The following is a 57,671-nucleotide window of genomic DNA, read 5'->3' on the forward strand; positions in this document are numbered from 1 at the left end:
AAAACGCTTACGATAGCAGGGGAAGGAGAATGACGATGAAACGATTCGAGATTGCGGCAATACCGGGAGACGGAGCAGGAAAAGAAGTTGTGGCGGCTGCTGAGAAAGTGCTTCATACAGCTGCTGAGGTGCACGGGGGTTTGTCATTCTCATTTACGTCATTTCCATGGAGCTGTGACTATTACATGGAACACGGCGAAATGATGCCTGAGGACGGAATACATACACTCACGCAATTTGAAGCGGTTTTCTTAGGGGCGGTTGGAAATCCGAAGCTTGTTCCCGACCATATCTCATTATGGGGGCTGCTCCTGAAAATCCGGAGAGAACTCGAGCTTTCTATTAATATGAGACCTGCCAAACAAATGGCGGGCATTACGTCGCCGCTTCTGCATCCAAATGATTTTGACCTCGTGGTGATTCGCGAGAACAGTGAGGGTGAATACAGTGAAGTTGGCGGACGCATTCACAGGGGCGATGATGAAATTGCCATCCAGAATGCCGTGTTTACCAGAAAAGCGACAGAGCGAGTCATGCGCTTTGCCTTCGAATTGGCAAAAAAACGGCGCGGCCATGTGACAAGTGCAACAAAGTCTAATGGCATATATCACGCGATGCCGTTTTGGGATGAAGTCTTTCAGCAGACTGCCGCTGATTACTGCGAGATTGAAACGTCATCCCAGCATATTGATGCGCTGGCCGCTTTTTTTGTGACGCGTCCGGAAACGTTTGATGTCATTGTGGCAAGCAACCTGTTCGGTGATATTTTAACCGACATCAGCTCGAGCCTGATGGGGAGCATCGGCATTGCGCCGTCTGCGAACATCAATCCGGACGGCAAATACCCGTCTATGTTCGAACCGGTTCACGGCTCAGCTCCCGATATTGCCGGTCAGGGTCTTGCCAATCCAATCGGCCAGATTTGGACAGCGAAGCTGATGCTTGACCATTTCGGAGAGGAAGAGCTGGGGGCAAAGATCCTCGATGTGATGGAACGAGTAACGGCTGACGGCATCAAAACACGCGACATTGGCGGACAAAACACAACGGCTGAGGTCACGGACGAAATCTGTGCGCGGTTAAGAAACCTATAATCATGTAGGCCGGGGCGAAGTTGCCCCGGCCATTTACAACATTTCAACAGATTCCTAACCAAGAAGATCCCAAATGCTGTATAATGACATGGAATTCTTTAGGAAGGTATCAGGTGAAAGAAGTTGAACGCAAAAACGATCACATTAAAGAAGAAATCAAAAACCAAATTTATTGTACTCAGTATCGCATGTATCCTGGCTTTCATATTCATGATCAGAATGGCATTTTATATTCCCTATCTTGTTGAAGGTTCATCAATGGCTCCAACGCTAAAAGACTCAGAACGGATTTTGGTGGACAAAGCAGCCAAATATACAGGCGGGTTTCAGAGAGGCGACATCATCGTGATTCATAACGAAAAGAGCGGCCGTTCATTTATAAAACGGTTAATCGGTTTGCCGGGCGACTCTATTATCATGAAGGATGATCAGCTATACATAAACGGTAAGAAAGTCGACGAACCGTATCTAAAGGAACATAAACAAGAAATGCAAGCGTTAGGGGAAAATCTCACGAATGATTTTGAAGCTGAGGTGCCTTCCGGCAAATATTTTGTCATGGGAGATAACCGTCTCAATTCGGTGGACAGCAGAAATGGAATGGGTATGCCTTCTGATGAAGATATCATTGGTACTGAGTCTCTTGTCTTTTATCCGTTCGGTGAGATGAGACAAGCAAAATGAATACATACGCAAAAAAGAGATGATGCTTGATGAAATGAAAGAAAGGGTGGAGAATGGTGAAACCTTATATGCTACCTCACCGCTATCCGTTTTTGTTTATTGATGGCGTGATTGAAAGTGAGCCCGGCAAACATGCAGCTGCTTATAAGCTGGTCAGTGAGAATGACTGGTTTATCACTGACACGCAAACAGAAATGCCGTTTTCACTTGTGATTGAAGCACTTGCGCAAACCGCGGCTTTTACAGGGATTACAGATGAGAACAGCTTGGGCTTATTGTCATCCGTGAAGAAAGCGGAAAAGCTGGGCACGGCCGCACCGGGTGACCGGCTTGATCTATTATTTGAAGTCACACGAAATCGCCGCGGGTTTGTGTTTGGACATGCCAAGGCGTCAGTGGGCGGGCGGCCTGTTGCTGAAGCTGAAATCGGCATCTATATTGAAAAATGAAAAAAACCCTTCACAACCATTTTTGTGAGGGGTTCTATTATTTCGTATCGTAATCTCGTTCGCTTTGTGAGTCATCTCTTTGCTGGCGTTTGTGTTTTTCATCATTCATGTTTTCCTTCAGCTCTTCATTCGGTATCGGATCGGTTAAGTCATTATGCTCGGGATTTTCATTTGGGCGGTTCTGCTGTTTTCTTTCTTTCATGTTTGATCACCTCACTATTTGTTTTCCTCTTATCAGTGCACCTCAAACATGTGAAATCGCTTTTTTGTTCTGCTCGGTGTAATGTATTAGAATAGAAAGAAGCACAATTAAGATAAAGAGAGGTACATATATGTCTGTTCAAAGAGAAAATGTAGATATCAAGCTGATCGCAATTGATATGGATGGAACGCTGCTGAATGACGAGCAGCTGATCTCGGATGAAAACCGTAAAGCCATTCGTGAAGCAGAGGATAAAGGCGTGTATGTGGTGATCAGCACGGGCCGTACGCTGATGACGTGCCGGGAACTGGCTGAGTCGCTGGAGCTGTCGTCTTTTTTAATCACGGCTAACGGAAGCGAAATCTGGGATTCGAATTTTAATTTAGTGGAACGCAAGCTGCTCCACACGGATCATATCAAAATGATGTGGGATTTGCGGAATAAACATAACACCAATTTCTGGGCTTCAACCGTTAACAAGGTGTGGAGAGGCGAGTTTCCGGAAAACATCACCGATCATGAATGGCTCAAATTCGGATTTGACATAGAGGATGACGACATTCGAAACGAAGTGCTGGCGGAGCTTAGAAAAAATAAAGAGCTCGAAATCACAAACTCAAGCCCGACAAACATTGAGGTCAACGCGCTCGGCATCAACAAAGCCGCAGCCCTTGCGAAGGTTTCTGAAAAACTCGGCTTTACGATGGAACATGTCATGGCGATGGGCGACAGCTTGAATGATATCGCGATGATCAAAGAAGCGGGGCTGGGCGTAGCGATGGGCAATGCTCAAGACATCGTGAAAGAAACGGCTGATTGGATCACTGATACAAATATAGAAGATGGAGTCGCTAAAGCGATACGCCATTGGGTACTATAAGAAAAAGAGTCCTGAGATAAGGACTCTTTTATTTTCTTCTAGGTCCATGGTAGGTTTTCTAACAAAGTTATTTCACAAACTAATATGATTGAATATAATGAAATAAAGTTCAAAAATTCGGAATAGTTGTTCCGAATTTCGGAACAATAAAATACATAAAGCAATCGTTTGCTTGGCAGGAGGGATTCTGTGTTTCAAGTTGATTTAAATTGTGATTTAGGGGAAAGCTTTGGAGCCTATACGATAGGTCTTGATCAAGATATTTTAGAGTTTGTCACATCGGCGAATGTCGCCTGCGGATTTCATGCAGGGGATCCCGGTGTCATGCGGAAAACAGTTGCCCTTGCTGCTGAAAAAGGCGTGAAAATCGGCGCGCACCCGGGACTCCCGGATTTACTCGGCTTCGGCCGCCGAAATATGGCGATTTCTCCAGAGGAAGCGTATGATCTTGTGGTTTATCAAATTGGCGCCTTGTCAGGATTTTTAAAAGCGGAAGGGCTTCACATGCAGCACGTCAAGCCGCACGGCGCTTTGTACAATATGGCTGCAGTCGATCAGAAGCTATCGGATGCCATTGCAAAAGCTGTCTACAAGGTCGATCCAGGACTGATTCTTTTCGGCCTTGCTGAGAGCGAGCTTGTAAAAGCGGGAGAACGGATCGGGCTGCAAACAGCAAGCGAAGTATTCGCCGACAGAACATACCAAGCGGACGGCACACTGACACCGCGCTCCCAGCCGGACGCACTCATTGAAAGCGATGATGCCGCCGTCACTCAGGTGATCAAAATGGTGAAAGAAGGGGCGGTCAAATCTCAGCAAGGACATGATATATCCTTAAAAGCAGATACGGTTTGCATTCATGGAGACGGTGCCCATGCGCTGACGTTTGCGCAAAAAATCCGAAAAGAGCTTACATCGGCGGGAATCGAAGTGACTGCTATTTCAGCCCAGAAGTAATTAGAAGGAGGAAAATAGATGGAGCAGCAGAAAAAAACAGCAGGGAAAAAAACGGGCAGCTGGTCATTGCTCATGGGTGCCGCCTTCTTAATGGCAACATCAGCAATCGGCCCGGGATTCCTGACACAAACCGCAACATTTACAAACACACTCGCAGCAAGCTTCGGTTTTGTTATTTTAATTTCTATTATTTTGGATATCTTCGCTCAAACCAACGTATGGCGCATCATCGCGGTCTCAGGAAAAAGGGGCCAGGAGATTGCGAATATGGTGTTTCCCGGACTGGGATATTTCATCGCCATTCTCGTCGTGCTTGGCGGACTTGCCTTTAATATCGGGAATATCGGAGGGGCTGGGCTCGGACTTCAAGTCTTGTTCGGCATTACACCAGAAACAGGCGCCTTAATCAGCGCTGTCATCGCAATTCTGATTTTTGTCATCAAGGAAGCAGGAAAAGCGATGGACCGTTTTACGCAAATCGCGGGGTTTGCCATGATCATCTTAACGCTGTACGTCGCAATTTCGTCTGCGCCGCCAGTGGGACAGGCTGTGGCGAACACATTTGCCCCTGAACATATCAGTATATTCGCAATTGTCACATTAGTCGGCGGGACCGTCGGAGGATATATCACATTTGCCGGCGGACATCGTTTGCTTGATGCTGGGATTAAAGGCAAGGAATCCATCCCCCAGGTGACAAAAAGCTCAGTTATCGGCATTTTAATTACATCGATCATGCGAATCGCCCTTTTCTTAGCTGTGCTCGGTGTTGTTTCAAAAGGCCTGCACATTGACGAAAGCAACCCGGCCGCCTCTGTGTTCCAGCTGGCAGCGGGAAATGTCGGTTATAAAATTTTCGGATTGATCATGTGGTCAGCAGCCATTACGTCCGTTATCGGAGCCGCTTATACGTCTGTTTCGTTTTTTAAAACCTTTTCTCCAAAAATTGAAAAGAATTCACGCGGCATTATTATCGGATTTATTGTCGTTTCCACATTAGCCTTTGTCACCATCGGCCAGCCGGCGAAAATTCTCGTGCTTGTCGGATCTCTGAACGGTTTGATTCTGCCGATTGCGCTTGGAACGCTGCTCATTGCCGCATATAAGAAAAACATTGTCGGTGATTATAAGCATCCGCTTTGGCTGACAGGCTCAGGTGCACTGGTTGTCATCGTCATGGCGATTATGGGCATCTACACGTTATTTACACAACTTCCTCAATTGTGGAGCTGATAAGAGTGGATTATTTGAATAAGATGGCGCCAAGAGATGTGCGCGCTCTCATACGAGAGGGGAAAATAAACGGCCCGACCGCCGGAATGTCCGGCGGCTATGCTCAAGCGAACCTTGTGATTTTGAAAAAAGATCTGGTATTTGACTTTCTGCTGTTTTGCCAGCGGAATCAAAAGCCCTGTCCGGTGCTGGATGTGACGGAATCCGGTTCGCCTGTGCCGTCGCTTGTAGCGCCTGATGCTGATATCAGAACGGATTTTCCAAAATACCGTGTATACAGGCACGGTGTTTTGACGGAGGAAGCATCTGATATCACGCCATACTGGGAGGACAATTTTGTCGGTTTTCTGATCGGATGCAGTTTCTCTTTTGAACAGGCGCTGATCAATAATGGAATACCCGTCAGACATATCGACGAGGGGACGAACGTTCCAATGTACAAAACGAATATAGATTGTGTTCCGGCGGGGCCGTTTCATGGACAGATGGTTGTCAGTATGAGACCGGTTCCTGAACGGCTCGCTGTACGCGCCGCACAGGTGACCTCGCGTTTTCCGGCTGTGCACGGAGGACCGATTCATATCGGCAATCCAAAAGCGATCGGCATACAGGATCTGGGCAATCCGGATTTCGGAGATGCCGTTTCTGTTCGTGAAGGCGAGGTTCCTGTATTTTGGGCATGCGGGGTCACTCCGCAAGCTGTGGCTATGAATGTAAAACCTGAAATGGTCATCACACATGCGCCGGGGCATATGCTCATCACAGATATTCGAGACGAGTCGCTTGCGGTGCTGTAACCTCCCGTCCTCCTGATGAACGAGAAATAAACGAGGTGAGAAAGATGACTGAACGATTACAATTCGAACAGCTCGGTGATTCTGCAATGATGATCCGATTTGGAGAAGAAATAAGCGAGCAAGTAAACGGTCTTGTCCATGCCGCTGCCGCTTATATAGAAGAACAGCCGTTTCCGGGATTCATTGAATGTATCCCGGCTTTTACGAGTCTTACCGTATTTTATGATATGTATGAAGTGTACAAGCATTTGCCTCAAGGCATCAGCTCACCTTTTGAGAAGGTGAAACGCGATGTTCATGAGCGGCTTGGAGAATTAACGGCTGATTATGAAAGCAGCCGCCGCGTCGTTGAAATACCCGTCTGCTATGGCGGTGAATTCGGGCCTGATTTAGAAGAGGTGGCTAAGATCAATCATCTGACACCCGAAGAAGTCATTGAGATTCATACAGGCGGCGAATATGTGGTGTATATGCTGGGCTTTGCACCGGGGTTTCCGTTCTTAGGCGGGATGTCCAAACGTATCGCAGCTCCAAGGAAATCGTCGCCAAGACCATCAATTCCCGCCGGTTCAGTCGGAATTGCGGGACTGCAAACAGGCGTTTATCCGATTTCGACACCGGGCGGCTGGCAGCTGATCGGCAAAACGCCGCTGGCTCTATTCCGGCCGCAGGAAAACCCGCCGACGTTATTAAGAGCAGGAGATATTGTTACATTTGTCCGCATCTCAGAGGATGACTATCGCGCCTATAAGGAGGAGTCCAATTGAGCATGAAAGTGTTAAAGCCCGGACTGCTCACAACGGTTCAGGATATAGGCAGAACGGGTTATCAAAAATACGGCGTGCTGGCAAGCGGCGCCATGGACACGGTGTCGCTTCGAATCGCCAATCTGCTGATCGGAAACAGCGAAAAAGAAGCCGGCCTTGAAATTACGCTGATGGGTCCCGGCCCGTCGCTTTATGTGTCAGAACCAATGCTGATTGCTGTAACAGGAGCGGACTTTACCCTGCGTGTGAATGAAGAAGAAGCGCCTCTTTGGAAACCTGTGCTCGTTAAGGAAAACAGCACGATCACCTTTGGCCCCTGCAAACTCGGCAGCCGTGCTTATGTAGCGATAGCCGGCGGCTTCAATGTACCTGCTGTCATGGAAAGCAAAAGCACGTATGTCAGAGCGGGAATCGGCGGATTTCGCGGAAGAGCGCTTCAGAAGGAAGATGAACTGCCGATTGGTGAAATGTCATTTCTTTCGAAAACCATCGTTTCCCGCTTGAGCCAACACCTTGGTCAGCGAGGATTTGCAGCGCCGAACTGGTCAGTCAGCCGATACAGATTTCTGCCGTTAAAAAAGAATCCGGTGATCCGAGTGCTGGAAGGAAAACAATTCTCTTTTTTCACAGAAGAATCGAAAACGCGGTTTTATGAAGAGACGTTTCGTGTCACTCCGCAGTCCGATCGGATGGGCTACAGGCTCAAAGGGGAACCGCTTGAATTGAAGGCGCCGCTTGAGATGGTGTCAGAGGCGGTTACATTTGGAACAGTTCAGGTGCCGCCTGACGGCAATCCGATTATCCTTCTTGCAGATAGGCAAACGACGGGAGGTTATCCGAGGATCGCTCACATCATTTCAGCTGATCTTCCGATTGCCTCGCAAATCATGCCGGGCGAGCACGTCCAATTTGAGCCTGTGTCCCTTCAGGAAGCGGAAGCGCTTTTTATTGAACGGGAAGAGTATCTAAAAGAACTGAAAACAAGAATGAAAATGGAATGGCTGACATAACAAAGGGGATGGAATGATGCAGAATAAAAACAAAACCGTAGTAAAATCTATGGCGCTGCTCAATTTGTTTTTGCATGAACCAAGCCTTACTTTAAGCGAACTCGTTTCCCTATCAGGAATGCCGAAGACCTCTGTTCACCGAATGGTCAGCTCACTGGAAGAAATGGGGTTCCTCAATCGAGACACATCCGGCGTTTATACGCTGGGATTGGTGTTTTTGGAATTCGGTCAGCTTGTCGCGGACAGACTCGATATCAGAAAAATAGCCAAGCCTGTGATGGAGGAGCTTTGCCGTGAAGTAGATGAAGCCGTTCAATTGATTATGAGGGACGGAAATGAAGCAATCTACGTGGAGAAAATTGAAGGGACACAGACCGTTCGCCTGTACACTGCAATCGGCCGGCGTTCTCCTCTGTACGCAGGAGCATGTGCCCGGAGCATTTTGTCCTTTCTGCCCCGTGAAGAAATTGAAGCGTACATGAAACAGACAGAGCTCATTCCGATCAGTTCAGGGACCATTACAGATCCGTCAAAGCTTCTTGAGGCGATTGATACCGCGGTGCAAAACGGCTATACCGTCAGCTATTCAGAACTCGAAAATTATACGGCGGCCATTGGTGCGCCGATTTTCAACCATCATCACCAGGTGGCGGCAGGTATCAGTATTGCAGGGTTTGAAGCGAGATTTACAGAAGACAGGCTGCCGTACTTAACGGAAAAAGTAAAACAAGCCGCTTTGCAGATATCCAGAAAAATAGGGTATCCATAAGTAGCCGATCTTTTCTCTTCTGCGTACATTAACGTATCGACGTTCATGAGTGGAGGAAAGATCATGGTGCTTCAATATACAGCGCTCGGAGATTCTTTAACGACGGGGAGAGGCTCAGGGCTGTTTTCTGCCGGATTTGTCCAGCGCTTCAGGGACATGATGGTAGCCGATCTGAAATCAAAAACAGCCGTATCGGTTTTCGCCAAATCCGGCCTTGATACAGAGGAAATCCTCGGCCTCCTGTCATATCCCTATGTTCAAAAACAAATTCAAGCCGCTGATATGATTACGATCACAGGGTGCGGAAATGATCTCATTGAATCTGTATTATCCTATCAATCTTCTCAGGATGAAACGATTTTCAGTCGTGCGTCCGCGCATTGTCATGAGAATTTTGAAAAGATGATTGCTCAAATCGCCAAAATCAAAGGGGCAGATCCATCACCTTACGCCATCCGTGTTTTTAATTTATACAATCCGTTTCCCGGCATTGGCATTGCTGATCAATGGATTACTTCATTTAATTCGCATTTAAAAACGCTGGCCTCAGCGCCTCATGTTAAAATCGCTGACGTTTACAGTGTCTTTAAAGGGAAAGAGCAGGAATACCTGTCTTTCGACGGTGTCCATCCGAATAGCAGCGGCTATCAGGCAATGGCCGAAGTGCTTCGCGGACTAGGTTATCGATAATGATCAGTTTCATAGAAAACGCGCCTGATCACTGGCGCGTTTTTTTTTATATGAATTCAAATATTAAAAGAAACTTAAATTTCCCCGTCTCATGTTCTATATACAAAAAAAGTGCGCTAGAATAATGGAGGGCAAAGGCAAATATAGGCATAACGCTCAATATTTCGTATATCAGGAAGGATGGTCCTTTTGTTTCGCATTTTTAAAATGTCTTTTGCGGTTATCATTATCATACTGGCGCTTATCGCTTTTAACTATACGGAACACACCTCTGTTATCCAATCGGTCATGCTCGTATTTCTGGGCGCGGTCATGTTTATTCAGGGACTTGAAGAACGCAAAAAAGAAAACGACAGCTCAGGGGCATTTAACATCTATACTGCCGTTTTCGTTTGGTCTGTTTCTCTCATCGGTTTTACGCTTTATATGATATAAATCTATGATACATCCAGAAAATGCTCAACCGTCGGGAACGGCGAATAAAACTGATGCAGCAAGGCTTTCCACTCTTTGTACTCGGAAGACCCGCGAAAGCCTTCAGTGTGGTCCTCAAGCGTTTCCCACTCTACGAGCAGCAGGTACTTATGTGTTTCTTCCATGCATTTTGATAAAGAATGTGTGATATAGCCCTTCATTCCGGCAATGATCGGCGCCGCCAGCCGGAACGCCTCTTCAAATTCTTGTTCAAGTCCCTCTTTAATATGAAGCATAGCTGCTTCTCTGACCATGCGATCCCTTCTTTCCCTCTTTTCAAATAGTTTACAGGAAACGAAAGGAGATTTCTGCAAAATCGATGAACCTTTTCCTTCATTTTCAAAAAAATCTTGCGCGTACTAATTCATTTAAGAGAAAATAACAAGTGGAAGGCAGGGGAAAGTCATGTGTAAAAAGTGTATTCTACTATTATTTCTATGTATCGGGCTGATCGGATTAATCGGATGCTCCAAAACAGATTCACCAGAGGACCGAATGGAAGCATTCGTAAAACAGTGGAACGATCAGCAATTCGATGACATGTATCAAAGCCTGACCAAAGATGTAAAAAAAGAAATCTCCAAAAAGGATTTCGTCAGCAGATATAACACCATCTATGAGCAGGCAGGCGTAAAAAATCTGAAAGTCACTGCGGGAAAAGTGGATGAGGATGATAAAGACAATGAAACGATGAAGCACATCCCATACAAAGTCAGCATGGACACAAATGCGGGCAAAGTCAGCTTTAAAAATACTGCTGTGCTGAAAAAAGAAAAAACAGATGACGAGGAGTCATGGAATATAGATTGGGACCCATCGTTTATTTTCAAGCAGCTGGCTGATGACAAAACCGTTCAAATCGCCAGCATTGAACCGAAACGCGGCCAAATCTACGATAAAAACGGGAAAGGCTTAGCCGTCAACACAGATGTTCCGGAAATTGGAATTGTTCCCGGAGAGCTTGGTGATAAAAAAGAAAAAGTCATAAAAGAGCTCGCGAAAAAACTGGATGTAACTGAAGATGACATCAACCAGAAGCTAAAACAAAGCTGGGTCAAAGATGATTCATTCGTGCCGGTCAAAAAAGTAAAACCGGACGAAGAAAAATTAGTGTCTGAAGTGACGTCATTAAAAGGCGTCACAAGAACAAATGTCAGCTCACGCTATTATCCGTATGGCGAAAAAACAGCCCATCTGACAGGCTACGTTCGTGCGATTACGGCGGAAGAACTGAAGAAAAAGAAAGACGGAACGTACAGTGATACGTCAAACATCGGAATCTCAGGTCTTGAAAATGTGTATGAAGACAAGCTTAGAGGCACAACAGGATGGAAAATCTACGTTCCGCAAACCGGCGAAGTCATCGCTGAAACGAAAGCGAAAGACGGTGAGGATCTTCATCTCACAATTGATATCAAAACACAAACAAAGCTGTATGACGAACTGAAGGATGACAGCGGAGCGGCAGTCGCACTGCAGCCGCAGACAGGTGAAACACTGGCTCTTGTCAGCGCGCCTTCTTACGATCCAAACGGATTTATATTCGGATGGAGCGATAAAGAATGGAAAAAACTAAACGAAGACAAAAACAATCCGTTTTCTGCGAAATTTAACAAAACATATGCGCCAGGATCTACAATTAAACCGATTGCTGCTGCCATCGGCCTGAAAAACGGCACGCTTAAAGCAGCAGAGAAGAAAACAATCAAAGGTAAACAGTGGCAGAAAGATTCAAGCTGGGGCGGCTATTCTGTTACACGAGTGTCTGACAGCTTAGAGCAAGTGGATTTGGAACATGCCCTGATCACCTCAGACAATATTTACTTTGCACAAAACGCGCTTGATATGGGTGCGGATACCTTTACAAAAGGCATGAAAACATTTGGGTTTGCTGAGGATATTCCATATGAATTCCCAGTCCAGCAATCGTCAATCGCAAACAGCAAGCTAGACTCAGATATTTTGCTTGCGGATACAGGCTACGGACAGGGACAAATGCAAATGTCTCCGCTTCATCTAGCGGCAGCTTACACGCCATTTGTCGATAATGGAGACCTCGTGAAACCGACGCTTATCAAGAAAGACTCACAAACCGCTGATGTCTGGCACAAACAAGTGCTCACGAAAGAAGGAGCCGCCGATATTACAAAAGGGTTGAAAGGTGTAGTCGAAGATGAACGCGGGTCAGCGTATCAGCCTGTCGTAAAAGGAATCACTGTGGCTGGAAAAACGGGAACAGCCGAGCTGAAAAAATCAAAGGATGATAAAGACGGCACTGAAAATGGCTGGTTCGTCGGCTATGACTATAAAAACAAAGACCTGCTTGTCGCGATGATGATTCAAAATGTTCAAGATCACGGCGGCAGCCACTACGTAGTTGAAAAAGCAAAAAAGCAATTTCAATCGAAATAAAACCTTTTTAACGGGAGTGAAAGGAAAAAGGGCGTCTGAGGCCGAATGATCTAGTAAGGGGCAAAAACCCGGTTTATTAAGAAAAGAGGGATTTTGCATGCAGCGTATTCATTTGGCGGAGGATCTTCAATTTTCAAGAGTGATACACGGGCTTTGGCGTCTGAATGAATGGAACTATTCAGACGCTGAGCTGCTCAGTCTCATTGAGTGGTGTGTCGATCAAGGTATCACCACCTTTGATCATGCGGATATTTACGGGAGCTACACGTGCGAAAAACGGTTTGGAAATGCTCTTGCTCTTTCACCCGGATTAAGGGAAAACATAGAGCTGGTCACAAAATGCGGCATCGTTCTTGAATCACCTGAACGCCCAGCTCACCGATCGCACCATTATAATACAAGCAAAACTCATATTCTGGCGTCTGTTGAACAGTCGCTTTTGAATCTCAGAACGGATTACATCGATGTGCTGCTGATTCACAGACCGGACCCGCTCATGGATCCGGAAGGAGTGGCTGAGGCGTTTCATGCGCTGAAAAGCTCCGGCAAGGTCAGATATTTCGGTGTTTCGAACTTTAAAGGCCATCAGTATCGAATGCTGGAATCGTATCTGCCTGAAAAGCTTGTCACCAATCAAATTGAGCTTTCCGCATATGAATTAGAAAATATTCAGGACGGCACATTGAACATGTGTCAGGAAAAACGGATTTCTCCGATGGCCTGGTCGCCGCTTGGAGGCGGTAAAGTATTCGCCGGAAACACGGAAAAAGATCGCCGCATTCGCACGGCACTTGAAACCGTTCAGGCTGAAATCGGTGCTGCCTCATTGGACGAGGTGATGTACGCATGGCTCTTCACGCATCCGGCCGGCATCATGCCTATTGTCGGAAGCGGAAAACGCGAGCGGATTTCCACCGCGGTAAACGCCTTGGCGTATAAGCTTGATCAGGATCAGTGGTTCCGTATTTATACAGCCGTACAAGGCCACGATATACCATAAAGAAAAAGCATCAGCATAACGGCTGATGCTTTTTCAATACTGTCACACCGCTTAGTGCCAAATTCCCATTTATAAGTGATTGAATCCTATATGAAAGCGTTTTATATTAATAAAGAAAACCTCTTTTTCCTCTTTCTATATCTCCATGCGACCTCATCCGCACATCATGAATGTCTGGAGGCCTTTTTATGTATATGACTGCAAGAGAACAAAAGCTTTTAAAGCATTTATTATTACTGAACCGATATGTAACCGTAACGGAGCTGGCTGAGGTGATGGAGGTCAGCACCAGAACCATTCACAGAGAGCTAAAATCAATCAAACCGCTGATGGAGACTGTTGGGCTCAAACTCGATAAACAGCCCGGCAAAGGCTTGAAGGTGCTAGGGAATCCCGAAGATAAACAAAAGCTGATCACCGAGCTGTCACATGAACAGCATGAATACAGCGCGGACGAACGAAAACTGCTGATTCTCTGTTCGCTATTGGAGTCCCAAGAACCGGTGAAGCTGTACACGCTCGCTCATGATCTGCAGGTCACCAATGCTACAGTCAGCTACGATTTAGATGAGCTGGAGAAATGGATTTCTCCATTCGGATTAACACTGATTCGAAAAAGAGGCTTTGGCATCCAGCTAATGGGGCCGGAGAACGCGAAACGAAAAATTGTCGGCAATCTGATTGTGAACCGCCTCGACATCCAAATGTTTTTGGAAGCGGTTGAATTAAACATTAAAGGAAAAGCCGATTCCTCCGAGAAGATGTTCGGGGTTGTCAGCAAAGGCGAGCTTTTAAAAATGGAGCGGATTTTATTCCAGCTGAAAGAAAAAATCGCATTTTCTCTATCTGACAGCTCCTATATAGCGCTTGTCGTTCATCTGACGTTTGCGATCGAACGCATTAAACTTGGCGAAACGATCAGCATGGAAGAGAGCGAGCTTGATGAACTCAAGAGTGCAAAAGAATACAGCTCCGCTCTGGAAATCGCGGGTGAGCTTGAACGTGCTTTCGGCGTGACAATCCCGGAAGCGGAGGTCGGCTATATAACGATCCACCTGCGAAGCGCCAACCGCAAATACAAAACAGAATACAGAGCACAGGAAATAGAGCTTGAAACAGCCCTGCAAACAAAACGGCTGATCGCTTTTATTTCAGATAAAATCAGAATGGATCTGACGAAAAACTACTCTTTATATGAGGGCTTGATTGCCCATTTGGAACCGGCCATCAGCCGCATGAAAGAAAACATCGATATTTATAATCCATTGAAGGAACAGATCAAGCGCGATTATTTTCTGCTGTATATGGCGATAGAAGAGGGTGTGGAGAAATTTTTCCCGGACATGTCCTTTTCCGATGATGAAATCGCCTTTATCGTTCTACACTTCGGTTCAGCGCTTGAAATCAAAAAAGAAGAAGCTAAAGTGAAAGCCCTTGTTGTCTGCTCAAGCGGAATTGGTTCTTCGAAAATGCTTGCTTCGAGATTGAAGAAAGAGCTGCCGGAAATTGAATCGTTTGATATGTCATCCCTGATCGAGCTGAAGGACCGCGACACTCAAGCCTATGATATGATTGTGTCCACTGTGCCGATCCCATATCAAAACATCGACTATATTATGGTCAGCCCGCTTTTAAATGAGGAAGACGCAAACCAGGTGAAGCAATATATCAAGCGGAAAATCCCGCTCATTCTTGAGAAAAAAAGAAGCCCGAAGGAAGAGACGCGGCAAGCCGACATCCCTGACATGCTGGCAACGGCGGAAAGCGTCGGACGATACATGGCGGTCATTCAAGACGTCTTGCGCCATTTTTCACTCACTGAAATGAAAACAAAGCCGGATCACGGCGAGCTGCTGTTCGAGCTTTTTCAACAGCTGAAAAACGATGGCCTCATCCGAGATCCGAAAAAAGCGGCTGATTGTCTTGCAGAACGCGAAAAACAAGGGGGATTGGGCATACCCGGTACAAACATGGCGCTTTATCATCTCAAAAATGATCATATCGTCCTGCCTTTTTTCAAAATGTACGATCTCAGCACATCTTTTGAAGTCAATGGCATGGACGGAAATACCCTCAGTATGACGAGAATTCTCGTCATGATGGCGCCGGCCACATTATCAGCAGAAGGCTCAGAGGTTTTGAGTGCGATCAGCTCTGCCATTATTGAAAGCGGAGAAAGCATGGCGGGCTTTCAGGAGGAAGGGGAACGAGAACTGTATCATCGTTTAAACCGCATCTTTTTCAATTGGATGAAAGAAAAAAACATCCCGTAATCACACATTTCACACGCCAAAAAAAGGCGTGTGTTTTTGTATGGATGCAGAACAAAATAAAAAAATGCGGGACTATTTTATCATTCCGTAATGGAATAGTTCCAAAATGAAATAGTTTTACAAGTTATCTTTTTTGGGTTAAAATGGGTGGGGTAAGGAAGATAATCTAACAAATTATAGAGGATTCAAGAGATATAGGAGATGACCAATATGGAAACATTACAGCATCTGATTCTGCATGACATGCCGGATAGCGAAGAAATAGAAGCTGTAAAAAGCGGAGCTCACACGCTGACATACGCAGCATATCGCAAACGAATCAATCAGCTGGCGAATGCTCTGCTTCAAAAAGGAATTCAAAAAGGCGACCGTGTGGCATTACTTTGCAAAAACGGCCACCCCGCATCAACACTTATGTTTGCCGCACTTGAAATCGGCGCCGTTGTTGTACCTGTCAGCTGGCAGCTGAAACCATACGAGATGACAGGCATTTTAAAAGCAAGTGAACCGAAAGCATTGTTTTACGGATCGGAATTTAAAGAGACAATGGATGAAGTGCTGCCTGAGCTGTCTTCTGTGTATTTGATCATGGAAACAGGTACAGCGTATGAGACATCTCCAGTGTTTGAAGCGCTTTTTGCAGGTCCTGATCATTTGCCGGAAGCAGAAATCGTTTCTCCAGATGATACAGCGCTCCTGATGTTTACGTCAGGGACAACAGGGAATCCGAAAAGATGCATGATCACCCATGGCGGTATTTACAATTACGTATCAAAATCAAATAGCTCAAGCGCACGAATGAAAAATCTGCGTTTTCTGGCGTGCCACCCGATTTATCATACGAGCGCACTTATTTGTATCATGCTTGGAACGTTTGCGGGAACCACGTTTATTTTTACAAAGGACCAAGATCCTGTTGATATGCTGAAGGTTATTGAAGAAGAAAAAATTCAAACGATCATGGCCCTTCCTGTGTTTTACACTTATTTGCTTGAGGCGTGGGAAAAACATCAAACCGATCTGTCCTCGCTCATTATTTTGATGACAGGCGGAACAAAAGTGCCTAGCAGCCTGATTCAACGTTATCTTGATATCGGCATACAGCTCGCTCACGGTTACGGAAGCACAGAAGCTTGGGGAATCAGCACATGGGTTCCTGAAATGGGAATGGATAAAGCGGCATCTGCCGGTAAACCTGTTGCTGATGTTCAAGTCAAGGTAGAAGATCCTGAGACGAGAGAAGAGCTGCCGCAAGGTGAAATCGGAGAAATCGTTGTGCATAGCCCATTCTTATTTAAAGGCTATGAGGAAAACCCTGAAGCGACAGCAAAGGTGCTGCAAAACGGCTGGTTCAGAACCGGAGATTCAGGCTACGTGGATGAGGACGGCTTTATCTTCATCACCGGACGATACAAGGATGTCATTATTTACGGAGGCGATAATGTCTATCCTGATCAGGTTGAAGAAGTCATCCAGCAGATCCCGGGCATCCTTGAAACAGCAGTTGTCGGGATACCGGACCCGCTGTACGGAGAAAAACCAAAAGCCTTTATCGTTACTAATGGCACTCAGGAAATAACGGAAGCGGATGTCATTGCATATTGTAAAGAACGCTTGTCCGCTTACAAAATTCCTGAAATCGAATTCGTAAAGGAACTTCCGAAAAATAATCTCGGCAAAGTAAAAAAAGACGTCTTGCGCAAGCGAGCTGTACATTCATAAAAGAAAAAGCCCGTCATTTATGTGACGGGCTTTTTTGCGGTTGCGCAGACTGAAAGCTCAGGTTTAATGTCTTTATATTGGATATCAATGTCTTTGAAGCCTGCCGTTTTCAGGTCAGTAAGCATCTGTTTTCCGAACGATTCAGTTTTTTCAGGACTGGCATCTGCTTCCCGGGGCTGCATCGTAATGGCTGCTTTGCCGCCGGGTTTTAAAGCTTGATAAATCTGTTTGATGCCTTCTTGCTGGTTATTCCAAATCGTGTAGTTGTTAACGGAAATGACTTTATCATAATACACGGCGGGGAGGGGAAACGTTTCAATGCTGCCCTGTATCAGGCGAACACGGTCTGTTTTTAATCTATGTGCCGCCAGCTTCAGCATAGCCTCTGATACATCAAGCCCATGGATATGAACGCTCTTTTCGCGTTTCAGCATCTGCTTCATGCAATAACCCGGTCCAAAACCGACTTCTAGAATGCGGTCTCCGCGTGTTAATCCAAGCTGATCTATTGTCCACTGATTCAGTGTTTTATTTTCAGCAGCCATGATGTATCCGGCAAGTATGCCGAACATCCCCTTCGGTCTGCTGAATTTTTTAGAAAGCATGTTAATCATTCAGCAACCTCCTTTTCACATCATTTTCCTCCTTGCGTTCCATGTGAAACATTTTTCTGATAAAGCAATCCGAAGGTGCTGAACCATGTTTATCCAAAGTAGGCACGAGGTACACAACAAATAGACATGAAAAAAAGGAGGAGAATCATTATGGCAAACTATCCGAAAGAACTGCCGGCACAAACCCAAAATCGCCAGCCGGGAATTGAAAGTGAAATGAATCCAAGTCCCGTATATGAGTACGAGCATTATAAAGGTGCTGATAAATTAAAAGGAAAAGTCGCACTCATTACAGGCGGCGACAGCGGAATCGGACGTGCGGTATCTGTTGCTTACGCAAAGGAAGGCGCTGACATCGCCATTGTATATAAGGATGAGCAGGGAGATGCTGAAGATACCAAAAAACGCGTTGAACAAGAGGGCGTGAAATGTCTCTTAATCTCCGGAGATGTGGGCGACGAGGAGTTCTGTAATGAAGCGGTTGAAAAAACCGTGAATGAACTCGGCCGTCTGGATATCCTTGTGAACAATGCCGGTGAGCAGCATCCGAAGGAAAGCATCAAAGATATTTCAAGCGAACAGCTTCACCGCACATTCAAAACAAACTTTTATTCTCAATTTTATTTGACTAAAAAAGCAATTGATTATATGAAACCAGGCAGCGCGATCATCAATACGACTTCTATTAACCCTTATCGCGGTAATCCGATGCTGATTGATTATACGGCTACGAAAGGTGCGATCAATGCCTTTACTAGAACAATGGCGCAGGCACTTGTCAAAGACGGCATCCGTGTAAATGCCGTAGCGCCGGGACCAATCTGGACACCGTTAATTCCGTCTACATTCTCAGAAGATACAGTCGCTCAATTTGGGCAAAATACGCCGATGGGCCGTCCGGGTCAGCCTGTTGAGCATGTCGGATGCTATGTGCTGCTGGCATCAGATGAATCATCCTATATGACAGGACAAACGCTGCATGTAAACGGCGGAGACTTTGTGACGACGTAAGAGGGAGTGAGGAAATGAGCATCACAAAAGAAGAAGTAAACAGCTACTACCAAAAAGCTGGTATTGTCTTAACAGATGATGAAGTAGAACAAATTCAGCTCATGGACTACGGCTTGGGAAAAGAACGAAAAGTCGGGCTCCAGCTCTTTGTCTATGTGAATACAGACCGGTATTGTTCAAAGGAACTGGTGCTGTTTCCGGGCCAGACTTGCCCGGAGCATCGCCATCCGCCGGTTGACGGGCAGGAAGGCAAGCAGGAGACCTTCCGCTGCCGCTACGGAAAAGTATATCTTTATGTTGAAGGAGAAAAAACACAGCTTCCAAAGGTTCTTCCTCCACAAGAGGATAGAGAATACTATACAGTCTGGCATGAGATTGAGCTTGAACCCGGCGGGCAATATACAATTCCGCCGAACACCAAGCATTGGTTCCAGGCCGGGGAGGAAGGCGCAGTCGTAACGGAAATGTCTTCAACCAGCACAGACAAACATGATATCTTTACCGACCCTAGAATTTAAGGATGAGGCTTAAAAAGCCCATCCTTTTTTTTATTGAAAAAAACGGAAACACCGTTATAATGGGTAAAAAAGGAAAGAGGGCGAGGGAGATGTTCACCTGCGACGTAAACGATCACATTACCATCCGGTTATTGGAGCCGAAAGATGCGGAGCGGCTGGTAGCGATCATTCATGAGAACCAGCAGCGAATCAGCCAATGGCTATTCTGGGCTGAAAATCCAAGTGATGCCGAAACGTACAGGGAAACGCTCATTCCGGATTGGCGGCGTCAGTATGCTGACCTGAACGGCATTGAAGCGGGGATTCTATATGACGGCAGCTTGTGCGGCATGATTAGCCTGCATAACCTTGACCAAGTAAATAAAAAAGCGGAAATTGGCTATTGGATTGGCGAGGAATACGAAGGCAAAGGCATTATCACTGCCGCCTGCCGAACACTCATCACATATGCCTTTCAGGATCTGGAATTGAATCGTGTTGCGATCTGTGCGGCTGTCGGAAATCACAAAAGCAGAGCGATCCCGGAGCGCCTCGACTTTCAAGAGGAAAGAATAGCGAGGGAAGGCATATTCATTAAAGGCAAGTTTCACGACCTCGTCTATTACAGTCTGTTAAAGCGTGAATGGGAAGCAAAAAATTAAAGAGCACATTTTCTTGTTTAAATCGGTCCCGAATGTGGAAAAGTAACAGCGGAGACGTTAAAAAGGAGTGATTCGAGATGAATCAGCAAGATATTAAACAAAAAGTGCTTGATGTTCTAGATCACCATAAAGTAGGTTCGCTCGCAACGGTTCAAAAGGGCAAACCGCATTCCCGCTACATGACTTTTTTCCATGACGGGCTGACGATTTATACACCGACAAGCAAAGAAACTCATAAAGCTGAAGAAATTGAGAATAACCCCAATGTGCACATTTTATTAGGTTATGATTGTGAAGGCTTTGGCGATGCGTATGTCGAAGTCACAGGAAAAGCAAAAATAAACAATTCAACAGAATTGAAAGACAAAATCTGGAGTTCTAAATTGGAGCGCTGGTTTGACGGCAAGGATGACCCGAACCTGGTGATTCTTGAAATCGAACCGGAAACTATCAGATTAATGAATGCGGGAGAGAAAACACCAGTCTCACTTGATTTATAAAAAAAGTTTGTGTTTTCAGGGGCGATATGTTATCATGAATAGCTAAGCAAGAAAATAAGCAAATAAAAAAGAAAGTAAACTTCTTTTTTCTGTTTTGAGAGAGAAGCTTTTACCGCTTCACAAGCAGCAAACCAGCTGCCCTTATTCTTTTCCTTCATAACAAATCGCCCCTAACGATGAGATGGAAAAAAGACTTTTTTGTTTTACAATTCACACCGGCGCGGCTTCGGAGCCGCAGTGACGATTGAGAGGTAGGGCTTTCGTTGTCTTGTGTTCAAGAAATTTCCATGGTGTTTACTTTCCAGAATGATTCTTCGGAACAATGCTTTAGAATCGAACCCGCCCGACTTGGCGGATGATATAATCTTTATTTGCGTATAGAAAAGAATAAGACAAACCGCTCGGCATACGCCGGCGGTTTTTTATTGTGAAAAAAACAAATCACACATGAAACTTCTGGCTGTTTCCTTCAGTCTTATCACTAGGATGAAACTGGAGGAAAGAATACCGTGCATGTTATTACAACACAAGTCGTTTTTATTTTCTGTTTTTTGTTATTGATTCACTCAATAGAGACCCTTGCCTATGCCACAAGGCTTTCAGGGGCCCGGGTAGGGTTTATCGCGTCCGCGCTTTCCTTGTTTAATGTCATGGTCATCGTGTCAAGAATGTCAAACATGGTCCAGCAGCCCTTCACGGGGCACTTAATTGATGATGCCGGAAAAAACGCGCTGGCGCTCGTAGGCGAGCAGTTCCGGTTCCTGATCTTTGGTTCGACGGTCGGGACTATTGTGGGCATTATCCTGCTTCCGTCTTTTGTCGTCCTTTTTTCACGTGCGATCATCCACTTGGCGAGCGGGGGCGGCTCCGTTATTCAGGTCTTTCGGAAAGGATTTTCTAAGAATGGATGTAAAAATGCCTGCTCCTATTTGCGTCTGCCGTCTGCTTCGTATTTGAAGGGATTTCACATGCGTTTCATTCCAAAACGGCTGTTTGTCATTAACATGCTGATCACGTCCATTTATACAATCGGCGTGCTTTCCGCACTTTACGCAGGGCTTCTTGCACCCGAGCGCAGCACGACGGCGGTTATGGCATCAGGCTTAATCAACGGGATTGCGACGATGCTGCTGGCCATTTTTGTTGATCCGAAAGTGTCTGTTCTTGCTGATGATGTGGCAAAAGGAAAACGAAGCTATGTTTATTTGAAATGGACCTCTGTGACAATGGTGACGTCAAGGGTAGCGGGCACGCTTCTTGCCCAGCTTCTGTTTATCCCTGGCGCTTATTATATCGCGTGGCTGACAAAATGGTTTTGATGGCGAAAAGCTGACCTGATGAAAGGTCAGCTTTTTATTTATTCGGCGATGTTGCCCATAGAAATGGCGATTCGGTTCCAGCTGTTAATTTGATTAATGATGAGAATTAAATCAACATATTCTTTTTCATTATAATATTTACGCACCTCTTGATATACATCATCAGGCACACGTTTGTTAGAAATAAAAGTGACATGCTCCGTCAGCAATAATGCTGCTTTTTCTTCAGGGGTGTAAAAATTGCACTCTTCCCAAGCGTTTAATCCGTAAATACGCTGTTCGGTTTCTCCCATTTTTCGGGCATCTTTCGTATGAATGTTAATGCAGTAGGCGCAGCCATTTAATTGTGATGCTCTTATTTTTATTAGCTCTCTTGTAGTCCGGTTAATATTGGACGTTTTTGTGTATGCCTCCATTTTCATCATGATTTGTAATCCATCAGGGGCTGTTTGGTCGTAGGGAATCCTCTTCGTCATCATTCCATCTCCTTTCACTACTGTATAATTATGACATGATGATTGGATTTAAAAAAGAAAACAGCCTGAAGCAGATTCAAGCTGTTTTCTTAATAGTGGCGGCATCACATCATGCCGCTTTATCGTTTATTTAAAGTTCCTTAATCCGCGGTCGTACAAAAAGTTTCCGAACGGGACGAATGCGGCGACGAAACCGGCGGCTGACCATTTCAGCGACCATTTCACAGAAAACGTCACATAGGCCAACACAAGCAAATACAAAATAAACAATCCGCCGTGAACAGAACCGACAATTGTCACCGCAAGAGAAAGGCCTGCCCAATATTTGAGCGGCATGGCGACGAAAAGCAGGATTAAGAGTGACATTCCTTCAATAAAACCCATCGTGCGAAGTCTTCCGATCGGCGTTTGCAGCATAAATCGCCCTCCTCGTGGACACGTTTTCATCTATACTATAAACAATCCGGCGGGCATATATGACAAGTTTCAGAAAATGTTCGGAAAACATTCATATTTGGCTTACTCATCATCCAGCTCTTTGTTTTTTAGAAAAGATCTTCGGAGACTTAAAAAGTTGATGATAAAATAAAAGAAGATAAACAGTATTGCGAGCATCAATGCTTCCAGCCACTCATGAAGCGTATGTGGATAGCCTGTAAACAGTATACTAATAATAAAAAACAGTACACCTGTTATAAGGCTCGCTGCCATTATTTCTTTTCTTTTTTTTCGGTAGGTCACTTCAGTCGCAATCTCAGGGTGCTCAAGACCTGATAATAAATAGCGAATGAGAATATATCCTGCAAAAACAACAAATCCAACACCGCTTACCATGTACTCCATAGGATCTCGTTGAAGAACAAAACCTCTAATAATGAAATCTATCAGCATTAAGGCAGCAAGTATAAATCCTGCTTCCCCATAAAACTGTTTCATTTTCTTTTCGACATACTCATCTTTAAAAACAAAAAATAAATGCTTCATTGGCAGTCCCCTTCCCAAAATAATTCATCCAGTGTCTTATCCAGCGCCTTCGCAATCGCGATGCATAGCTGCAGCGTTGGATTGTACTTGCCTTTTTCAATCAATCCGATTGTTTGTCTTGTCACTTGAACATATTGTGCCAATTGAGACTGGGTCCACCCCTTTTCCACCCGTGCCAGTTTTACGCGATTGGTCATGTTTGCCCCCCCCTGTGTAATATATATATTGCATAATGTTAAATATATATTGCTTTTCTGGTGTTTGAAAGTCAATGAAATCTAAACCTTTTATCTTGTCATTTACACAAATTCCCGAGATAATGTGAACAAAAATAAAAGAAGGATTTTGATATGAAAATTGACCAAATTGATCTGAATATCATTGCGGAACTGAAAAAAGACAGCCGTTTGTCCATGAGGGAGTTAGGACGGAAAATTAAGCTGTCCCCGCCATCGGTCACCGAACGGGTGAGACAGCTCGAATCGTTTGGCATCATTAAGCAATATACGCTGGAGGTTGATCAGAAAAAACTTGGCCTTCCGGTTTCCTGTATTGTCGAAGCAACCGTCAAAAACGGGGATTACGATCGATTCAAAAGCTACATTCAAACGCTGCCGAATATTGAATTTTGCTACCGGATTGCGGGAGCGGCCTGCTATATACTGAAAATCAACGCGGAGAGCCTTGAAGCAGTAGAAGCTTTCATCAACAAAACAACACCTTACGCCCAAACCGTCACTCACGTCATTTTCTCAGAAATTGATACAAAAAACGGGCGCGGTTAGAGAGTGCTTGGTCAAGTCTGTTATAATAAAAGGATGAGCGTGAAAGAAAGAGAAGTGATCAAGCATGTCAAAAACAGTTGTATTAGCTGAAAAACCTTCAGTCGGCCGCGATTTGGCCCGGGTGCTGAAGTGCCATAAAAAAGGGAACGGTTATCTCGAAGGAGATCAATATATTGTCACATGGGCTTTAGGCCATTTGGTGACACTTGCTGATCCGGAAGGCTACGGAAAAGAATTTCAATCATGGCGGCTTGAGGATCTGCCGATTATCCCTGAACCACTAAAGCTAGTGGTCATCAAAAAAACCGGAAAGCAGTTCAATGCGGTGAAAGCGCAGCTTACCCGCAAGGACGTCAATCAGATCGTCATCGCGACAGATGCCGGCCGGGAAGGTGAGCTCGTCGCACGCTGGATCATTGAAAAAGCGAACGTCCGTAAACCGATCAAACGGCTGTGGATTTCCTCAGTAACGGACAAAGCGATCAAGGAAGGTTTTCAAAAGCTGCGCAACGGCAAAGAGTATGAAAATCTGTACCACTCAGCCGTTGCCAGAGCAGAAGCGGATTGGATTGTCGGCATTAACGCGACCCGTGCGCTCACCACAAAATTCAATGCCCAGCTTTCATGCGGACGCGTGCAGACGCCGACGCTAGCCATGATTGCGAAGCGCGAGGCGGACATCCAAGCCTTCAAACCTGTTCCGTATTACGGCATTCGCGCAGCGGTCGATGGAATGACGCTGACGTGGCAGGACAAAAAATCGAAGCAGACGAGAACATTCGACCAAGGCGTGACAAGCCGTTTGCTAAAAGAACTTGATGGAAAACAGGCGGTAATCGCTGAACTGAAAAAAACAGCGAAAAAAAGCTTTGCTCCTGCGCTTTACGACTTGACGGAACTCCAGCGGGACGCCCACAAACGCTTCGGATTTTCCGCCAAAGAAACGCTATCAGTTCTGCAGAAGCTGTATGAGCAGCACAAGCTTGTCACATATCCGCGGACAGACTCACGGTTTTTATCCAGTGACATTGTTCCAACCTTAAAAGACCGGCTGGAGGGCATGGAAGTGAAACCGTATGCCCAATATGTCACCCAAATTAAAAAGCGCGGCATCAAATCGCATAAAGGCTACGTCAATGATGCTAAAGTGTCAGACCACCATGCGATTATCCCGACTGAAGAGCCGCTTGTTCTCAGCAGTCTCAGCGATAAAGAACGCAAGCTGTATGACCTGATTGCCAAACGTTTCTTAGCTGTGCTGATGCCGGCTTTTGAATATGAAGAAACAAAGGTCATGGCAGAAATCGGCGGAGAAACTTTTACAGCGAAGGGAAAAACCGTGCAGTCACAAGGCTGGAAAGCCGTTTATGACATGGCTGACGAGGATGACGAGCAGGAGGACGACAGAGATCAGACGCTGCCGGCTCTGCAAAAAGGCGCCTCGCTCACTGTCCGCACATTAACTGAAACAAGCGGACAAACCAAACCGCCAGCCCGTTTTAATGAAGGGACGCTGCTGTCAGCTATGGAGAACCCAAGCGCCTTTATGCAGGGAGAAGAAAAAGACCTTGTCAAAACGCTTGGCGAAACAGGCGGCCTCGGTACGGTTGCAACGCGTGCCGACATTATCGAAAAACTGTTCAACAGCTTTTTAATTGAGAAAAAAGAAAAAGACATTTTTATCACCTCAAAAGGAAAACAGCTCCTGCAGCTCGTTCCTGAGGATTTGAAATCACCTGCTTTAACGGCAGAATGGGAACAAAAGCTTTCCGCCATTGCAGCCGGAAAATTAAAATCCGCTGTCTTTATTAAAGACATGAAGGCTTACGCTAAGCAAACGGTAACAGAAATCAAAAACAGCAGCCAAACCTTCAGACATGATAACATCACGGGAACGGCATGTCCGGAGTGCGGCAAAATGATGCTGAAGGTAAACGGCAAGCGCGGCACCATGCTCGTGTGCCAGGACCGGGAATGCGGAAGCAGAAAAACGATCGCCAGAAAAACAAACGCGCGCTGCCCGAACTGCCATAAAAGAATGGAGCTTCGAGGCCAAGGAGAAGGCCAGACCTTCGCGTGTGTTTGCGGGCACCGTGAGAAGCTTTCTGTATTTGAAAAACGGAAAAGCAAAGACAAAGGGCGCGCTACAAAGCGGGACGTCTCTTCCTATTTGAAAAAACAAAATAAAGATGAACCGATTAACAATGCGTTGGCGGAACAGCTGAAGAAACTCGGTTTGGATAAATAAAAAGAAACCTGTGCGATTCGCACAGGTTTTTTTATTGGACTTAGGTCCTGTTTTTTGAAAGTTCAAAAAGGGAAAAAAAAGCTAGTAATCTTCGTTTTTTTCTTTTATAGTTAATATAATTTGTAACATGGCAGTAATAATTTCGTCATATATTGATGTGCGTCTGATTCGCTTCGGACGACAAAGGGGGACTTGCCTGTGCGGCATGTGTTGGTCGCTGCTATCTTATGTTGCTTATCTATCGGACTTTCCGCAGGGTGTGTTGAAGCTGGAAATAAAATCCTAGATCAGTCGGAGGCAGATAGGAATACCCGACCGCTTCAGCCGGCGGAGTATTTCATCTATCACAATCTTATGAATGACCAGGGGCTTATCAAAACGGATTTCTCAGATCAGCCCTCCTATTTATCAGAATCGATTGGCCTGTGGATGGAGTTTTTGGTCAGCAGACAAGACGCCTCGCATTTTCAGGAGCAATATCAGCATCTGACGGATTCTTTTCTTCTGAATCATCAGCTGGTGACATGGAAGATACAAAACGGTCAAGCGAGCGGAACAAACGCGTTGATTGATGATATGAGAATCATGGTGTCTCTCGATCAGGCAGCAGCTCTTTGGGGGAGCAGCCAATATGAAAAAACGGCCCGTGATATCGGCACGGCCTTAAAGACATACAACATGTACAACGGGATGTTTACAGACTTTTACGATTCAGCCTCTCAGGCCGCTTCAAAGGACGTGACGCTTTCGTATGTCATGCCCGATGCACTAGCTGTTTTGAAAAAGTATGGAATCATAGACGAAGAAACAGTACAGCGAAATGCCGATGTTCTCTATCTAGCCCCTTTAAAGAATGGTTTCCTTCCAAAAACGTACAGCGCAGAGTCAAAGCAGTACAAATATGACAGTGAAGTAAACGTCATTGACCAGCTCTACGCCGCGTGGCATTTGCCGGAAGGGAATGAAAAAGCCGCTGTGATAGCGGAGTGGGTCAAAAAGGAATTTCAGGCAAACGGAAAGCTGTACGGACGATATTCAGCAGATACGAAGGAGCCTGCCGTCCAATATGAGTCGCCGTCCGTATACGCGTTAGCTGCTTTATTTTTGGCAAAACAACATGAAGACAGCTCGGTCATCAAAGCGATTTATGATAGAATGAATGACTTTGAAATTCTTGATCCTGCGAAACCGTATTATGGGGGTTACATGAGCGGCTCCGACACGCACTCGTTCGACAATCTGCTGCCGCTGTTAGCCGAAAGGAAGCTTTTTAATGAAACGATTATTCAATGAATCACAAAAATTATTTGCTTATCTTTCAGGGCTTATCGCAGCCCTGTCTCTGTTTATTTTTTATGTGTCCGCCGATCAGTCGGAGGGCTTTCTGATCATTTGCATCACATTTGTCGTGATCGGAGCCGGCATTTGGTTCGGTCCGATTTACGCGCTGGCGGTCACTTTAATCGTTCTCTTTGTTCTTGGCACGCTCATGATGTTTTTTCAGACTGGACAGGCTGTGATGTTTTCGGCTGAAGACGGGCTGCGCATGCTGATCGTGTGGGGAATTGCGCTTTTGCTGTTTTCCTTTATGTCAGGAAGAATCCACGATATTGCAGCAGAGCTGCGCCGTTCAGTCAAACGTCTTCAATCTGAAATCAAAAGCTTCGTGGCTGTCGACAGAGTGACGGGTTTTGATAACAAGCAAAGAATGAAACTGGAATTGTCAGAGGAAATCAAACGGGCGGAGCGCTACGGCAATTCCTTTGTCTTTTTGCTGCTTCATATGCATTATTTCAAGGAATTTAAGTCTTTGTACGGAGAGAAAGAGACCGACCGCCTCTTTCAATTCGTCAGCCTGCAAATCAGGTCAAGCGTCCGGGAAACGGATAAAAAATTCCGCCCCTCTGACGAGCGCTTCGGCATTGTGCTGACACACACGCCGGCTGAACATATGCCGGCCGTTCTGGCAAAGCTGAAAAAACAGCTGGACACGTATCAGCTGACAAACGGAAAGTATGTGTCGCTTACGTTCCATGTCTGTTATTTACCTTATCGAAGAGATATAAGGACGGCTGATCAATTTTTAGATGAACTGGAAAACGAGATGATGATGAATGAACTTTAGAAGAATAACGCTACTCTGCGTGACCGTTCTGATGCTGACAGCTATCGCTTCTTTTCCCGTGTCGGCCCAAGAAAAGGGGCAGGATGACGGTATTCTCATCATCTACTCAACCTTGGACGGCAAAGAGTCGCCTCAAGTCAAAATGCTCGATTTATTGGCCGGCCATTTTACATCTCATGTCACGGTCAGAAAAGATTCGGATGTTACAGCATCTGATGTGAAAGGCAAAGAACATGTTATCTATTACGGGCAAACGAAAAGAAAGCTCAGCAAAAACCTGGTGTCCCTCATCAGCGGCGTAAAAAAACCTGTCGTCGCCATCGGCTATAATGCGGGACAAATCAGCCAATTTTCCGGCCTTTCCTTAACCCGCAAAGAACATGTCTATCAGATTCACAGCAGCACGGAAAGAAACGATGTTTCCTTAGAGAGCGGGCTTCACGTGCTGAGCGTATCAGGCCTGAAAGGAAAGGCGCTGTATACCTTTACATCTGGTGACGGCAAAGCGCGTCCGTTTATATGGAAAACGGAAAAATCAAATGTGTATATCGGCTTAACCAATCTGTTAAATGACAATCTGATCGTGGCGAAAGAGCTTCGAGAAGCATTTGGAGAGAAGGCTGGAACCACGCTTTTATATTTGCGGCTGGAGGATATCAGCCCGATGTCTGATGAAACCTTGCTGCTTCAAGCCGGTACATATCTGTACAAGAGACATGTGCCTTTTATCCTGTCAGTCATTCCGGTGTATCTGAATCCGGAAACAGGCGATAAAGTGTATTTGTCTGATAAACCGAAGATGGTCAAGGTATTGAAAAAACTGCAAAGCATGGGCGGCAGTATCATTGTTCATGGCTATACACACGCCTATCGCCACAGTGAAACAGGAGAGGGCTTCGAGTTTTGGGATGCCAAGGCGGACCAGCCAATCACTTCGGAAAATGCCGATGACACCCCGTCCATTTTGGAAAAGGAACAGGCTTTTCCGAATGAACAGGCCTATAAGAGCTATTTGAAGCCGTTTCAGGAAAAGGAAGAAACATATACAAGGCAAAAGCTGACGCACGCCATTGAGGATTTAACCTCGGCAGGGCTTTATCCGCTGGCATTTGAAGCCCCGCACTATACGATGTCCGAGTACGGCTATCAAATAGCTTCACAGTATTTTTCAAGCATGTTTGGGCAGGTGCAGCTCAGCAATACAACATGGAAAACCTCCGGTGCATCCCCGTTTTTGACCAAACCAGCTATGCTGCATGGGATGACGCTGTATCCGGAAACAATCGGTTTTGTCGATACATCAAAACAAAACCCGCTCGGCGATATGCAGGAGAACATATCACAGATGATTGATTTTGAAGGCGGAGTGGCCGGAGGGTTTTATCACCCGTATCTTGGGATGAAATATTTGTCGGAGCTTGTTGACCAGATGGAACGCATTCCGGACAGTGAATGGCTTGATTTGAAGAAAACGAAACAAACCGTCAAAACAGACAAAGTGGAAATTCATACAAGCGGTGACGGAACGATTCAGGTGAAAAACGGCGTAAGTGCCGTCGGCGAGTTTTTCGACCACCATCGGCAAACCCCGTTGGAAAAGGCGTTATGGATTCTTTCCGCAGTTGTGCTCTTGTTTGTCATCATGTTTGTCAGCTATACGTTTTACTTGAGAGCCACATTAAAAAAACGAATGTTTAAGGAGAGAAGAAGCCTTGGGTAATATGCTGTTCTTTATCTCGCTGAGTTTAATATGGGTCATGCTTCTCTATCACATGTTTCTCATGCAGGGCGGATTCCGCCACTACATGACCTTCGAGCGGAACATTCCGAAGTGGAGAGAAAACATGAAGGAATTGCCGAAGGTCAGTGTGCTCATCCCGGCCCATAATGAAGAAGTTGTCATTCGGCAGACGCTGAAGGCTATGGTGAATCTTTATTATCCGAAGGACCGGCTGGAGATTATTGTGGTAAACGATAATTCTTCAGACCGGACGGGTGATATCGTCAATGAATTTTCCCAGAAATACGATTTTATCAAAATGGTAATCACAAAACCGCCTAACGCCGGAAAAGGCAAATCCTCGGCGCTCAACTCCGGTTTTGCTGAATCGAACGGTGATGTCATTTGTGTATATGACGCCGACAACACGCCTGAAAAAATGGCCGTGTATTATCTTGTTCTCGGTCTGATGAATGACGAGAAGGCAGGCGCAGTGGTGGGGAAATTCCGTGTCATCAATGCGGCAAAAACGCTGCTGACGAAGTTTATCAACATTGAAACGATCTGTTTTCAGTGGATGGCGCAGGGTGGCAGATGGAAGTGGTTCAAAATCGCTACCATTCCCGGAACCAATTTCGCAATCCGCAGAAGCATTATTGAAAAGCTCGGGGGCTGGGATGATAAAGCGCTGGCTGAAGATACCGAGCTGACCATCCGGGTGTATAACCTCGGCTATCACATCCGCTTTTTCCCGGCTGCTATTACTTGGGAGCAGGAGCCGGAAACGTGGAAGGTGTGGTGGCGCCAGCGGACGAGATGGGCGCGCGGCAATCAATATGTCGTCCTGAAGTTTTTGGCGCAGTTTTTCAAACTGAAACGAAAACGGATTATCTTTGACTTATTTTACTTTTTCTTTACGTATTTCCTGTTTTTCTTTGGCGTGATCATGTCAAACACGATATTTGTGGTTAATCTGTTTTATGATTTGCATTTGTCGGTCGGGTTTTTGGCAATGATTCTTTGGATTTTGGCGTTTTTCTTATTTATGACCGAGGTCATGATTACGTTAAGCATCGAAAAAACAGAAATGAACAGGCAAAACTTCTTTATCGTATTTCTGATGTACTTTACGTACTCGCAGGCATGGATTGTGCTCGTGATCTATTCTTTATTCGTAGAAATCAAGCACCGTTTATTCAAGCAGGAGGTCAAATGGTACAAGACAGAACGATACAATCAACATAAAAGCGGGTGACCTTTTTGAAACAACTACTTATTTTTCTGACAAGCATTATGCTGCTGGCAATGACCGGACAAACGGCCTTCGCCCAAGAGATGCAGGTCGATGGCTCTCTTCTGGGCAAAAGCAGCCGTGAACAAGCCAAACAGCAGGTGCTGACAAGCGATCTCATGACACTGTACGGATCAAAAGACAGCGCGGAACTGACGTATCAGATTCCCGCAGGCGCCTCTTCCGGCAGCCAGCAATTGGTGATTGAATACGAGGCATCGGATCTATTAATTTCTCCTTCTTCATTAACGGCTGTGATTGACGATGAACCGGTCAAAACGGTAAAGCTAAACGGTGATTCAAAACGGAAAACACTGAAGCTGAACTTGGCCAAAAGCCAGTCCGCCCAAGGCTATCACAGCGTATCGCTGAAATTTTACGGCGTCATGAAAGAGGGCGTCTGCGTCAGACAGGATACGTCCGGCAACTGGATCAAAATTTTTCCGGACAGCCGCCTGACACTGGCGGACAGCAGCGAAGCGAAGGGAACGTCACTTGAACATTACCCATACCCATTTGCCCAATCGGGTAATACAGCGGAAGAGACTGCTATTGTCATTCCGGATAACCCGAGTTCGGCAGAAATTGAAGCGGCTGTCAAAACAGAAGGATACCTGAAAACTGCGGACAGCAGTGTCAGCATTTCGTTTGTGAAGGAATCTGAAGTGAAGCAAATCGACAAGCCGACCATTTTCATCGGTGTGGACAAGCATTGGAACGGCAAGGTGGAAAAGCTGATCAAACAAGCCGGCTTACAGGCAAAAGGAGAAACACTTCTGCTTGCGGAGCGCGTGCTGAAAGCGCAGGGCAAGCAGCAGCCGGTTCTGTTTGCTCAAGCGGCATCTGATGATGTGCTCTCAGAAAAAATCAGCGTCATCACTGATCAGACTTACACCGGCCAGCTAAGCGGCGAAACACTTTCTATTGGCAAGCTTCACAAGTCTGAAAAGCAGGAAAGCAATAAGCTGATCCTTGAGAAATTCGGGGCAGAAGATATGACAATTGGAGCTGACAAAACATCTTCAGCGCATTATTTTTATCCGGCTTCGGCGGTGATAGATCAAAACCAATCAGCCAAGCTGTCGCTTAAGCTAAAGAAATCGGAAACGATTCAAGCAGCCGCCGCAGAAAGCGATTCATCCTCTCAAGCAGCAGAGCTGAAGGTCCTAATCAACGGGCAGCCGCATTCGGTCCGCCTCAATGAATTAGGAAAAGAAGATAAAAACGGATACTATCATGTCACGCTGAAAGTAGACCCTAAGCTGCTGCAGAAAAACCGCTACATTGATATGCAGTTTATCACCACGGGCTTAAAGGAAGACAACCCTTGCAATACAACTGACGAAGAGAAATGGGTCTTTATTGATAAAAGCAGCACATTGTCTTACACCGTTAAAGGCACAGCTCCGTCAGCGAATTTTCAGGAGTGGCCGCTTCCTTACGCCGGAAATCAGGAACAGGCAACACTGATTGTGCTTCCTGACAGTGTGAGCCAACCTAAGCTTAAAGAGCTTTCTCTCGTTACTGATTCCTTCGGAAGCGAAGCCCAGCAATCTTTTACAGTAAGGAAAGCATCTGAAGTCAAAGCGGATGACGCGAAAGGCCGGAACTTAATTTTCATCGGCGGTGTCAGCCAGTTCTCTCTTTTGAAAGAGAAATCTGCTGATCTGCTTGTGCCTCAAGCGAAAAACGGCTCGTTTGACGTGTCGGGCTTTGAAATGCTGAACGAGACAACGAAACAAGTGGCATTTACCCAGGCGTCTTTATGGGATGCAAATTATACGATGGCTGTTTTTGCGCCGCTGAAAGAAAATGGTGCAGCCGTCACAAAAGAAATGATCAGGTTTCTGAACAGCAATGATGACACGGCGACCGTCATCAATGAAACAAACAGCCAGCAGGTGTTTACAAACCACCAGCAGCTCAAATCGGAAACAAACAGTTCTGAAGCAGAAAAAACAGCCCAAGATCAAGGCCAGAAACTGCTGTATATCGGCGTGCTGGCTCTCATTATGGTGATTGCGGCATGCTTCATTTGGGTCACCGTTAGACGAAGAAAAAGAAAGATAGATAGAGAATAAGACAGAGGCTGATATCAGCCTCTGTTTTTTTAATTTGGTTCAAATTTTCCATTTGTGGAATCTGTCATTTTATTTTTTTCTCAGGGCCGATAAGCCTCTTTACAACATACGTAAACGGGAGTATGATCTCTTTTAGAAAACAAATCGCTTAATCTGAAAACAGAGCGGGGGACCCATTTTGGCGGCATTTTGCCGCTCGGGGTGAATCCTTTTTAGGTAGGGCAAACTCTCATAGCCCGAATCCGTCAGCTAACCTCGTAAGCGTTCATGAGAGGAGATGAATGAAACCTGTGTTCGATGTTAAGGCACAGGGGCATCCGTTTGCCTCTGTGTTTTTTGCTGTTCAATTTTCAGAATGTAAATCGCATACAGAGACATCATAGCAGAAAGGACTATTATAAAATGTGAGAACAGATGCGGATGTTTTATTGTTTTAATGAAAAATGAAATTAAAAGGGGAAGACATCGATGTATCATTCAATCAAACGTTTTTTGATTGGGAAACCGTTAAAATCACAAGCAGCAGGAGAACAAAAACTGACAAAATTAAAGGCACTTGCCATGCTCTCCTCAGATGCTTTATCATCTGTCGCTTACGGAACGGAACAAATTCTTATCATATTGGCGGCGGTAAGCGCTGCTGCATTTTGGTATTCCATTCCGATAGCGGTCGGCGTACTCATTTTGCTGCTCGCGCTGATTCTCTCATACAGGCAAATTATTTACGCTTATCCGCAGGGCGGCGGGGCGTATGTTGTATCAAAAGAAAACCTCGGCGAAAAGCCCGGACTGATTGCAGGCGGTTCATTGCTCGTCGATTATATATTAACTGTAGCAGTAAGTATTTCCGCAGGAACGGACGCCATCACCTCGGCGTTCCCGGCACTGCATGATTATCATATACCCATTGCTGTTTTGCTGGTTTTAGTGATTATGATTTTAAATCTGCGGGGGCTGTCAGAATCAGCATCAATACTTGCCTACCCGGTCTATCTGTTTGTGGCGGCTCTTTTCATCCTGATTGCCGTCGGTTTATTTAAGCTTATGACAGGGCAAATAGATCAGCCTGTTCACCATACACCGATCGGCACACCGGTAGCCGGCATTACGCTGTTTTTGTTGCTAAAGGCTTTTTCATCCGGCTGCTCCGCGCTTACCGGAGTTGAAGCGATCTCCAACGCGATTCCAGCCTTCAAAAACCCGCCTGCGCGAAACGCGGCGAGAACGTTGGCTATGATGGGGATCTTGCTTGCGGTTCTGTTTGCCGGTATCACAGTACTTGCATACGGTTACGGGACGGCTCCGAAACCGAATGAAACGGTCATTTCACAAATTGCGTCGGATACCTTCGGAAGAAATGTGTTTTACTATGTCATTCAGGGGGTGACATCGTTAATTTTGGTCCTTGCGGCGAATACGGGCTTTTCAGCTTTTCCGCAACTTGCCTTCAACTTGGCGAGAGACCAGTACATGCCGCGCATGTTTACAGTAAGAGGCGACCGCTTAGGCTTCTCAAACGGAATTATCTTTTTAGGCGTTGCCTCAATTGTGCTGATTCTGTTATTTGGAGGGCAGACGGAGCACTTAATCCCGCTATACGCGGTCGGTGTGTTTATTCCATTTACGCTTTCGCAAACAGGAATGTGCATCAAATGGATCAAACAAAAACCAAAAGGCTGGATTGGAAAAATGCTGATCAACTCCTGCGGCGCATTGATATCGTTTATGGTTCTGTCCATCCTGTTTGTCACGAAGTTTAATGTCGTATGGCCTGTTTTGATCTTTATGCCGATCGTCGTTTTTTTGTTTTTCGCGATTAAGAATCATTATACGGCTGTCGGTGAGCAGCTTCGTATCGTAAACAAACAGCCGGAAGAAATCAAAGGTACGGTCGTGATTGTGCCTGTAGCCGGTGTCACGACCGTCGTGCAAAAGTCCATTCAATACGCAAAGTCACTGTCAGATCAGGTCATTGCCGTTCACGTATCGTTTGACAGAGAACAGGAAAAGAAAGTGGAAAAACGCTGGGAAGAGCTGGATAATGGAGTGCGTCTTGTCACGCTTCACTCTTCGTACAGAAGCCTGATCCATCCGTTTGATAAGTTTTTGGAAACTGTTGAAGCAAAAGCAAAGAAGAAACAGTTTTCTGTCATGGTGCTGTTCCCGCAGTTTATAACAAAAAAACGCTGGCACACCATTCTGCACAACCAGTCAGCCTTCCTGCTGAGAGTCCGGCTGTTCTGGAAGAAGGACATAATCGTTGCCACATTGCCGTATCATTTTAAAAAGTAAGCAGCTAAGACCAAGGGACATCCCTTGGTCTTTTTTAAATAAAGGGGGAATGGCGGTGTATACGGAAGGGGCATTTGTTATAGTGACAAACGCAAAGCGGCAAATTCTGCTGGTCAAACGGAAAGACGTTCCTTTATGGGATTTGCCGGGCGGACGGGTTGAATCAGGAGAAACCCCGGAGGCAGCGGCGATCCGGGAGGTAATGGAAGAAACGGGATATCTGATAGAGCTTTCCGGGAAATTGGGTGTCTATCAAAGACCTAAGTTTCAGGACGAACAGCATGTGTTTGCAGGGAACATAACAGGCGGACAAGCGATAGAAAACGGCATGGAAACGGCCGGGCTGAAGTGGTTTTCGCCGGAGCGTCTGCCGCTTTTGATGGTGCCAAACCGGAAAATGCAAATCAGAGATTTTCTAAACGGTGCCGCGGGCATCAAGAGTACCGTCAAGGACAACAGCTTTTTGGCGGCCCTAGACCTGTTCAGAAGGAAATACAGCAAGCGATAGTTGCCTCCGGGTTTTAAACGGCTCCCCCTGTGGTATTGAAAAAGGAAAAAGGAGGATACGGCATGGCACACAAAACAGCAGGACAAACAATGACAGAACTGCTTGAACAATGGGGAGTCGATCATGTTTACGGCATCCCCGGAGACAGCATTAACGAATTTATTGAGGAACTGAGACACGAAAGAAATCAATTGGAATTCATCCAAACCCGCCATGAAGAGGTGGCAGCGCTGGCAGCCGCGGCTGAGGCAAAACTCACCGGCAAGATTGGTGTCTGCCTGTCAATTGCAGGGCCGGGTGCGGTGCACTTATTGAACGGTTTATACGATGCAAAAGCGGACGGCGCCCCTGTGCTTGCGATTGCAGGTCAGGTTTCCTCAGGCGAAGTCGGGCGGGACTACTTTCAGGAGATTAAGCTTGAGCAAATGTTTGAAGACGTGGCAGTGTTTAACAGGGAGGTACATAGCGCGGAGTCACTGCCGGATCTGTTGAATCAGGCGATCCGCACTGCCTACAGCAAAAAAGGCGTTGCGGTATTAAGTGTGTCAGATGATTTGTTTGCGGAGAAAATCAAACGGGAACCCGTTTATACATCACCGTTGTATATTGAAGGGAATCTTGAACCGAAAAAAGAACAGCTTGTGACATGCGCGCAATACATTAACAATGCGAAAAAGCCGATCATTTTGGCGGGACAGGGAATGAAAAAGGCGAAGCGGGAGCTGCTGGAATTTGCGGATAAAGCAGCGGCGCCGATCGTCGTCACGCTCCCCGCAAAAGGCGTTGTTCCCGATAAGCACCCGCACTTTCTCGGTAACCTTGGGCAGATTGGGACAAAACCGGCCTATGAGGCAATGGAAGAATGCGATTTGTTAATTATGCTCGGCACCTCGTTCCCGTATCGTGATTACTTGCCGGAAGACACACCGGCCATCCAGCTTGATTCAGACCCGGCGAAAATCGGCAAACGCTATCCGGTAACAGCGGGGCTTGTCTGTGACTCGGCTCTCGGTCTGCGCGAACTGACGGAGTATATTGAACGGAAGGAAGACAGAAGATTCCTAAATGCCTGCACTGAACATATGCAGCATTGGTGGAACGAAATCGAAAAAGATGAAACTGAGGCGACAACACCGCTTAAACCTCAGCAGGTCATCGCACGTCTTCAGGAGGCAGCAGCGGAAGACGCGGTGCTGTCTGTAGATGTCGGCACTGTCACCGTCTGGATGGCGCGGCATTTCAAAATGAACGTCAACCAGGATTTCATCGTTTCCAGCTGGCTTGCGACAATGGGCTGCGGCCTGCCGGGAGCTATAGCGGCGAGCTTGTCTGAACCGGAGCGCCAGGCCATCGCAGTCTGCGGTGACGGGGGCTTTTCCATGGTCATGCAGGATCTCCCGACCGCGGTCAAATACAAGCTCCCGATTACGGTCGTTATTTTAAACAATGAAAATCTTGGCATGATTGAATATGAACAACAGGTCAAAGGCAACATTGACTATGTCACAAAACTTCAGAATGTTGACTATGCCGCATTTGCAGAGAGCTGCGGAGCAAAAGGCATCAAGGTGACCAGAGCGGAAGAGCTTGCGCCGGCCTTTCACGAGGCGCTACACTCCGATCAGCCGGTCGTTGTTGACGTAATGATCGGAAATGAACCGCCGCTTCCCGGCAAGATCACCTACGGACAGGCAAAAGGCTTCAGCAAATACATGCTGAAAAACTTCTTCGAAAATCAAAAAATCGAAATGCCGTCATTGAAGAAAAGTTTGAAACGGTTATTTTAGTGAATATAACAAAGGGTTATTGGGATAACTCCCAATAACCCTTTTAATTAAACTGAAAAACCTATTTTTAGATTTAGGTTTAGACTCATATAATAATAGATATATTATAAGAAAGTGTTTACATATAAAAAAATGATATGTTATTATGTCCTTGTATTTCCATTTTTTTATAAAGGAGGAACTATAAGGGTAGTTGTTTCGGTCGATAAAAATAAGTATAAGGGGAATTAGATCATGAAAAAAAAGTTATTTAGTGCAATTTCAATAGGGGTATTAGGAGTGACATTTTTTGCGAATTCTTATACAACGCAAGCTGCACCAGAACATATTAAACAGGTAAAACATATTGAATTAAATACTGGTGAAGATGAATACACAACAAAAAATGCATTTGCTGCTGGAGTTGCTGCCGGTATAGTTAGTGCAGCAGTTTATGATGGCATTAAAGCCGCTGGAAATTGGTTAGGAAAACAAGCAAACAAAGCTAATGCACAATCTATATATAGTGCAGCTCCTGCTAGAAAATATGCATGTTATATAGTGAATCCTAAAGATCACGAGGATATTGATATTTCAGAAGTTGTGGAATTTGGTAGGTAAAAAGGAAGGGGCCTCCCTTCCTTTTCAAATGGAGGTTGTATAATTTGAAGACAAAGAGGAAATATAATTTACTTGTTTTGTTCCTTTCATTATTAGTAGTATTCCATACAATAATAATGATAATGTATAACTTGCCGTTAAATCCTGTTAACTTTAAGCATGAGAAATTAATTTCAACGTACATGAATCCATTATTTACTCAAAATTGGCAATTATTCGCCCCGGATCCGGTAAGCACAAATAACAATATTATCTGCAGGGGGGTCTTTACAAATAATAAAGGACAAAAAGAATATACTGAGTGGATAGATATTACAGAAAGTTATAATGCAGATATTAAAAACAATTTATTTTCACCAAACAGATTAATGAAAACTGCGCTTTCTGGAGCTGTCTTTGAGGTTCAACCGTATCTAAAGCTGAGTGATAAAAAAAAGAATAAACAATTAATTGAGAACGAGTATATCCAAATTATATCTAGTATAGCTGTGAAAAAAATAGAGAGAAGTAAGAAAGTAAAATTAGAATCATTAGATGTTAAGTTGTCTATAGAATCGTTTCCTGAGTATGGAAAGAAGGGGAAGTCAAAATTTAATGTACTGCAGTTCCCCCATATCAATTTACTAACAAAGGAATGAAATTTAATTTGAAAATTATTTTAAATAAGTTCAGAAATTTTAATCATTTAATGTCAAATAAAATGCATTATTTAATAGGTTCAAGCATCTTAAGGATATTTATTGGATTACATATTATGTTTACTTATTTAATTCACTTTGCTCAAAGGAATGAAATATGGGGACCTAATGCTTTTTATTCATTTGAAAAGTGCTTTGAAGCTTATGGTTTTACTTCTCTATATCTTTTTAGTGACTCACAGTTATATTTTGAGTTTATTTTTATAAGTGGAATAGTCATTAATAGTTTGTATATATTAGGGTTTAAAATGAGAATAGTAAGCATCATAAATTTTATTTGGGTTTGGTCTTTATATCAAAGGAATCCTTATATACATGACGGTGGTAATAATATTCTCATTCTTATTATGTTGTATCTTATTTTTGCATCGTTAGGTGAGTTTTTTACTATCCATACTGAATCCCGTTGGAAAGAAAAGTCTAAAGTTACTATTATTATTCACAATTTCTCAGTGATGGTTTCAATGATTCAAGTGTCTTTACTTTATTTTTTTGCGGGCTTTAACAAAGCGCAAGGAAAAATGTGGACCCATGGGACCGCACTTTACTATATACTACAGGTTGATGAATATAGTATAAACAAAGGGTTTACAAATCTCGTTATTGATAATCCTTATCTTCTAGTATTAGGAACATACTCAGCATTGTTTCTCCAGCTAATGTTTCCAATATTAGTTTGGAATAGGTATTTTAAAATTCCCCTGCTTATAGGTTCAATTCTTTTTCATTTATCTATAATTATATTTATGGGTCTCCTTCAATTTGGTGTTATAATGATAGCCCTTGATTTATTGTTTATAACGGATACGGAGTATAGGAAATTGTACAAGCTTTTATCACGAATTTATGATAAGTTTAAACTGAAGTTTAGGAATATTTTCAACTCAAGGTTAAGAAATCCCACCATTTAAAATATCGTTTAAATGTTAATGTCTGACTGTTATAATTATTATGTCTTTTCAATCCAATTTAGGGGGAAGGGGTTTTATGTTTGATTACATTAAGATTATTATTTACTTAATCGGATCAATTGGAATGATCTATGCTTGTTATCACGATTATAACTATGCAAAAAAAGGACAAAATGACAAGTGCATATTTTTCAAAAATAAACGATTAAGTGGAGTAGTGCTATTCTGTTATTTGTTTTTATTTTTAGCTAATCTTAAGGACTTCTTGTTTTTATTAATTAACACGAAATAAATACAATTGTTAGTTAAAAGACTGTCGATGTGAGTCGGCAGTCTTAATTTTACCTAGTCAATTATTTTTGTCCTTGTATGTTTATTCTTATTAAATCTTATAGAACTCTTCTCATTATAAGCTTATTTCCCTTTTTTCGAAAGTCCGAAAAAGAAAGGAAATGCAGAACCAACCAATAAAGTGCCGAATAAAAACATGCCGCCGATAAACACGTGAAAATTAGCGCCACCGGCTGTAAAAGCGGTAATTAAGGAAATGATACTGAGCACCACCATGGCGATGCCAGGCGCGATCCTCATTTTTTTACCTGTTGATTTATAAGCGATAACAGAACATAAAATTCCGATAACAATAGGGACAATCCATAAATAAAACAGAATAAATACTGACATTATCAAAACTCCGATTTTTTCTTCTATCATAACAAATTTCTGTAAAAAATGATATCAATGAGCTTTGAAGCCAAAATAAAAAACCGGCTCTATCAGCCGGTTTTTGTCTAACGGAACGTATCGACGATCAAAAACACATTCAAAGCAACAATCAGTACAGCGATCAGCCAAGAAACAACTGTTACCCATTTGGCATTGATCAGTGAACCCATAATTCGCTTATTGCTTGTGAACATAATAAGCGGAATTAAGGCAAAGGCAATGCCGAAGGAAAGAACCACCTGGCTCAGCACAAGAGCCGACGTCGGATTGACGCCTGATGCGATGATCAAGATCGGCGGAATGATTGTGATGAACCGCCGTACATACAGCGGGATGCGGTAATTGATAAATCCCTGCATAATCACATCGCCTGAAAGTGTTCCGACAGACGAACTGGACAGGCCCGCAACCAGCAGGCCGATTCCGAATAGCATGGCTGAAACAGGGCTGACAAGATGACCGAACTGCTGAAACGCGACATCAAGATCCTCGACAAACAGCCCATTTTTGAAGAATAATGCTGCAGCCACAATCAGCATACTCGCATTAATAGCCCCTGCAATCAGCATCGCTATTAAAATATCAATAAATTCAAATCTGAAGATTTTTTTCCGTTCGGCATCTGTTTTGCCGACAACCCGCCGCTGTGTGAGGGCAGAGTGTAAATAAATGGCGTGCGGCATAACGGTTGCGCCGAGAATCCCTGCGGCAAGAAGAACGCTGTCGGTCCCGTGAAATGTCGGAACGAAAAGCCCCTTCATCACTGAGACGGCATCCGGCTTTGCGAAAAAGGTCTGCAGCGCAAAGGCGATGACCACTACAAACAGCATGCCGGCAATACCGGCTTCAAGTGAACGATAACCGCGGCGCTGAAGCTCCAAAATCGCGAAAGAGCCGATCGCCGCAATAATAGACGCTTCGAGCATCGGGATGCCGAACAGCAAATACAGTCCCAGCGCCGCTCCGATAAATTCCGCCAGATCAGTCGCGATAATGACGAGCTCGCCTTGAATCCATAAGCCGATAGAAACGGGCTTAGGAAATTCCTCACGAGCGACCTCAGGCAGGTTTTTGCCTGTCGCGATACCGAGTTTGGCGGAGAGTGATTGGATCAAGAGCGCCATGATATTAGAAAATAAAATCACCCATAGCAGCATATATCCATATTTAGAACCGGCTGATATATTTGTTGCGAAGTTACCGGGATCGATATAGGCAATAGCTGCAATAAACGCCGGGCCTAAAAAAGGCAGTAGTCCTCTGAATCCTCTGCTTTTCCCGTCAAGCGCATCTTGGACTGCTTTGGAACGGGGAGATTGTGCTGTGATGTCCTTATTCATCATGTACTCACCTGAATTCTAATTGTTTTTGCCATACAACAAAGAGTTTCCTTGAACCAAATTATTTTATCTACATCATATGACCATCCCGATTTCTTGTCAACCAATGATGATCAAAATCACTTCTTAAATTTTTCCCTGTTATGTAACATGATATGTAGGGCATCTGATAAGGGTCCATACATAAAAAGACATCGTTTCTGTATGAAACGATGCCTCCTGAATAATCTAACATTTAGGCTTCCTTCCGCAATCCGCGGAATACGAGGCTCAGTAAGAATACGAAGATCGCTGCCCCGATAATTGCCGGAATAATGGCAAATCCTGCAAGGCTCGGTCCCCAAGTTCCGAGTAGGCCATGCCCGATCCATGCGCCGATCAGACCTGCAATCATCGAACCGAAGATTCCTCCAGGCATGCGATTGCCGACGATGGCGCTTCCGATTAGTCCAATTAAGATAGCAATAACTAATGAAACCAAAAAGCTAAGCATGATATTCACCTCTCCTTAATGATTTATATATCAATAGCCGTTCTAGACAGATCCGAAACGTACAAAAGCACATTTGCTTATGAGTCTGTTTTTATCTTTCTCTGCACACTGCCGTCAGCCAAATGAACAATTACGTCAGTGCCTTTATGCTCAGCAATTTCCTTTGCCCTTTCAATTGCTTCTGTTTTCGTTTCCTTGATTTCAGATACACGTTTGGCATCCTCAGCTTTGACGGCCCAGCCATTTTTATGCTTAATGACATGTTCCGCTTTATTCATCAGCTCGGGTCTGGTGTCATCGTTTGCCTCCTCATCGCGTTCTGTTTCATCATCATGTTTGAGAAAGTCGTCAATTTCCTTTTTTGAGGCGTTTTCCGCCCATTCCTTTGCTTTGCTCGTCGCAATCGGAATGGCGTGTCCGTCCTCATAGCCTTCATCAATCATGGCATTCGCGATTTCAATCGCCTTTTTCTTCACAGGCTTCTCGAGATTTTTCAGTGAAGCGGGGTAATCCTTCATAGACCAAGGCATTTCCATCACTCCTTTTGCTTTTATAAAAAGGGTACCCGCAGGTGAAAAATAAAAACGTTTTAGAGAAAAATGAAGGTATACTATATAGTAGAAAAACGGAAGGGAAGTGCGAGTTGGGTGACAACAGAACGAAAAGAAGACTTACATCAGCAATTAAAAGAAATAGAGAAATGGGAAAAGGAGCAGCAAAAAGTCTGGTTTTGGGAAAAACTCAGCCGTCTCCCGTTTCAGCTGCTGGACAAGCTGACGCCGGAATTCATTCAGAAAAAGATCGGCAAGCTTTTGGATGAGGTGGGCACCTTTGTTCAGACTGGAGGAAAGTACCTGACATCGGAAAAACAGATTATCAAAACGTTTCAAAAGAAACTGCCCGAGCAAACCTTTGAATCACTGGAGGACGTACAGAAAGCGCCTCTGGCTGTTATGGATGATGTTGCTGAAGCGATGGGCAAAAACCGAATCAATGCTGCAACCGTTCAGGGAGCGACCACGGGTGTGGGCGGCGTATTTACACTGGCGGCAGACATTCCGGCTGTGCTCGGTTTATCATTAAAAACGCTGCAGGATATCGCAGTGGCATATGGCTATAATCCAAAGGAGAAAAAAGAGCGTGTCTTCATCGTAAAATGTTTGCAGCTTACTTCAGCAGATGTTGTCGGTAAAAAATCCATTCTGAAAGAATTAAAAGACTATGATCAGGACCGTACATATAAGAATGTCGCTTCCCAAGTCCAAGGCTGGCGGGAAGTGGTTTTAGGCTACCGTGACACCTTTGGCTGGAAAAAGCTTTTTCAAATGGTGCCGGTCGCGGGAATGGTCTTTGGCGCGGCAGCCAATCGCTCGACATTAAATGACATTACCGAAACAGGCATGATGCTCTATAAAAAGCGGCGCATCCTCGAGCGGCTCAAAGAAACAGCACAGAATCATGAATAGAAGAAAAGCAGACGGGCACCGCGTTCCGTCTGCTTTTTTCAGTCAAAACACACCCAATGTGTTTTGTTTGTTTAAAAGAAATGACAGCGGGAAAACAACAACCAACACCAATTAAAGGAGGAATTCAAAATGGCACAAGATAACAAAATGAGCAGAGAAGAAGCAGGTAGAAAAGGCGGAGAAACGACTAGCAAAAACCATGATAAAGAATTCTATCAAGAGATTGGTCAAAAAGGCGGAGAAGCCACTAGCAAAAACCATGACAAAGAATTCTATCAGGAAATCGGCGAAAAAGGCGGAGAAGCCACTAGCAAGAATCATGACAAAGAGTTCTATCAAGAGATCGGTGAAAAAGGCGGAGAAGCCACTAGTGAAAATCATGACAAAGAATTCTATCAAGAAATCGGCCGTAAAGGCGGAGAAGCGACAAGCAAAAATCATGATAAGGAATTCTACCAAGAAATTGGCTCAAAAGGCGGAAACGCCCGCGACAACGACTAACTAAGTAAAGCATAAAAGGCAGACAACCTGTAGATAAAAAGCGATCCGGCGCAGAAGCTGGATCGCTTTTTATTTTTGATTTTTTCTCAATTTATGCCAGTGTTGCGATACAATAAGTGAAAAAAAGGGGTTTTCGCCAATGTCCGAAATGCAAAATGTGCTCGCCATCGCTAATGAAGTCAAAGAAAAACACGCCAATTTTTCAATCTCAGAGGTCAATGACCACTGTGTGCGCCTCGCTGTGTTTACAGGAGAATATGACTGGCACCATCACCCTGACTCAGATGAATTATTCATTGTTCTTGAAGGTGAGCTGCTGATCGATTTTAAGAACAAAGAAACCGCGGTACTCAAAGCGAATGACAGCCTGCTGATCCCAAAAGGAACGGTTCACCGCACGCGCTCTTACGTCAGAACGGTGAATCTCTGTGTCGAGCATATACAAGCGAAGACAGTCACGATAGAGGAATTGCCATGCTGATCAAAAGGATTGTATGTGAAGTAGACGCTGCAAATGCTAAGGCATTTGCAAACGCGCAGTCACAGTGGGGAGCACTATCACATGTAAATGGCTTCATCAAACAGACCGGCGGTTGGCGGAAAACAGCAGATGGGCTGTTCACCGCAGAGATCATCAGCGTTTGGGAGAACAGAGCTGCCTATGATCATTTTATGGAGAACGAACATGACGTTATCTATGAAGAAATCGGGCAAAAGGCTACGTTATATTCAATAGAAGTGGCGCTTACTCAGGTTGATGCAGAGGGGGTCGCTTTCTTATTTGAGAACCGGGAAATTGAATACGAGCCTGGATGGACCGTGACAAAAGCTTAGTGATGAGAAATCGCCCTCAAAAAGAGGATAAGCTGAGTTTATCGCTCATAATAACAATAAAGATATTCTCCTGTTATTTTGATTGAATTAGAATGAAGAAAATGGCATTCAATTGTGAAATCAGGGGGATTAATTCGGATGACTTTTCATTTTCATGAAATTGACCATATTCAGCTTGCGGCTCCTAAAGGCTGTGAAACTGCTGCAAGACAATTTTACGGCGGGATATTAGGCTTTCAGGAAATTGAAAAACCAGATGAGTTAAAAGCCCGGGGCGGAGTCTGGTTCACTTTTGGGAACAGACAATTGCATATCGGGATAGAAGAACCTTTTGTCCCGGCTAAAAAAGCACACCCTGCATTTGAGGTTTTGAATATAGAAGGCTTAAAAGAACATGTAAAATTAAATGGAATTGCAATTGTTGAGGACAATAAACTTCCGGGAGCGGACAGATTCTATATTTCAGATCCATTTGGCAATCGTCTGGAGATGCTTGAGTGGCAGACAACGCACAAAAAAGGATAGATCACGGTTAATGATGATCTATCCTTTTTATGATAGTGTCTTTACTCGCGTCCTGGAAGCGTATCATGAACAAAAGGCGGTGCTGGTTTTAACTCTGGTTTTTCTCCAAACGCTTTAGCTTCTTTCACATATTCAAAGGCTTCTCCATCCGGCGCTTTCTCCTTCAGCCAGTTTTGCTCGGCACTTTCTTCACCTTCAGAGAAATTGATCAACTGATGCGAGAACTCTTGTTTTTCGAGTGCTTTCGGGAATGTCCCCGGCACAATCGGGCCTTCCTGTGCTTCTAATTCTTTAATGGCGGCGAGCCATTGGTTTTGGTGCATGGTGTCACGCGCCAGCAGGAAGCTGAGCATATCTTTGACGCCTTTGTCATCCGTCATTTCAAACAGGCGTGCGACCTGCAGACGGCCTTGTGATTCCGCATTCAGATTGGCGCGGAAGTCTGCCAGCAGGTTTCCGCTTGCTACGATATAGCCGCCGCTCCAAGGTACGCCTGTACTGCTTTCCGGCATGGCGCCAAGTCCTGATACAATGGCATGGTGAGGGTTCATGCCGCCCAGGATGGAGCCGATGACCGGATCTTCAGCGGCTTTTTCCTGCTGATCAAGCGGGGCGTCCTCAAGAAGTCTGGCGATCATCGTAGCGATCATTTCAACATGCCCGAGTTCCTCAGTTGCCGTATCCATCAGCAAATCCTTGTATTTTTCATTTCCTCTTGTATTCCAGCCTTGAAATAAGTATTGCATGGCAACAGAAATTTCTCCGAATTGCCCGCCTAAAATTTCTTGCATTTTTTTAGCGAATAATGGATCTGGACGATCTGGTTTAGCAGGATGCTGCAGCATTTTTGTGTGCTTAAACATGTACCCATCTCCTTTTTCGTTTGTCTCTTTTTATATTTCCAATCGTATGAAAGATAAACGAAACACAGCGTATCGAGATGGGAACTATGAATCTTTTCGCAGCTCCAAAAGCTCCTGAATCAGCTTCCGGCCGAAGATGGGCTCGTACTGCCGGTAAACAGGATCAAGGCGCTTCATCCATTCTTTTTTCTCTTTATCTGACAGCTCATAAATATGTATAGTAGAATTCTTTTTAATTTCTTCCAGCTGTTCCTTGTTCATTTGTTCGGCGTACGTTTCATTCCACTCCGTCGTCTCCTTCATCGCTTCAGTCAAAATACGCCGTGTTTCTGGTGTTTGCGCCTTCCAGAAGTGTTCATCAGTCATGACAGCGTAGCCGAGATAACCGTGGCTGCTTATTGTCAAATAGTCCTGAACATTATAAAATTTTTTAGAATAGATGTTTGAGATTGTATTTTCTTCGCCATCGACTATATTGTTTTCTAACAGCTGAAAGGTAGAATTGAAGGATTCCTGATGAGGCGTTGCGCCAAGCAGCTTGAACTGATCCTCGATCACATCGCTTTGCATAATGCGCAGATCTTGCCCTTTTAAATCACCCGGTGTTTTGACCGGCCCTTGATTTGTCGTGATTTGTTTAAAGCCGTTTGTCCAATAGGCCAGTCCTTTTAGCTGGTTTTTCTTTAGAGAATCAAACAGCTGTGTGCCGATGCTTCCGTTCAGGCCTTTTTTGACGGCATTGTAATCTGTAAATGCATACGGCAGATCCAGCACCCCCCATTCAGGAGAGAGCATGCCGAGCTTCGATGTGGAGGGGGCGATAAATTGAACATCGCCGTTTTGCAATGCTTCAATTTCTTCAATGTCCGAGTACAGGCTTCCATTCGGAAATACTTCAATTTTTATTTTCCCGCCTGATTTTTCGTTCACCAAATCAGCGAATTTATTGGCGGCCAGCCCTTTTGGCGTATTTTCAGCAACGACATGGCTGAATGTAAACACGATTTGATCCTGCAGCCCTTCCTGGTCGTCATCATAAACAATCTCTTTATTGCCGGTATGATCATGGAATCCAATAAATAAAGCGGTTGCAATTCCAGCGATCATCAGACCGAGACATGCAAGCAAACTCTTCACGAAAAGCCCTCCCTTTATGTTAAGGATAATGGGGGCAATGCCATTCGTAAAGACCTGAAAGGAGAAGCTGATGAACAAAAAGAAGCTCTCAATCCGCTGGAAAATCACAATCCTCTCCTACATACTCGTCATTTTCTCCTTTTTGATCGGCGGCATTGTGCTCATAGGCAATATTCAGCATACAGAGGAAAGGGAGCTGAAAAAACGGCTGATGAATACGGCTCGGACGGTGTCGGAGATGACCGAAGTGAAAGAGGCATTATCGCGAAAAGAACAAACAGAAGCCGTCCGTCATGCGGTTGAAGAGATCCGTATGATCAATGAAGCAGACTACATTGTCGTCATGGACATGGATCATATTCGTTATACTCATCCTGTCAGCGCAAACATCGGAAAAAAGTCAAAGGGTGCAGATGAAGAGGCGGCGTTTGCGGAGCACATTTATTTCTCAGAAGCAACAGGCGAGATCGGGACGGCTGTGCGGGCCTTTTATCCGGTAAAGGATCAGGATTTGAATCAGATCGGAGCAGTACTCGTCGGAAAAACACTGCCGGGGATGGCTGATATATTGTTTCATTTAAGAAGGGATATCGCCTTCATTGTAGTGCTGACACTCGGATTCGGCCTGGCGGGTTCGTTCCTGCTGGCCCGTCATATCAAAAAACAAATGTTTCAGCTCGAGCCCCATGAGATTGTCCGGATGTATGAAGAGCGAACCGCTACCTTTCACTCTATGAACGAAGGCGTGATCGCCATTGACAACCGGCATATCATCACAATATTTAATGAAAAAGCGAAACAGATTTTTGAGGTGCAGGGCGATCTGGTCGGAAAGGTGATTTGGGATGTGCTCAAGGATTCGCGCCTGCCTGAAATCGTGGAGCGGAACAAAGCGGTTTATAATGAAGAAATTCGTGTCAGCGGAAAGGTCATCATGAGCAGCAGGATTCCGATCGTCATGAAGAAAAAAGTCATCGGCGCCGTCGCGATTTTTCAGGACAGAACAGAAGCGGCCAAGATGGCAGAGGAATTGACGGGTGTCAAAAACTTTGTCGAAGCGCTCCGCGTCCAAAATCATGAGCATATGAACAAGCTTCATACCATCGCAGGCCTGATCCAGCTCGGCAAATCTGATAAAGCGCTGCAGCTGGCGTTTCAGACTTCAACCGAGCAGGAAAACGTCACTGAATTTCTGCATCGCTCCATTCAAAATGACGCCGCGGCGGGGCTTTTGCTAAGTAAAATCAGAAGGGGAAAAGAACTCGGCATTGCTGTGCATATTGATGAAAACAGCAGCCTGCAGCAATTTCCCGAGCATGTCGACCAGCATGATATCGTCGTGCTTCTCGGCAACCTGATTGAAAATGCCTTCGGCTCGTTTGAAACCGTTCAGTCTGATGATAAACGAATTGACATCAGTATAGAACAAACGGAGGATATCCTAGCGATATTAATAGAAGATAACGGATGTGGGATTGAACACACACATATGCCGTACCTCTATGAAAAAGGATTTACAGTGAATAAAACAGGCGGCACAGGCTATGGCCTCTATTTAGTCAAGCAAATAACAGACAAAGGGTCGGGTGCGATAGAGGTCGATTCACACCCGGGACAGGGCACGTCTTTTTCAATCGTTTTTCCGATGAAGGGAGAGGAATCGCAGCATGGCTCGTAAAGAAATCAAGGTTCTGCTCATTGAAGACGATCCGATGGTTCAGGAAGTCAATAAGGATTTCATCACAACCGTTAAAGGCTTTACCGTCTGTGCGCAAGCGGGAAACGGGGATGAAGGCATCAAGCTGATCAAAGAAAAGCAGCCCGAACTCGTGGTTTTGGATGTATACATGCCAAAAAAAGACGGGATCAAAACCTTGCAGGAGATCAGAAAGCAAAAGCTCGAGGTAGATGTCATCGTCGTATCCGCTGCAAAAGACAAAGAAACAATTTCTCTTATGCTGCAAAATGGGGCAGTTGACTATATCTTAAAACCGTTTAAGCTCGAACGCATGAGACAGGCGCTTGAAAAATATAAACGGTATAAACAAAAAATAGAGGAAAACGACACGCTGTCCCAGGATCAGCTTGATGCCATCCTCAATATCCCGCAGCAGAACGTACAGGATCTGCCGAAGGGGTTAAATCATTTTACGATGAATGAGCTCATTGCTTTTTTGAAGCAGCAAACGTCGCCTCTTTCTGCTGAAGAGGTTGCCAAGGCTCTCGGCATCGCCAGAGTGACAGCGAGGCGCTATCTTGATTATCTCGAAAAGAACGGAACGATTCAGCTTGATGTTCAATACGGAGGAGTCGGACGCCCCGTCAACCGCTACATATTTAATATGTAAATCCGAGACCAAAAAGACCAAAATGACCGTTATGAACATAAACTTCCCCGCCCCTTATGAAAACGCTATCATTCTAGTAAGAAAGACACAAAGGCGACTAGGACAGGGGGAGGAAGAATATGAAACTGTTTAAAAATTTAACAGTTCAAGTCATAACCGCGGTCATCATCGGGGTCATTGTCGGATTGGTTTGGCCGGATGTCGGCAAAGAAATGAAACCGCTTGGCGATACCTTTATCAACGCTGTGAAAATGGTAATCGCTCCAATCATTTTCTTCACAATCGTTCTCGGGATTGCAAAAATGGGCGATATGAAGAAGGTTGGAAAAGTAGGGGGAAAAGCATTTATCTATTTCGAGGTTGTTACGACCCTTGCACTCATTATCGGTTTATTTGTCGTTAATATGATGAAGCCGGGTGCGGGCCTCGATTACAGCAAGCTTGAAAAGGGAGATGTCTCACAATACACGCAAAATGGCGGTCAGGGGATCGACTGGGTTGAATTTGTCACACACATCGTACCGTCCAACATGGTTGATGCCTTCGCAAAAGGGGACATTTTGCAGGTCTTATTCTTTTCCATTCTTTTCGGAGTCGGTCTAGCGGCGTTAGGTGAAAAAGGGAAAAGCGTCATTGATTTCTTTGATAAAATTTCACATGTCTTTTTCAAAATTATCGGATATGTTATGCGTGCGGCTCCAATCGGCGCATTCGGAGCGATGGCGTATACGATCGGGCACTTTGGACTCGATTCCATCAAGCCGCTTGCCAGCTTAATGCTGTCTGTGTATATCACAATGTTCCTGTTTGTGTTTGTCGTTTTAAATATCATCTGCAAGCTATACGGATTCAGCCTTTGGAACTACCTGCGCTTTATCAAAGATGAGCTTCTCATCGTGCTCGGCACAAGCTCATCAGAATCAGTTCTTCCGAGAATGATGGATAAAATGGAGCGCTACGGCTGTTCAAAATCAGTCGTCGGGCTAGTTATTCCGACCGGCTATTCGTTTAACCTAGACGGAACATCCATTTATTTATCAATGGCGACTGTCTTTCTGGCTCAAGTGTTTGGAGTGGATCTCAGCATCGGGCAGCAAATAACGATTATCCTCGTTCTGATGCTGACTTCGAAGGGAGCAGCCGGTGTGACAGGAAGCGGATTTATCGTTCTTGCGTCAACCCTCTCAGCCCTTCAGGTCATCCCGCTTGAGGGCCTTGCGCTTCTGCTCGGTGTCGACCGTTTCATGAGTGAAGGAAGAGCGATTGTGAACCTGATCGGAAACGGAATCGCCACAATCATCGTTGCAAAAAGTGAAAAAGAATTCGATGAAGCAAAAAGCGTAGAGGCTGTGGAAGGCTTGAAAAAAATGAAAACAGCAGTCTGAAAAAAGAGCGGCCCATCCATGGGGCCGTTTTTTTCATTGTTTAGAAATTATTAAGGTGTGGACAGAGACCTCAGCATTTTTTTGTTATATAATTTACAAATGGATACTATATTGAATGAAGGACGTTTGTCCTAACAGGAGTGTATAAATGGCCGCTTTAGTAAAATTTTTTCAGCACCCGGGAGTAAGGCGTTTTTCCATCTTTGTCGTGTTAACTGGTGTGTTATATCTATTTAAGAGCATGATCAACTTAATATTGCTGACCTTCATCTTCACATTTCTTATGGATCGTTTGGAGCTTGTCGTCCGGCAGTTTTTGAGCCGTTTCTTCCGAGTGAGCCAGCGGATTGTCATTACATTTCTCTACATTTTGCTGGCCGTGCTGCTTACAGTCGGAGGCTTTGTGTTTTATCCGGTCGTTGCCGCACAGATTCAGCAGCTGATCAAGCAAATTAAACATATTGCGTATCATCCAAGCAGCATTCCTTTCTTTGATGAGATCACAAGTGTTTTCGGAGATATTAATATCAGTTCGTATGTCAAAGAGGGTTTCAATGTACTTTATACGTATCTGGCCGATATCAGCACATTCGGCTTGCAGATCGTGATGGCGCTCATTCTCAGCATGTTCTTCTTATTTGAGAAAAAACGGCTGTCTGAATTTATGGAGCAGTTTAAAACGAGCAAGCTTGCTGTGTTTTATAATGAGATTGCTTTTTTCGGAGGAAAATTCGCGAGAACGTTCGGCAAGGTGCTTGAGGCACAATTTATCATCGCCCTCGTGAACTGTATACTGACTTTTATTGCGCTCTGGATTATGCATTTCCCTCAGCTGTTGGGACTCTCCATCATGGTTTTCTTTCTCGGATTGATCCCGGTAGCAGGCGTTGTCATCTCCCTGATTCCGCTCAGTATTATTGCGTACAGCACAGGCGGCGGAATGTATGTGCTCTACATTGTGCTTGTCATTTTCGCCATCCATGCGATTGAGACATATTTCCTCAATCCGAAGCTGATGTCAGCGAAAACAGAGCTGCCGATCTTTTTCACATTTACAGTCCTGATTTTTTCTGAGCATTTTCTAGGCATTTGGGGCTTAATTATCGGAATTCCGATCTTTGTATTTCTTCTTGATATACTTGATGTGACGAACAAGGAAGATGGGCCCAAAAGATTCCGAGAAAAAAGTAACAAAAAATAGTTTACAAAATTGGATCTTTTCTGTATAAATAAACTACATCATACAATAGTAAGCCACACGCTTAATCCTTTTTAAAAGGAGTGGGGGACCCAATCTTTTGGGGTTTATTTTTCATCTGAAAAACGGACATCTCTTCGTCCGAACCCGGCAGCTAACCTCATCAGCGTGAAGAGAGAATCCTGTGGTTTTATGATACACCCAAAGCCCGCGGGAGTCTCTCGCGGGCTTTTTTTTCAAAAAAGGAGGAATGCGGATGAAACTGGCAACAAAGATTATCATTGCATTGGTTCTGGGCGCCGTCACGGGGATTATTTTGAACGTAACATCACCTGAATTATTTGAAAATTTGAATAAGTTTGTATTTGGCCCTCTTGGCACCATCTTTTTAAACCTCATCAAAATGCTTGTCGTACCGATTGTTTTTTTCTCTCTTACATTAGGAGTTGCCGGGCTTGGCGATCCTAAAAAGCTTGGCAGAATCGGTGTGAAGGCCATCTCTTATTTTCTCATCACGACAGCGGTGGCGATTACGATCGGGCTTATACTGGCGCTTGTCATTAAGCCGGGTGAGTTCGGCACTTATGATGTCTCATCCGCTAAATTTGAGGCAGAAGAAGCACCGAGTATTGCTGACACACTTCTGAACATGATTCCGGCCAATCCCGTTCAAGCGATGACTGAAGGAAATATGCTCCAAATTATCGTGTTTTCCATTTTTGTCGGACTTGGGATTACGATGCTAGGCAAAAAAGCAGATATGCTTTTGAAAGTCGTTGAGCAGGGCAATGAACTGATGATGTATCTGGTCAACCTAGTCATGAAGTTTGCGCCATACGGCACGTTTGGTCTCATTGCGACAGCTATCGGCAGCCAGGGATTAAGTGCAATAAAAGCGATGGGGCTGTACATGATTGTTGTTACGCTGTCTCTTGTCATACATGCAATCGTCACCTACGGTTCAACAGTGGCCCTTTTAGCAAAAAGAAATCCGATTACGTTCTTTAAAGATTTCTCAGAAGTTATGGTCGTTGCGTTCAGTACCTCAAGCAGCAATGCAACGCTTCCGGTATCAATGGATGTAGCCCAGAAAAAACTCAAAGTGCCTGAGCCGATCAGCAGCTTCGTTCAGCCGCTCGGCGCGACGATTAACATGGACGGTACAGCCATTATGCAAGGGGTGGCCACCATCTTTATTGCACAGGTATTCGGACATGATCTTACATTTACGCAATTGCTGATGGTGATATTGACGGCCGTATTAGCAAGTGTGGGAACCGCGGGTGTTCCGGGAGTCGGCTTGATTATGCTCGCCATGGTGCTTCAATCAGTCGGCCTGCCTGTTGAGGGCATCGGTTTGATCCTCGGAATAGACCGCTTGCTCGATATGCTTCGTACAGTGGTCAACACAACAGGAGACGCGGCCTGTGCCGTCATCATTACAGAAACAGAAAAGAACAAACAGACGGAGCAAGCACCGACTCTATCGGTTTAACCAAACATTTGGAAGCAACAAATGTTATAATACAAACAGTGCCTATTTTTAGGCACTGTTTATTTTTTGTCGAAAAAGGAGGAAGGCTTTATGGCTGAGCCGATTTTACATATTGAAGGCCTTGATAAAAAAATAGGGTCTAAACAGATTTTAAAACAGATCAGCATGGACGTCAGGCAGGGAGAGATTATCGGTCTTCTCGGTCCGAACGGTTCCGGAAAAACGACACTCATCCGCATCATCGTCGGGCTGTTAAAACAAAACAGCGGAAGCGTAGCCATCAACGGATTCAAGCATGATACTGAGTTCGAACAAGCGATGGAAGCTGTCGGTGCGATTGTGGAAAACCCTGAGTTTTACCCATACCTGTCAGGCTGGGAAAACCTCAAACACTTTGCAAATATGCACAAAAAAATAGATGATGACAGACTGGACGAAGTTGTGGAACGAGTCGGGCTGACATCAGCAATTGATGATAAGGTGAAAACCTACTCACTCGGCATGCGCCAGCGTCTCGGCATTGCTCAGGCCATTCTTCACCGGCCGAAGCTTCTCATTTTAGATGAGCCGACAAACGGTCTTGATCCTGCCGGTATGAAGGATTTTCGCGACCATATTAAGGAGCTCGCCGAAGAGGAAGGAACAGCGGTTTTATTCGCCACTCATTTATTGCGTGAAGTTGAAGACCTGTGTGACCGTGTCATCATCATACAAAAAGGCGAGATCAAAGCAGAAGTGAGCCTGAATGGAGCCGGTCAGAAAACGGAAAAAGCCGTTATTGAAGTGCAGCCGGCGGAAAAAGCGATCGCTTGGCTGGTGGGCAATGGGTACACAGCTGAACGTAAAGACGGCTCCATCGTGGTGGATATAGCGAAAGAAAATATACCAGAGCTGAACCGCTCACTAGTCGGACAAGGACTGAACGTATTTTCAATTATGACTTATACGCAGTCACTGGAAGATGAATTTATAAAAGCGACAACCGCTCATCAAGAGGAGGGAGAAGAGCTTGTCTAAATTAATATGGAATGAACATATGAAACTCTTTAATCGAAAAGTCACATTTGTTTCGCTTATATTGATGGCCGTTTTTCAATTTTTTATGGCGCTGATCATTAAACGGATCGTCATCAGTGCCGGAACTGACGAAAACTTTATCGGCTACTTTTCCTATACACCGAGCCTGAATATCTTGCTGCAGGCGTTAACCATTGTGATTGCAGCGACGATTATTTCTAATGAATTTGATAAAAAGACAATTAAATTTCTGCTCATTCGCCCGGTCAAGCGGCAAAAGGTTTTTTGGTCGAAATTAATGACAGTTATAATGGTCAGCTTCTATCTTTATCTGACATACTACATTCTGGCTTTATTATTCGGTCTTGTCTTTTTTGGCACGTCCGTGACATCTGAATCAAAAACATTGTTCATCAACACATTGGAACTAATTGGCACAAACTGGCTTGAAGCGGTGCTGATGGGATTATTCGGTTTGCTTTGTTCATCACTGTTCCGCAACAGCGCCATTTCAGTTGTCGTTTCCTTTGTCGTTTTATATGGAGCAAGTTCACTTGTGCAAATCATGAAGCTGTTTGAAAACAAATGGGGAAGCTTTTTGCTTTTTGCAAACACGGACTTCACTCAATACAAAAGCGGACAAACGGCTCTGTTTTCAGGCATGACACCATTGTTCTCTGTAGGGATACTTGTAATTCATGCTGTTTTCTTCATTGCCGTTGCCTGGTGGAGCTTCTGCAAACGGGATGTTCGAATCTAAAGGCAAGGAATGACATTTTTGTGAAAAAGCTCACGTAAATCAATATCAAACGATGTTTTGGTTTATAATAAAGGTACTGACGGAGGTGTCTCGAATTGAGAAACTTTATTACCGCTTTACCGATTGTATTGCTGCTTGGATTCTCATTTGTGTCATTTATGTTCCAGTTTGAACATCTTGTGTATTTCAGGCTCGCGCTGGGGTTGTTTTCTCTCGTGGGGCTGTACATGATATATAAAATGAAGACGGGTATCCGTTATTTTATCATTTATCTGTATGCAAGCTGGATTGTGCTTGCGGCAGTTACGGCCTTTGAAGAGCCGATCTTCTCAAGTTTTTTCTTCGGCGGATTGGTCATGACAATGGGTTACCTGACTTATATGCTTATTTATCTCGGTATGAAACAAGACCGGGATGCAAATCCGGTTTAAACACGCTGTTCCCTTGGGAACGGCGTGTTTTTCTATAGTGGATAAAATGTTAACAGTTGCGGAATCAAGGCTGGAAATCTATAATACATATTAAATTTATCGGAATTGATAAAATGGGGGGCTGCCGGATGTCATTATTTGTACGGAACGAAAAACAGCGGCAATGGATAGAGAAAATAGGACAGCTAGCGGATGAATTTCAGCAAACAGCCGCTGAGGATGATGAACAGGGACGATTTCCTGCCGAAAAAATCCAGAAACTGCGTGATACAGGATATACGGCGATAACCGTGCCGAAATCCCATGGAGGAGCAGGAATATCTGTTTATGACATGCTGCTATTTCAAGAGCGGCTTGCACGGGGAGATGCACCTGCAGCTCTGAGCATCGGCTGGCATTTAAGCGTGATGGGAGAGCTCGGGGAAGGAAACAGCTGGGATGAAGATGTGTTTGCGTTTATCGCAAAGGAAGTTCAAAACGGCGCCGTGATCAATAGAGCAGCGACAGAAGCGAAAACCGGGAGCCCGACCAGGGGAGGGCGCCCCGGGACTGCTGCTGTCAAAAAGGACGGCAAATGGGTGGTGAATGGAAGAAAAACGTTTACGACAATGTCACAAGCGCTTGATTATT

Annotated in this window: 61 protein-coding genes and 2 riboswitches (1 of these 63 only partly in view); of the genes, 48 read left to right on the plus strand and 13 right to left on the minus strand. The window is 44.8% G+C overall.

What is annotated here, in order from left to right:
- Positions 1 to 29 precede the first annotated feature (29 nt).
- The 3 genes from LJF29_RS17660 (at position 30) to LJF29_RS17670 (ending at position 2,227) form a co-directional block, all read left to right on the plus strand.
- Complete coding sequence (locus LJF29_RS17660; protein ID WP_229149922.1) at positions 30 to 1,094, plus strand: tartrate dehydrogenase; 1,065 nt, start codon at positions 30 to 32, stop codon at positions 1,092 to 1,094.
- A 123-nt stretch (positions 1,095 to 1,217) separates the two neighbouring features.
- Positions 1,218 to 1,778, plus strand: a complete 561-nt coding sequence (sipU, locus tag LJF29_RS17665; protein ID WP_229149924.1) for a signal peptidase I sipU — start codon at positions 1,218 to 1,220, stop codon at positions 1,776 to 1,778.
- 68 nt (positions 1,779 to 1,846) lie between these two features.
- A complete protein-coding gene (locus LJF29_RS17670) occupies positions 1,847 to 2,227 on the plus strand; it encodes a 3-hydroxyacyl-ACP dehydratase FabZ family protein (RefSeq protein WP_168749385.1) in 381 nt (126 codons plus the stop codon).
- Between the two features lie 37 nt (positions 2,228 to 2,264).
- Here the strand turns inward: LJF29_RS17670 and LJF29_RS17675 are convergent, their stop codons facing one another.
- Complete coding sequence (locus LJF29_RS17675) at positions 2,265 to 2,429, minus strand: hypothetical protein (RefSeq protein WP_010333048.1); 165 nt, start codon at positions 2,427 to 2,429, stop codon at positions 2,265 to 2,267.
- Between the two features lie 130 nt (positions 2,430 to 2,559).
- Between LJF29_RS17675 and LJF29_RS17680 the strand changes: the two genes are divergently transcribed.
- From LJF29_RS17680 to LJF29_RS17720, 9 genes are all read left to right on the plus strand, one after another.
- On the plus strand, positions 2,560 to 3,309 hold the full coding sequence (locus tag LJF29_RS17680; RefSeq protein WP_229149925.1) for a Cof-type HAD-IIB family hydrolase: 750 nt from the start codon (positions 2,560 to 2,562) through the stop codon (positions 3,307 to 3,309).
- Between the two features lie 189 nt (positions 3,310 to 3,498).
- Positions 3,499 to 4,266, plus strand: a complete 768-nt coding sequence (pxpA, locus tag LJF29_RS17685; RefSeq protein ID WP_229149930.1) for a 5-oxoprolinase subunit PpxA — start codon at positions 3,499 to 3,501, stop codon at positions 4,264 to 4,266.
- Positions 4,267 to 4,284: 18 nt separating this feature from the next.
- Positions 4,285 to 5,499: an NRAMP family divalent metal transporter gene (locus LJF29_RS17690; protein WP_229149941.1), complete on the plus strand. Its 1,215-nt coding sequence runs from the start codon at positions 4,285 to 4,287 to the stop codon at positions 5,497 to 5,499.
- A 23-nt stretch (positions 5,500 to 5,522) separates the two neighbouring features.
- The gene (locus LJF29_RS17695) at positions 5,523 to 6,296 is read left to right on the plus strand and encodes a putative hydro-lyase (RefSeq protein WP_229150012.1); all 774 of its coding nucleotides are present in this window, start codon (positions 5,523 to 5,525) and stop codon (positions 6,294 to 6,296) included.
- 44 nt (positions 6,297 to 6,340) lie between these two features.
- Positions 6,341 to 7,063, plus strand: coding sequence for a 5-oxoprolinase subunit PxpB (gene pxpB, locus LJF29_RS17700; RefSeq protein ID WP_229149943.1), 723 nt, complete (start codon positions 6,341 to 6,343; stop codon positions 7,061 to 7,063).
- A gap of 2 nt (positions 7,064 to 7,065) precedes the next feature.
- Positions 7,066 to 8,073 carry a biotin-dependent carboxyltransferase family protein gene (locus LJF29_RS17705; RefSeq protein ID WP_229150013.1) on the plus strand — a complete coding sequence of 336 codons (1,008 nt, stop codon included), beginning with the start codon at positions 7,066 to 7,068 and terminating at the stop codon, positions 8,071 to 8,073.
- Between the two features lie 16 nt (positions 8,074 to 8,089).
- Complete coding sequence (locus LJF29_RS17710) at positions 8,090 to 8,842, plus strand: IclR family transcriptional regulator (protein WP_229149944.1); 753 nt, start codon at positions 8,090 to 8,092, stop codon at positions 8,840 to 8,842.
- Between the two features lie 63 nt (positions 8,843 to 8,905).
- A complete protein-coding gene (locus tag LJF29_RS17715; protein ID WP_229149945.1) occupies positions 8,906 to 9,532 on the plus strand; it encodes a GDSL-type esterase/lipase family protein in 627 nt (208 codons plus the stop codon).
- A 189-nt stretch (positions 9,533 to 9,721) separates the two neighbouring features.
- Complete coding sequence (locus tag LJF29_RS17720) at positions 9,722 to 9,967, plus strand: YczI family protein (RefSeq protein WP_010333057.1); 246 nt, start codon at positions 9,722 to 9,724, stop codon at positions 9,965 to 9,967.
- 2 nt (positions 9,968 to 9,969) lie between these two features.
- On the opposite strand, the gene LJF29_RS17725 is transcribed toward LJF29_RS17720, so the two are convergent.
- Positions 9,970 to 10,260 carry an antibiotic biosynthesis monooxygenase family protein gene (locus tag LJF29_RS17725; RefSeq protein WP_010333058.1) on the minus strand — a complete coding sequence of 97 codons (291 nt, stop codon included), beginning with the start codon at positions 10,258 to 10,260 and terminating at the stop codon, positions 9,970 to 9,972.
- Positions 10,261 to 10,411: 151 nt separating this feature from the next.
- Here LJF29_RS17725 and LJF29_RS17730 point away from each other — a divergent pair, with 151 nt between their 5' ends.
- The 4 genes from LJF29_RS17730 (at position 10,412) to LJF29_RS17745 (ending at position 17,413) form a co-directional block, all read left to right on the plus strand.
- Positions 10,412 to 12,418, plus strand: coding sequence for a penicillin-binding transpeptidase domain-containing protein (locus tag LJF29_RS17730; RefSeq protein ID WP_229149947.1), 2,007 nt, complete (start codon positions 10,412 to 10,414; stop codon positions 12,416 to 12,418).
- A 97-nt stretch (positions 12,419 to 12,515) separates the two neighbouring features.
- Positions 12,516 to 13,418, plus strand: coding sequence for an aldo/keto reductase (locus LJF29_RS17735; RefSeq protein ID WP_229149949.1), 903 nt, complete (start codon positions 12,516 to 12,518; stop codon positions 13,416 to 13,418).
- A 188-nt stretch (positions 13,419 to 13,606) separates the two neighbouring features.
- Entirely contained in the window at positions 13,607 to 15,691 is a 2,085-nt protein-coding gene (locus tag LJF29_RS17740; protein WP_229149950.1) for a BglG family transcription antiterminator, read from the plus strand.
- 210 nt (positions 15,692 to 15,901) lie between these two features.
- Entirely contained in the window at positions 15,902 to 17,413 is a 1,512-nt protein-coding gene (locus tag LJF29_RS17745) for a class I adenylate-forming enzyme family protein (protein WP_229149951.1), read from the plus strand.
- 17 nt (positions 17,414 to 17,430) lie between these two features.
- On the opposite strand, the gene LJF29_RS17750 is transcribed toward LJF29_RS17745, so the two are convergent.
- Positions 17,431 to 18,027 carry a class I SAM-dependent methyltransferase gene (locus LJF29_RS17750; protein WP_229149952.1) on the minus strand — a complete coding sequence of 199 codons (597 nt, stop codon included), beginning with the start codon at positions 18,025 to 18,027 and terminating at the stop codon, positions 17,431 to 17,433.
- A gap of 150 nt (positions 18,028 to 18,177) precedes the next feature.
- Between LJF29_RS17750 and LJF29_RS17755 the strand changes: the two genes are divergently transcribed.
- From LJF29_RS17755 to amj, 5 genes are all read left to right on the plus strand, one after another.
- On the plus strand, positions 18,178 to 19,038 hold the full coding sequence (locus LJF29_RS17755) for an SDR family oxidoreductase (RefSeq protein ID WP_168746957.1): 861 nt from the start codon (positions 18,178 to 18,180) through the stop codon (positions 19,036 to 19,038).
- Between the two features lie 14 nt (positions 19,039 to 19,052).
- Complete coding sequence (gene lyxE, locus LJF29_RS17760) at positions 19,053 to 19,556, plus strand: D-lyxose ketol-isomerase (RefSeq protein ID WP_010333065.1); 504 nt, start codon at positions 19,053 to 19,055, stop codon at positions 19,554 to 19,556.
- Between the two features lie 89 nt (positions 19,557 to 19,645).
- Positions 19,646 to 20,197: a GNAT family N-acetyltransferase gene (locus LJF29_RS17765; RefSeq protein WP_229149954.1), complete on the plus strand. Its 552-nt coding sequence runs from the start codon at positions 19,646 to 19,648 to the stop codon at positions 20,195 to 20,197.
- A gap of 77 nt (positions 20,198 to 20,274) precedes the next feature.
- Positions 20,275 to 20,697: a pyridoxamine 5'-phosphate oxidase family protein gene (locus LJF29_RS17770; RefSeq protein WP_010333067.1), complete on the plus strand. Its 423-nt coding sequence runs from the start codon at positions 20,275 to 20,277 to the stop codon at positions 20,695 to 20,697.
- A gap of 509 nt (positions 20,698 to 21,206) precedes the next feature.
- Entirely contained in the window at positions 21,207 to 22,016 is an 810-nt protein-coding gene (gene amj, locus LJF29_RS17775; RefSeq protein WP_229149955.1) for a lipid II flippase Amj, read from the plus strand.
- A gap of 38 nt (positions 22,017 to 22,054) precedes the next feature.
- Here amj and LJF29_RS17780 read toward each other — a convergent pair whose 3' ends face one another.
- From LJF29_RS17780 to LJF29_RS17795, 4 genes are all read right to left on the minus strand, one after another.
- Positions 22,055 to 22,492, minus strand: a complete 438-nt coding sequence (locus LJF29_RS17780; protein ID WP_229149956.1) for a carboxymuconolactone decarboxylase family protein — start codon at positions 22,490 to 22,492, stop codon at positions 22,055 to 22,057.
- 126 nt (positions 22,493 to 22,618) lie between these two features.
- On the minus strand, positions 22,619 to 22,909 hold the full coding sequence (locus LJF29_RS17785; protein ID WP_010333070.1) for a DUF3817 domain-containing protein: 291 nt from the start codon (positions 22,907 to 22,909) through the stop codon (positions 22,619 to 22,621).
- A gap of 102 nt (positions 22,910 to 23,011) precedes the next feature.
- Positions 23,012 to 23,476 carry a DUF6773 family protein gene (locus LJF29_RS17790; protein ID WP_229149957.1) on the minus strand — a complete coding sequence of 155 codons (465 nt, stop codon included), beginning with the start codon at positions 23,474 to 23,476 and terminating at the stop codon, positions 23,012 to 23,014.
- A complete protein-coding gene (locus tag LJF29_RS17795; protein WP_101864010.1) occupies positions 23,473 to 23,673 on the minus strand; it encodes a helix-turn-helix transcriptional regulator in 201 nt (66 codons plus the stop codon). The genes LJF29_RS17790 and LJF29_RS17795 overlap by 4 nt, the downstream gene beginning before the upstream one ends.
- A 153-nt stretch (positions 23,674 to 23,826) precedes the next feature.
- On the opposite strand from LJF29_RS17795, the gene lrpC reads away from it, so the two are divergent.
- The 13 genes from lrpC to LJF29_RS17860 all read left to right on the plus strand — a co-directional run bounded on the left by lrpC (position 23,827) and on the right by LJF29_RS17860 (position 40,522).
- Entirely contained in the window at positions 23,827 to 24,261 is a 435-nt protein-coding gene (gene lrpC / locus LJF29_RS17800) for a transcriptional regulator LrpC (RefSeq protein ID WP_168746960.1), read from the plus strand.
- A gap of 64 nt (positions 24,262 to 24,325) precedes the next feature.
- Positions 24,326 to 26,509, plus strand: a complete 2,184-nt coding sequence (locus tag LJF29_RS17805; RefSeq protein WP_229149959.1) for a DNA topoisomerase III — start codon at positions 24,326 to 24,328, stop codon at positions 26,507 to 26,509.
- Between the two features lie 198 nt (positions 26,510 to 26,707).
- Positions 26,708 to 27,802, plus strand: a complete 1,095-nt coding sequence (locus tag LJF29_RS17810; protein WP_229149961.1) for a lipoprotein YdaJ — start codon at positions 26,708 to 26,710, stop codon at positions 27,800 to 27,802.
- Positions 27,783 to 28,634, plus strand: a complete 852-nt coding sequence (locus LJF29_RS17815; RefSeq protein WP_229149964.1) for a diguanylate cyclase domain-containing protein — start codon at positions 27,783 to 27,785, stop codon at positions 28,632 to 28,634. Before LJF29_RS17810 ends, LJF29_RS17815 begins: the two co-directional genes overlap by 20 nt.
- On the plus strand, positions 28,624 to 30,354 hold the full coding sequence (locus LJF29_RS17820) for a DUF2334 domain-containing protein (RefSeq protein WP_229149966.1): 1,731 nt from the start codon (positions 28,624 to 28,626) through the stop codon (positions 30,352 to 30,354). The genes LJF29_RS17815 and LJF29_RS17820 overlap by 11 nt, the downstream gene beginning before the upstream one ends.
- On the plus strand, positions 30,347 to 31,609 hold the full coding sequence (locus LJF29_RS17825) for a glycosyltransferase family 2 protein (RefSeq protein WP_010333076.1): 1,263 nt from the start codon (positions 30,347 to 30,349) through the stop codon (positions 31,607 to 31,609). Before LJF29_RS17820 ends, LJF29_RS17825 begins: the two co-directional genes overlap by 8 nt.
- A 5-nt stretch (positions 31,610 to 31,614) precedes the next feature.
- Positions 31,615 to 33,726: a cellulose biosynthesis cyclic di-GMP-binding regulatory protein BcsB gene (locus tag LJF29_RS17830; protein WP_229149968.1), complete on the plus strand. Its 2,112-nt coding sequence runs from the start codon at positions 31,615 to 31,617 to the stop codon at positions 33,724 to 33,726.
- A 135-nt stretch (positions 33,727 to 33,861) separates the two neighbouring features.
- A riboswitch (cyclic di-AMP (ydaO/yuaA leader) is annotated at positions 33,862 to 34,005 on the plus strand.
- Positions 34,006 to 34,194: 189 nt separating this feature from the next.
- Entirely contained in the window at positions 34,195 to 36,018 is a 1,824-nt protein-coding gene (kimA, locus tag LJF29_RS17835) for a potassium transporter KimA (RefSeq protein ID WP_168746966.1), read from the plus strand.
- 49 nt (positions 36,019 to 36,067) lie between these two features.
- Entirely contained in the window at positions 36,068 to 36,526 is a 459-nt protein-coding gene (locus LJF29_RS17840; protein WP_010333079.1) for an NUDIX hydrolase, read from the plus strand.
- 62 nt (positions 36,527 to 36,588) lie between these two features.
- Complete coding sequence (locus LJF29_RS17845) at positions 36,589 to 38,313, plus strand: pyruvate oxidase (RefSeq protein WP_229149970.1); 1,725 nt, start codon at positions 36,589 to 36,591, stop codon at positions 38,311 to 38,313.
- A gap of 234 nt (positions 38,314 to 38,547) precedes the next feature.
- Positions 38,548 to 38,913 (plus strand): hypothetical protein, encoded by a 366-nt coding sequence (locus tag LJF29_RS17850; RefSeq protein WP_229149971.1) that lies wholly within the window; start codon positions 38,548 to 38,550, stop codon positions 38,911 to 38,913.
- A gap of 44 nt (positions 38,914 to 38,957) precedes the next feature.
- Positions 38,958 to 39,551: a DUF5819 family protein gene (locus LJF29_RS17855; protein WP_229149972.1), complete on the plus strand. Its 594-nt coding sequence runs from the start codon at positions 38,958 to 38,960 to the stop codon at positions 39,549 to 39,551.
- Between the two features lie 8 nt (positions 39,552 to 39,559).
- Positions 39,560 to 40,522, plus strand: a complete 963-nt coding sequence (locus LJF29_RS17860; protein ID WP_229149973.1) for an HTTM domain-containing protein — start codon at positions 39,560 to 39,562, stop codon at positions 40,520 to 40,522.
- Between the two features lie 414 nt (positions 40,523 to 40,936).
- Here LJF29_RS17860 and LJF29_RS17865 read toward each other — a convergent pair whose 3' ends face one another.
- The 4 genes from LJF29_RS17865 to LJF29_RS17880 form a co-directional block, all read right to left on the minus strand.
- The gene (locus LJF29_RS17865) at positions 40,937 to 41,206 is read right to left on the minus strand and encodes a hypothetical protein (RefSeq protein WP_010333081.1); all 270 of its coding nucleotides are present in this window, start codon (positions 41,204 to 41,206) and stop codon (positions 40,937 to 40,939) included.
- 107 nt (positions 41,207 to 41,313) lie between these two features.
- A complete protein-coding gene (locus LJF29_RS17870; protein WP_229149975.1) occupies positions 41,314 to 42,591 on the minus strand; it encodes an Nramp family divalent metal transporter in 1,278 nt (425 codons plus the stop codon).
- Positions 42,592 to 42,823: 232 nt separating this feature from the next.
- Positions 42,824 to 43,081: a GlsB/YeaQ/YmgE family stress response membrane protein gene (locus tag LJF29_RS17875; RefSeq protein ID WP_010333083.1), complete on the minus strand. Its 258-nt coding sequence runs from the start codon at positions 43,079 to 43,081 to the stop codon at positions 42,824 to 42,826.
- A gap of 77 nt (positions 43,082 to 43,158) precedes the next feature.
- Complete coding sequence (locus LJF29_RS17880; RefSeq protein WP_229149977.1) at positions 43,159 to 43,611, minus strand: DUF2188 domain-containing protein; 453 nt, start codon at positions 43,609 to 43,611, stop codon at positions 43,159 to 43,161.
- A gap of 117 nt (positions 43,612 to 43,728) precedes the next feature.
- Between LJF29_RS17880 and LJF29_RS17885 the strand changes: the two genes are divergently transcribed.
- The 5 genes from LJF29_RS17885 (at position 43,729) to LJF29_RS17905 (ending at position 46,407) form a co-directional block, all read left to right on the plus strand.
- Positions 43,729 to 44,547 (plus strand): EcsC family protein, encoded by an 819-nt coding sequence (locus tag LJF29_RS17885; RefSeq protein ID WP_229149978.1) that lies wholly within the window; start codon positions 43,729 to 43,731, stop codon positions 44,545 to 44,547.
- A gap of 129 nt (positions 44,548 to 44,676) precedes the next feature.
- Complete coding sequence (gsiB, locus tag LJF29_RS17890) at positions 44,677 to 45,048, plus strand: glucose starvation-inducible protein GsiB (RefSeq protein ID WP_010333086.1); 372 nt, start codon at positions 44,677 to 44,679, stop codon at positions 45,046 to 45,048.
- Positions 45,049 to 45,187: 139 nt separating this feature from the next.
- Complete coding sequence (locus tag LJF29_RS17895) at positions 45,188 to 45,529, plus strand: cupin domain-containing protein (protein ID WP_168746970.1); 342 nt, start codon at positions 45,188 to 45,190, stop codon at positions 45,527 to 45,529.
- Positions 45,523 to 45,882 (plus strand): YdbC family protein, encoded by a 360-nt coding sequence (locus LJF29_RS17900; protein WP_229149979.1) that lies wholly within the window; start codon positions 45,523 to 45,525, stop codon positions 45,880 to 45,882. Before LJF29_RS17895 ends, LJF29_RS17900 begins: the two co-directional genes overlap by 7 nt.
- Before the next feature lie 138 nt (positions 45,883 to 46,020).
- Entirely contained in the window at positions 46,021 to 46,407 is a 387-nt protein-coding gene (locus LJF29_RS17905) for a VOC family protein (protein ID WP_168746972.1), read from the plus strand.
- Positions 46,408 to 46,448: 41 nt separating this feature from the next.
- Here the strand turns inward: LJF29_RS17905 and LJF29_RS17910 are convergent, their stop codons facing one another.
- The gene (locus tag LJF29_RS17910; RefSeq protein ID WP_010333090.1) at positions 46,449 to 47,270 is read right to left on the minus strand and encodes a manganese catalase family protein; all 822 of its coding nucleotides are present in this window, start codon (positions 47,268 to 47,270) and stop codon (positions 46,449 to 46,451) included.
- A gap of 84 nt (positions 47,271 to 47,354) precedes the next feature.
- Entirely contained in the window at positions 47,355 to 48,407 is a 1,053-nt protein-coding gene (dctB, locus tag LJF29_RS17915) for a C4-dicarboxylate TRAP transporter substrate-binding protein DctB (RefSeq protein ID WP_168746974.1), read from the minus strand.
- Positions 48,408 to 48,477: 70 nt separating this feature from the next.
- Between dctB and dctS the strand changes: the two genes are divergently transcribed.
- The 9 genes from dctS to LJF29_RS17960 all read left to right on the plus strand — a co-directional run.
- Positions 48,478 to 50,085, plus strand: coding sequence for a two-component system sensor histidine kinase DctS (gene dctS / locus LJF29_RS17920; protein WP_229149981.1), 1,608 nt, complete (start codon positions 48,478 to 48,480; stop codon positions 50,083 to 50,085).
- Positions 50,075 to 50,755, plus strand: coding sequence for a response regulator (locus LJF29_RS17925; RefSeq protein ID WP_229149982.1), 681 nt, complete (start codon positions 50,075 to 50,077; stop codon positions 50,753 to 50,755). The genes dctS and LJF29_RS17925 overlap by 11 nt, the downstream gene beginning before the upstream one ends.
- A gap of 119 nt (positions 50,756 to 50,874) precedes the next feature.
- Complete coding sequence (gene dctP / locus LJF29_RS17930) at positions 50,875 to 52,140, plus strand: C4-dicarboxylate transporter DctP (protein WP_229149983.1); 1,266 nt, start codon at positions 50,875 to 50,877, stop codon at positions 52,138 to 52,140.
- A 148-nt stretch (positions 52,141 to 52,288) separates the two neighbouring features.
- Entirely contained in the window at positions 52,289 to 53,341 is a 1,053-nt protein-coding gene (locus LJF29_RS17935) for an AI-2E family transporter (protein ID WP_010333095.1), read from the plus strand.
- A 48-nt stretch (positions 53,342 to 53,389) separates the two neighbouring features.
- A riboswitch (cyclic di-AMP (ydaO/yuaA leader) is annotated at positions 53,390 to 53,521 on the plus strand.
- Between the two features lie 73 nt (positions 53,522 to 53,594).
- Complete coding sequence (locus LJF29_RS17940; RefSeq protein WP_010333096.1) at positions 53,595 to 54,833, plus strand: dicarboxylate/amino acid:cation symporter; 1,239 nt, start codon at positions 53,595 to 53,597, stop codon at positions 54,831 to 54,833.
- A gap of 90 nt (positions 54,834 to 54,923) precedes the next feature.
- Positions 54,924 to 55,850 (plus strand): ABC transporter ATP-binding protein, encoded by a 927-nt coding sequence (locus tag LJF29_RS17945; RefSeq protein ID WP_229149985.1) that lies wholly within the window; start codon positions 54,924 to 54,926, stop codon positions 55,848 to 55,850.
- The gene (locus LJF29_RS17950; protein ID WP_168746979.1) at positions 55,843 to 56,610 is read left to right on the plus strand and encodes an ABC transporter permease; all 768 of its coding nucleotides are present in this window, start codon (positions 55,843 to 55,845) and stop codon (positions 56,608 to 56,610) included. Before LJF29_RS17945 ends, LJF29_RS17950 begins: the two co-directional genes overlap by 8 nt.
- A gap of 95 nt (positions 56,611 to 56,705) precedes the next feature.
- A complete protein-coding gene (locus LJF29_RS17955) occupies positions 56,706 to 57,041 on the plus strand; it encodes a hypothetical protein (protein WP_003225151.1) in 336 nt (111 codons plus the stop codon).
- A 128-nt stretch (positions 57,042 to 57,169) separates the two neighbouring features.
- Positions 57,170 to 57,671, plus strand: partial view of an acyl-CoA dehydrogenase family protein gene (locus LJF29_RS17960; protein WP_229149986.1) — the beginning only. The gene runs 641 nt beyond the window's last position; only the first 502 of its 1,143 coding nucleotides appear in the window; it begins with the start codon at positions 57,170 to 57,172; its stop codon lies off the right edge, out of view.

Origin of the sequence: Bacillus sp. LBG-1-113 (genome assembly GCF_020708615.1) — a bacterium.
GTDB classification, from domain to species: domain Bacteria; phylum Bacillota; class Bacilli; order Bacillales; family Bacillaceae; genus Bacillus; species Bacillus mojavensis.

Bases quoted from the DNA above. Each gene is read 5' to 3' on its own strand.
- LJF29_RS17660 (WP_229149922.1), top strand. From the start codon at position 30: ATGACGATGAAACGATTCGAGATTGCGGCAATACCGGGAGACGGAGCA.
- LJF29_RS17670 (WP_168749385.1), top strand. From the start codon at position 1,847: ATGCTACCTCACCGCTATCCGTTTTTGTTTATTGATGGCGTGATTGAA.
- LJF29_RS17675 (WP_010333048.1), bottom strand. From the start codon at position 2,429: ATGAAAGAAAGAAAACAGCAGAACCGCCCAAATGAAAATCCCGAGCAT.
- LJF29_RS17680 (WP_229149925.1), top strand. From the start codon at position 2,560: ATGTCTGTTCAAAGAGAAAATGTAGATATCAAGCTGATCGCAATTGAT.
- LJF29_RS17690 (WP_229149941.1), top strand. From the start codon at position 4,285: ATGGAGCAGCAGAAAAAAACAGCAGGGAAAAAAACGGGCAGCTGGTCA.
- LJF29_RS17695 (WP_229150012.1), top strand. From the start codon at position 5,523: ATGGCGCCAAGAGATGTGCGCGCTCTCATACGAGAGGGGAAAATAAAC.
- pxpB (WP_229149943.1), top strand. From the start codon at position 6,341: ATGACTGAACGATTACAATTCGAACAGCTCGGTGATTCTGCAATGATG.
- LJF29_RS17705 (WP_229150013.1), top strand. From the start codon at position 7,066: ATGAAAGTGTTAAAGCCCGGACTGCTCACAACGGTTCAGGATATAGGC.
- LJF29_RS17710 (WP_229149944.1), top strand. From the start codon at position 8,090: ATGCAGAATAAAAACAAAACCGTAGTAAAATCTATGGCGCTGCTCAAT.
- LJF29_RS17715 (WP_229149945.1), top strand. From the start codon at position 8,906: ATGGTGCTTCAATATACAGCGCTCGGAGATTCTTTAACGACGGGGAGA.
- LJF29_RS17725 (WP_010333058.1), bottom strand. From the start codon at position 10,260: ATGGTCAGAGAAGCAGCTATGCTTCATATTAAAGAGGGACTTGAACAA.
- LJF29_RS17730 (WP_229149947.1), top strand. From the start codon at position 10,412: ATGTGTAAAAAGTGTATTCTACTATTATTTCTATGTATCGGGCTGATC.
- LJF29_RS17735 (WP_229149949.1), top strand. From the start codon at position 12,516: ATGCAGCGTATTCATTTGGCGGAGGATCTTCAATTTTCAAGAGTGATA.
- LJF29_RS17740 (WP_229149950.1), top strand. From the start codon at position 13,607: ATGTATATGACTGCAAGAGAACAAAAGCTTTTAAAGCATTTATTATTA.
- LJF29_RS17745 (WP_229149951.1), top strand. From the start codon at position 15,902: ATGGAAACATTACAGCATCTGATTCTGCATGACATGCCGGATAGCGAA.
- LJF29_RS17750 (WP_229149952.1), bottom strand. From the start codon at position 18,027: ATGATTAACATGCTTTCTAAAAAATTCAGCAGACCGAAGGGGATGTTC.
- LJF29_RS17755 (WP_168746957.1), top strand. From the start codon at position 18,178: ATGGCAAACTATCCGAAAGAACTGCCGGCACAAACCCAAAATCGCCAG.
- lyxE (WP_010333065.1), top strand. From the start codon at position 19,053: ATGAGCATCACAAAAGAAGAAGTAAACAGCTACTACCAAAAAGCTGGT.
- LJF29_RS17765 (WP_229149954.1), top strand. From the start codon at position 19,646: ATGTTCACCTGCGACGTAAACGATCACATTACCATCCGGTTATTGGAG.
- LJF29_RS17770 (WP_010333067.1), top strand. From the start codon at position 20,275: ATGAATCAGCAAGATATTAAACAAAAAGTGCTTGATGTTCTAGATCAC.
- LJF29_RS17780 (WP_229149956.1), bottom strand. From the start codon at position 22,492: ATGACGAAGAGGATTCCCTACGACCAAACAGCCCCTGATGGATTACAA.
- LJF29_RS17785 (WP_010333070.1), bottom strand. From the start codon at position 22,909: ATGCTGCAAACGCCGATCGGAAGACTTCGCACGATGGGTTTTATTGAA.
- LJF29_RS17790 (WP_229149957.1), bottom strand. From the start codon at position 23,476: ATGAAGCATTTATTTTTTGTTTTTAAAGATGAGTATGTCGAAAAGAAA.
- LJF29_RS17795 (WP_101864010.1), bottom strand. From the start codon at position 23,673: ATGACCAATCGCGTAAAACTGGCACGGGTGGAAAAGGGGTGGACCCAG.
- lrpC (WP_168746960.1), top strand. From the start codon at position 23,827: ATGAAAATTGACCAAATTGATCTGAATATCATTGCGGAACTGAAAAAA.
- LJF29_RS17805 (WP_229149959.1), top strand. From the start codon at position 24,326: ATGTCAAAAACAGTTGTATTAGCTGAAAAACCTTCAGTCGGCCGCGAT.
- LJF29_RS17815 (WP_229149964.1), top strand. From the start codon at position 27,783: ATGAAACGATTATTCAATGAATCACAAAAATTATTTGCTTATCTTTCA.
- LJF29_RS17820 (WP_229149966.1), top strand. From the start codon at position 28,624: ATGAACTTTAGAAGAATAACGCTACTCTGCGTGACCGTTCTGATGCTG.
- kimA (WP_168746966.1), top strand. From the start codon at position 34,195: ATGTATCATTCAATCAAACGTTTTTTGATTGGGAAACCGTTAAAATCA.
- LJF29_RS17840 (WP_010333079.1), top strand. From the start codon at position 36,068: ATGGCGGTGTATACGGAAGGGGCATTTGTTATAGTGACAAACGCAAAG.
- LJF29_RS17845 (WP_229149970.1), top strand. From the start codon at position 36,589: ATGGCACACAAAACAGCAGGACAAACAATGACAGAACTGCTTGAACAA.
- LJF29_RS17850 (WP_229149971.1), top strand. From the start codon at position 38,548: ATGAAAAAAAAGTTATTTAGTGCAATTTCAATAGGGGTATTAGGAGTG.
- LJF29_RS17865 (WP_010333081.1), bottom strand. From the start codon at position 41,206: ATGTCAGTATTTATTCTGTTTTATTTATGGATTGTCCCTATTGTTATC.
- LJF29_RS17870 (WP_229149975.1), bottom strand. From the start codon at position 42,591: ATGATGAATAAGGACATCACAGCACAATCTCCCCGTTCCAAAGCAGTC.
- LJF29_RS17875 (WP_010333083.1), bottom strand. From the start codon at position 43,081: ATGCTTAGCTTTTTGGTTTCATTAGTTATTGCTATCTTAATTGGACTA.
- LJF29_RS17880 (WP_229149977.1), bottom strand. From the start codon at position 43,611: ATGCCTTGGTCTATGAAGGATTACCCCGCTTCACTGAAAAATCTCGAG.
- gsiB (WP_010333086.1), top strand. From the start codon at position 44,677: ATGGCACAAGATAACAAAATGAGCAGAGAAGAAGCAGGTAGAAAAGGC.
- LJF29_RS17895 (WP_168746970.1), top strand. From the start codon at position 45,188: ATGTCCGAAATGCAAAATGTGCTCGCCATCGCTAATGAAGTCAAAGAA.
- LJF29_RS17900 (WP_229149979.1), top strand. From the start codon at position 45,523: ATGCTGATCAAAAGGATTGTATGTGAAGTAGACGCTGCAAATGCTAAG.
- LJF29_RS17905 (WP_168746972.1), top strand. From the start codon at position 46,021: ATGACTTTTCATTTTCATGAAATTGACCATATTCAGCTTGCGGCTCCT.
- LJF29_RS17910 (WP_010333090.1), bottom strand. From the start codon at position 47,270: ATGTTTAAGCACACAAAAATGCTGCAGCATCCTGCTAAACCAGATCGT.
- dctS (WP_229149981.1), top strand. From the start codon at position 48,478: ATGAACAAAAAGAAGCTCTCAATCCGCTGGAAAATCACAATCCTCTCC.
- LJF29_RS17925 (WP_229149982.1), top strand. From the start codon at position 50,075: ATGGCTCGTAAAGAAATCAAGGTTCTGCTCATTGAAGACGATCCGATG.
- dctP (WP_229149983.1), top strand. From the start codon at position 50,875: ATGAAACTGTTTAAAAATTTAACAGTTCAAGTCATAACCGCGGTCATC.
- LJF29_RS17935 (WP_010333095.1), top strand. From the start codon at position 52,289: ATGGCCGCTTTAGTAAAATTTTTTCAGCACCCGGGAGTAAGGCGTTTT.
- LJF29_RS17940 (WP_010333096.1), top strand. From the start codon at position 53,595: ATGAAACTGGCAACAAAGATTATCATTGCATTGGTTCTGGGCGCCGTC.
- LJF29_RS17945 (WP_229149985.1), top strand. From the start codon at position 54,924: ATGGCTGAGCCGATTTTACATATTGAAGGCCTTGATAAAAAAATAGGG.